Below are 57,671 nucleotides of genomic sequence, written 5' to 3'. Positions count from 1 at the left end.
AGGGATTTTAAAATAGAACATCTTAAAACGGAGAAGTTCGATGAAAAACCTGCAGCTGGTCATGATAGAGCTCCTTTTTATTATGATCGTTTGGCTGCAGTCCAATATGCTGAAAGATGGTGGAACAGCCACAATCCGAAGTTTAAAAACTTCGATGTGAACTGTACAAATTATGTTTCGCAGTGTCTGCATGCCGGCGGTGCCAGGATGAGAGGTTATCCAGGCCGTTCTAGCGGATGGTGGATGCAGAATAATTCATGGAGCTACAGCTGGACGGTTGCCCATTCGCTTACCTTGTTTCTTGGTAATTCAAAAACAGGCTTAAGAGCAACGTCCGTTGGAGCTCCGGAAGCATTAATGCCTGGAGATGTGATTTGCTATGATTTCCAGGGCGACGGAAGGTTTGACCATACAACGATCGTAGTAGCAAAAGATCAGGCGAACATGCCGCTTGTAAATGCGAATACGTATAACAGCAGGATGCGGTACTGGGATTATGAGGACTCAACGGCGTACACACCAAATATAAAGTATAAATTCTTTCATATCGAGGATGATTCGAGTCCTAAAAAATAAACAGTGGTATAATACGGGTAACAGATTTAGATGAGGTGAAGAATGTGGCAATACATGTCGTACTATATCAGCCAGAAATTCCAGCAAATACAGGAAACATTGCACGCACTTGCGCTGCGACCAATACAACGCTGCACTTAATCCGTCCTCTTGGCTTTTCTACAGATGACAAAATGCTTAAGCGTGCGGGACTTGATTATTGGGAATATGTGAATGTTGTTTATCATGATTCATTAGATGAGCTTTTTGAAGCATTTCAAGAAGGCGAATTTTATTTTATAACGAAGTTTGGCGAAAAGAACCATACTTCATTTGACTATAGTGATCAAGATCAAGACGTCTTTTTCGTTTTTGGAAAAGAAACGACAGGCCTTCCTAAAGATTTAATTGCAAGCAACATGGAAAGGTGTCTGCGATTGCCGATGACAGAGAATGTGCGGTCTTTGAATTTATCCAATACGGCTGCGATTCTAATTTATGAGGCACTAAGACAGCAAAATTACCCTGGATTGATTTAAAAAAACGGCTTGAGAGGAATTTCCTCTCAAGCCGTTTTCAGTATGTTTATTTTTTCAAACCCGGTTTATCATTGTATCCAGCAGTGAAGATTGAAACTAAGAAAGTAATGCATACCCCTAAAATTAATGCCGTTTTCATCGTGCTGATTCCCCCCTTATATGTAAATGATGACCCTTACATAGCTAGTCTTATTATATCTTATCCCAAATATCATGTGAATAAAAATGGGAAGATTTCCTGAATTATCTTTTTTAGGGAATAAATCTGGACAATGTTTTTCTTTCGGATCCTTTTCTGCCTGTCGGGTCTAAACGGGTGATTCCGCTTTTCTTAGTGTCCAGCTCCATCACCCAGCCCCTCAGTCAGAACGGGTGATTCCGCTTTTCTTAGTAAAAAACCTTTTCCATTCAAAAGAAGAATGTTGGGGGACATCCTTGCATAAAGTGTATTAATCGCGCTCAAGTATCACCAATGATGGAGGAGGTCCTTATGGATATCTTAAAAAAAATTGAAAAGTATAGAGAAGATGAACAGCGGCTTAAGTGGGAAGGAACCTTCGTTGAGTATTTGGATATGTTAAAAGAAAAACCATGGGTTGCACAATCGGCTCACTCACGAGTTTACAATATGATAAAAGACGCCGGTATAGAGGTAGAAAATGGATCAAAGCGCTATAAGTTCTTTGATCATAAGCTATTTGGACTTGAAGACTCATTGGAACGTCTTGTTGAGGAGTATTTTCATCCTGCAGCCAAACGCTTAGATGTCAGGAAAAGAATCTTGCTGCTTATGGGGCCAGTAAGCGGAGGGAAATCAACGTTAGTGACAATGCTTAAAAGAGGTCTTGAGGCGTATTCACTGACTGACCGCGGAGCTGTGTATGCAATTAAAGGATGCCCGATGCATGAGGATCCATTGCATTTGATTCCCCATCATTTAAGAGAAGATTTCTTTCAAGAATCCGGCATTAGGATTGAGGGAAACCTCTCGCCATTAAACCTGATGAGACTTGAGCAGGAGTACGGCGGAAGAATTGAAGATGTGATTATTGAACGTATCTTTTTCTCAGAAGATAAGCGTACTGGCATTGGAACGTTCAGTCCTTCAGATCCGAAATCGCAGGATATTGCAGATTTAACTGGAAGCATTGATTTTTCAACCATTGCCGAATTTGGTTCAGAGTCTGATCCTCGTGCCTATCGGTTTGATGGAGAGCTGAACAAAGCGAACCGCGGTATGATGGAGTTCCAGGAGATGCTGAAGTGTGATGAAAAGTTTTTATGGCATTTGCTCTCGCTTACGCAGGAAGGCAATTTTAAAGCAGGGAGATTTGCGTTAATTTCAGCAGATGAACTGATTGTTGCGCATACAAATGAAACCGAGTACCGCTCATTTATTTCGAATAAGAAAAATGAGGCGCTGCATTCCAGAATTATCGTCATGCCTGTTCCTTACAATTTAAGAGTGTCTGAAGAAGAACGAATTTATGAGAAGATGATCAGTGAAAGTGATGTTGCAGATGTTCATATCGCGCCTCATACTATGAAGGTTGCGGCTATGTTTACAATACTGACGAGAATGAAAGATCCAAAGAGAGGCGATATCGATCTCGTCAAGAAAATGCGTTTGTATGACGGCGAAAGTGTAGAAGGCTATAATACAGTCGATGTCGAGGAGCTTCAAAAAGAATATGCTGATGAAGGCATGAGCGGAATTGATCCGCGCTATGTCATTAACCGGATTTCATCTACCATTATCCGTAAAGAAATTCCGTCCATTAATGCCCTTGATGTGCTGAGGTCTTTAAAAGAAGGATTGGATCAGCATGCATCTATCTCAAATGAAGACCGTGAGCGCTATTTGAATTTTATCTCAGTAGCCAGAAAAGAATACGATGATCTGGCGAAGAAAGAAGTGCAGAAGGCTTTCGTTTACTCTTACGAGGAATCAGCAAAAACGCTAATGGATAATTACCTTGATAATGTAGAGGCGTATTGCAATAAAAATAAGATCCGCGATCCGCTGACAGGTGAAGAAATGAATCCGGACGATAAGCTAATGCGTTCCATTGAGGAGCAAATCGGCATTTCCGAAAATGCGAAAAAAGCCTTCAGAGAAGAAATCCTGATCCGCATTTCTGCCTATGCACGTAAAGGGAAGCGATTTGATTATAATTCGCATGAAAGATTGCGTGAAGCGATCCAAAAAAAGCTGTTTGCCGATCTGAAGGATGTTGTTAAAATTACAACATCTTCGAAAACACCAGATGAACTGCAGCTGAAGAAAATTAATGAAGTAGTGAGACGGCTTATTGAAGAGCATGGATATAACTCGACATCTGCCAACGACTTGCTGCGCTATGTAGGCAGTCTGTTAAATCGATAATATAGAGCCAGGCATCTAGTGCCTGGCTTTTGCTTTCATGATTCAAGATTGGTTTCAAATTGGATAATAACGGGAAAAGAAAAGCCATACTGGAGGTGCTTAACATGACGAAAAAGAATGAAACAGAAGTGGAAAATGGAACAATGGTCCGTAATATGAAGGATTTAGTGGAGCACTCAAAGATTATGGAGCACATGAAAACAAATAAAGAAGTTGAAAAAAGCGGCAAAAAACCAGATCCAGCACAGCATGAAGAAGATAAATAAAAACTCTCTGCGCCTTTCAGAGAGTTTTTTTTTTGAATAAAATCAAGCATCCGCTAAATAAATATGCACGATGCAACTTGTCTATTTTTTAAAAAGACAAGTCTAATTTTCTAAATTATTTGTCAATTATCTCTTTTTCCAGCATAGGATAGAGTAATCTAAACAATGCCGAATCTAGACCCAAAGCTATTTTATGTAAGAAGGTATAGTTTGGTGAATATATTCCAAAAAATATTTTTTGGAGGGGGAGAATTATAGATGGTAAAAGGAAATGGACACAGCTTTGTCATTTCGAATGAAGATTGGTCCCTCCATCGCAAAGGCCACGATGATCAGAAGCGTCACCAGGAGAAGGTTCAGGAAGCAATCCGCAGCAATTTGCCTGATCTCATTACTGAAGAAAATATTGTGATGTCAAATGGCAAAGATGTTGTTAAGATTCCAATCAGGTCACTGGATGAATATAAAATCAGATATAATTATGATAAAAATAAACATGTTGGTCAAGGAAATGGGGACAGCAAAGTTGGCGACTTAGTAGCAAGAGATGGTTCTCAGTCAAATGCAAGCGGTCCAGGCAAAGGGCAGGGAGCAGGCGATCAGGCCGGAGAAGATTACTACGAAGCGGAAGTATCAATGATGGAACTTGAGGAGGCCTTGTTCAAAGAACTTGAGCTTCCGAATTTGAAGAGGAAAGAGCTCGATCAGATTGTCGTAGAGAATATTGAGTTTAACGATATTAGGCGCACAGGTCTGATGGGGAATATTGATAAAAAACGTACCATGCTTTCGGCATATAAACGTAATGCCATGGCGGGTACACCAAAGTTCCATCCAATTTATCCTGAAGATTTGAAATTTAAAACATGGAATGAGGTTGTAAAACCTGAATCACGGGCGGTTGTAATTGCCATGATGGATACGAGCGGTTCAATGGGAATTTGGGAAAAGTATATGGCCAGAAGTTTTTTCTTTTGGATGACGCGATTTTTGCGCTCAAAGTATGAGAAGGTTGAAATTGAATTTATTGCCCATCATACAGAAGCGAAGGTTGTTAAAGAAGATGATTTCTTTTCAAAGGGAGAAAGCGGGGGGACGATTTGTTCTTCTGCATATAGAAAAGCGCTTGAAATTATTGAAGAAAAGTACCAGCCTAGCCGCTATAACATTTACCCGTTCCATTTTTCAGATGGTGATAATTTAACTTCAGACAATGCCCGCTGCGTCAAACTGGTTGGAGAGCTGATGAAGGTTTCAAACATGTTTGGCTATGGCGAAGTAAATCAGTACAATCGTCACTCAACCCTAATGTCCGCGTATAAAAACATCTCTGATGAGAGATTCCGCCATTATATCCTCAAACAAAAGGTCGACGTGTTTCATGCGATGAAAGGATTTTTCCGAAAAGAAGAAGAGCAAATGTACGCTTAATTAAATATGATCATGAAAAGAGGATGAGGAATTCATCCTCTTTCCTTTTTCTTGAAAAAAGCATCTTCCAAAAAGATAAGAAAATAGGTAAAATAGGATAGTTCATATCACACACGGAAGTGACATTCAAAATGGAGGAAAACATGTCAGATCATATTTACAGAAAAGAACGCATTTATTTTATTTTAATGCTTTTAATTAGCATACCTATGTATTTCCTTTTTATTATTACTGGAATTGGACTCATTTTTTTACTTGGATTGATGCTTATTCCTATTATCGTTCACTTTCTTTCAATGGGGATGATACGAGGTAATGGCGTGAAGGTAACGCAAGAGCAGTTCCCTGAAATTCATGCCAAAGTATATGAATTGGCGATCAAAATGGAAATGAAAAAGCTTCCAGATGTTTTTATCGTTCAGTCAGAGGGGATGCTGAATGCATTTGCATCCAGATTCTTTGGCCGCAACATGGTTGTGCTGTATTCCGGAATAACAGAGCTGCATGTAAAAGAAGGAAAAGAAGAGCTTGATTTTGTGATCGCTCACGAGCTTGCACATATTAAACGAAATCATATTTTAAAAAATCTTTTTGTTTTGTTTGGAAATTGGGTACCGTTTTTAGGCAGTGCTTATTCTAGAGCGTGCGAGTATACGTGTGACGCACTGGCACACTATTATACTGAAAATCTTGATGCTTCAAAGCGTGCATTAACCGTTCTAGCCATTGGGCCGGAGCTTTACAGACATGTCAATGAGGCGGAGTACTTGAAAGAGAGCAGCCTTGAAAAAAATCTGTTTGTATGGCTTAGTGAAAAGGTTTCAACGCACCCGGCCCTTCCAAAGAGAATACATCAGCTAAATGAGAAATTCGGCAAGCATGATCCATCTATTTCATTTAAAACAACTGTGATGTTCAAAGCTGGACTGGCTGGATTTGCCGTCTTTGTTCTTCTTCTTGGAGCAGGGAGTGTGTTTCTTTTTCAAATGCTTTCAAAAACAAGCCTTTACAGTGATTTCATGCTTGAAAGTGAAGAAACGACACCTCTTATGCTGGCTGCTTCTGATGATGACAGAGAGCGTGCAATTGAATTGATAGAAGAAGGACAAGATGTGAATGCACAGGATGCTTTAGGGATGACACCGCTTATGTATGCGATCTACCCGGTATCGGATATGCTTGAAGAAGAGTATGGAAGCAATCTTGAAATGATTGAGCTTCTCCTTGAAAACGGAGCAGATCCAAATGTTTTTTCAGAAGAAGGAGATTTGGCTTCTGTTGATATTATCGCACAAGGTGACATAGAGCTTGCTGAGCTGTTAATTGAAAGTGATGCCGATGTGAATCTTGAGGATGGCTACGGCCAAACACCGCTGATATCAGCTGTTTACTCAGGGGATATCGAAATGGTTGAACTATTGTTGAATGCAGGAGCAAATCCAGATTACGCCAACATGGAAGGGGCAACAGCTGTTTCGATTGCTGAGGAAGAAAACATGAAAGAGATTGCAGACTTATTAAAGAAGTAGCCCTTAAGAAAGAGGTCCAAATCGAATATGATTTGGACTTTTTTGTCGTTATTTTTTAGTTTTACCAGGGAGAATAAATTTTGAATAGACAGATGACAGCTATTGTCACTTTTTAAATTAATACTTGATGCGTTAAATTTATTTACTGGCTTCACTATACACTTTTTAGAATTACCATTTTAAATAAAAACCTGTGCCAGAAGTTCTTCTAACACGGGTTTACAACTCTATTGGCAAAATAAATAAATAATGCTGTTTTAGGAAGATCAGTCATTCTCCCTTTAATTACCATATCAATTTTTCATAAACAACATAAATAAAGCAATAATAAAATTTGTAACTCATAAATCAAAAGAAAGAAGGGATTAAAATGACAGTATCAGCTCAAGTTAAGCAAACTCTTGCAGGATTAAAAAGCGCACAAGCTAGTTTAGAAACCTTTGCACTTGGTACAGATAATCAACAAGCTAAACAGCTTTACCAACAAGCGGCTCAACAAACACAAGCAGTTGTTGACAGTATCTCTCCGCGTCTTCAGGAAATTGAGCAAGAAGAACCTCAATACAAACAATAATTACAATAAAAAAGGTTGACTCAATCAGCCTTTTTTTATTATCGATAGAAACGGATAGGTGATTCCATGAAAAATAAGATGAAGACATTAAACATTTGTCTTATTATTGTTGCTGCTATTGGAATTGGTTCGGGATGTAATGGAAATCAGAATCAGCTTGGATCTGACAATAATGATATGAATATCGAGTATGTACATACGAGTAAGCCAATCGATCAATCTGTAGCCAATCAATCAAAAGAAAAAGTAATAAAAGAAGAGGAGATTTCAGGTGTAAAGGCTGTGAATACAGATAAGGAGCTGTTATTGGCGGTAAAAGTCGACCAATTTGACAGGTTTCGATTAAAGGACATCAAAAAGAAAGTGAAAGCAGACTTAGAAAAAAAATATCCCGAGTATGAAATCTTTGTTTCCACTGATCAAAAAATTTATTTGGAACTGGAACAGCTAGAACAAAAACTGCAAAAAGATCATACACAAAAGAAATCATTAAAAAAATCTTTCGATAAAATTAAAAGTCTTATGAAGGAAAAAGCATGACGAAAGAGGGATAGGCATGTCGAATAAGCAAAAGAAACAATTAACACCTGTACAACAGGAGTATCAAACCCTTGAAAAGCAGCTGGAAACAAAAAGGCCAATATTTAAAAATTGTATAAAAGCATTTTTAACAGGCGGATTCATTTGCCTGGTCGGTCAGTGTATTCAAATGTTTTATATTTATAATTTTGATTTTACTGATCAAACGGCTGGAAATCCGACAGTCGGGACTTTAATTTTCATCTCTATGCTTCTTACAGGTTTCGGAGTCTATGATCGAATCGCCCAATTTGGAGGCGCTGGGTCTGCTGTTCCAGTTACCGGTTTTGGAAATGCTGTCATATCAGCAGCCATTGAACACCGAACAGAAGGGTTTGTGTTGGGTGTAGGCGGCAATATGTTTAAATTAGCTGGCTCTGTCATTTTGTTTGGTACTTTTTCCGCGTTTGTAATTGCTACGATCAAAACCATTCTTATCCAGTGGGGTGGTTTGTAATGTTAATGGGTCATCGTACGTGGATCTTTGATCAGAAGCCGGTCATTCTCTCCACTGGAACTGTCGGAGGACCATTTGAAGCAGATGGGCTGCTAGCTGAAGATTTTGATCTCCTTCATTCCGATTTATGGTTAAAACAAGATTCCTACGAGAAAGCACATAAAGTTCTTATTGAAGAAGCTAATCAAAGAGCTATAGAAAAAGCTGGTCTTCAAAAGGAGCAAATTCAGTTTTTCCTTGGAGGAGACCTTATTAATCAGATTACTCCTACTAGCTTTGCGTGCCGGACATTAGGGACACCCTATCTTGGATTGTTTGGTGCCTGTTCGACCTCAATGGAGGGACTGGCTCTTGGCGCCTATCTTATTAACACCAAAGGAGCCAATTATTTATTAACAGGAGCATCCAGTCACAATACTGCGGTTGAAAAACAGTTCCGCTATCCAACAGAGTACGGTGGACAGAAACCGCCTACAGCTCAATGGACCGTAACTGGTGCAGGAGTTGCTCTATTAGGTCAATCAGGAGAGGGTCCTCGTGTTACATCTGCAACGATTGGCCGTGTCATTGATATGGGAATGACCGATCCATTTAACATGGGAGGTGCAATGGCTCCTGCTGCCGTTGACACGATTGAGGCTCATTTAACTGAACGAAATCTAGATCCCTCCTATTATGATTTGATTGTAACAGGAGATCTTGGTCAGATCGGACACGAAATTTCACTTGATTTATTTAAAAAACATGGGACCCCAATAAATGAAAAACAGTATCAGGACTGTGGAATGATGATCTATCGGGAAGGGCAGCCAGTACTCGCTGGAGCCAGTGGGGCAGGATGTTCAGCAACGGTCGTATACGGTCATTTGTTAAACCGAATGAAAAAAGGTGAGTTTAAACGCATACTGGTTGCAGCGACTGGTGCTTTATTATCGCCCTTAAGCTTTCAGCAAAATGAAACGATTCCTTGTATTGCTCATGCTGTGTCGATTGAATACGGAGGTGAATGACGATCATGATTTTCTTTTGGGCTTTTGTCGTAGGCGGTTTGATTTGCGTCGTTGGACAAATTATGTTTGATGTGTTTAAACTCACTCCCGCTCACACATTAAGTACGTTTGTTGTTATTGGTGCCATTCTTGATGGATTTGGTTTATATGAACCGTTCATTGATTTTGCAGGAGCAGGAGCTACGGTTCCGATTACAAGTTTCGGAAATTCCCTTGTACATGGGGCAATGGAAGAAGCAGAAAAACATGGGTTAGTCGGTGTCATTTCGGGAATGTTTGAAGTGACAAGTGCCGGTATTTCAGCTGCCATCATTTTCGGAATGATCGGCGCCTTGCTATTTAAACCAAAAGGATAAGGAGGATTCATATTGACCATCGCATCAGAAGTGAAACAATGTTTTGCTAACCTTAAAGGCATTGAGGCTGATCTATCTAGTTTAGCGTTGCGGACTCAGCAGAATGAATCAAAACGCACACTGCATGAAACCATGATGATCGTGCATGAAATATCAACAGATTTAAAAAAGCGAATTGGGGAATTGGAACGAGAAGAGTCTCAATATAAAGGTTTTTAGGATAAACCATTCTTAAACAGGAGGTGTAAAACAGTGCCTGAGTGGTTAGATGTAGTAGTACGGTCATTCTTATTTGTAGTTGTCTTATTTCTAATTACAAAATGGTTAGGTAAAAAGCAGCTTTCCGAACTTTCATTTTTTGAATATGTCACTGGCATTACAATTGGAAGTATTGCAGGAGAAGTTGCTATGGGGCTTGAAAAGAACATGATTCACGGGATAATCGGAATCGTGATCTTCGCTTCAATGCCTTTTTTAGCAGGATTGCTTTCTTTAAAAAGCAAAGCCTTTCGCGATTTTATAGAAGGGAAAGCAACTGTTTTTATTAAAGATGGGAAAATTATGGAAGAAAATTTAAAAAAGGAAAAATACACAACGGATGAATTGCTGGAATTGCTTCGAAATAAGGATGTCTTCCAGGTGGCTGATGTGGAATTTGCGTTATTAGAGCCGACGGGGGAACTAAGTGTTCTGTTAAAAAAAGAAAATCAGCCTTTAACTCCGAAAGATGTAAACTTGAATGTTGCTTCCATTAAGGAACCCCAGACTGTCATTATGGATGGAGAAATCCTAGATGAGCCGCTGTCTACTAGTGGCCGAAGCAGAAATTGGCTGAAAACTGAACTGGAAAAACTGGGAGTTACCATTGAAAATGTTTTTCTTGGACAGGTAGATTCTTACGGACAATTAACCGTAGACCTTTTTGATGATAAAATTCAAGTTCCATTACCTCAAGAAAAACCATTAATTTTTGCCGCAATGAAAAAATGTCAGGCAGACTTAGAACTGTTTGCACTTGGAACTGAATCAAAAGAGGCAAAGCATATGTATAGTGAAAATAGTAAAAAATTACAAGAGGCTATTGATAAAGTGACCCATATTTTAAGAGGGTAATGGCTGCTTCCTTCTCAGCGTGATGCAATCAAAAAAAGTGGCGTTTCTTCATATGAGGAGACGCGTTTTTAAATGCAGCAAACGGTGCAGGATAGTGAATCAGGTATTAGCAGAAAAATTTCACAAACTTTTATTGAATGGAGGCTTTAAATGTGCAATTTAGTTGGTTTCGGAATTGGCCTATTTTTTATGCTGATTGGAGGACTTTTTTTCTTTTTGAATTCAAAAAATGAACCAAAATATTTAAAGCTGATTTCCCTTTTTTCATTTGAATCAGGGATTTTTCTTTTAGGTTTGCTAATAATTCTTATATCTCTGCTTGATTTATTAGGTATTGGGAGCGGGACGTGTAAAAGTGATTTCTTCAACTCCCTCGACTAGATACGTATAACCGTATCTAGTAATTTATGAATTAGAACTTCACCTCCGTGTTTACCACCGTTCTGCATTTAACTAGTGCTTTTATTTGAGCCCTTTAAAACACACACAAATGCTTACTTACACACAAATGAGCAATAAGGCAACACACTGTCTATTTCAAAACCAACACACAAGGAAATGAATAAAACACAGCAGTTTAGCAGCTTGATAAATCAGAAGATTAAAAGGTTGGCACAGGACTTGCATAATACATATGTGAAAGAGAAAGAAACCAGATGGAGGGGAAACGATGAATATTTTACTTGTTTGTTCAGCGGGGATGTCGACGAGCATGCTTGTCACTCGGATGGAAAAAGCAGCAGAAGAACTGGGCGTTGAAGCAAAGATTTGGGCAGTGTCTGGTGATGCGGCAAAAGAAGAAATGAAACAGGCTGATGTAGTTTTGCTTGGTCCTCAAGTGAGATTTTTGCTGAAAAATATGAAAGCGATTGCGGATCCGAAAGGAATTCCGGTTGAAGTCATCAACTCCATTCAGTACGGAATGATGGATGGCAAGGCTGTTCTTGAAACAGCTGTAAGCTTGGCGAACAAATAATTCTAAACACTTTGAGATTGAGGGTGAAAAATCATGATGGAGTTTATTGAAAAGTATATTCTTCCCAGTGCCGTTAAGTTTGGGAATAACCGTCATTTATTAGCGATTCGCGATGCACTCATTGGTATGATTTCTATTACGATGATCGGTTCATTTGCTGTTTTATTCAATAATTTAGGTGCTGCTATTCCGCCATACCAAAAAATGATGGTCTGGATTTTTGGAGATACATGGACAACACTTGGCGGAGACATATGGTGGGGAACCTTTGCTTTTATGACGGTTTTTGCAGTAGTAGGAATTGCCTATAAGCTTGCAAGATCCTATGATGATGATGGATTTGAAGCCATGCTTGTTGCACTTGCATCGTTTTTCGTCCTTGTTCCTCAAGTTGCAAAAGTGACGCTGACGATTGCGGAAAAGCCTGAGACAGGGGATGCTTGGGGTTTTATCAGCAATACGTATTTAAACTCTACTGCTTTGTTTACAGGGATCGTTGTATCTCTTGTTGCAACAGAAGTTTTTGTCAGATTGGCTAAAGTGAAATTTTTAATCATAAAGCTTCCGGATGGAGTACCTCCTGCGGTTGCAAGAGCCTTTGCAAAGCTCGTACCTGGTATGATTACGATTTTTATTTTCGGACTTGCCGGTTTGTTGTTTAGAAAAGCAACGAACGGCATGTATTTGAATGACTGGCTGAATCAAGTGCTTGTTGCACCGCTCACAAATGCAGCTGATTCTCTGCCATTTGCCATCTTACTAGCTTTCCTTATTCATGCTTTTTGGGCAATTGGCTTACACGGACCGAATATACTGGGCGGGATTACAACGCCGTTATTTACACAACTTGGAAATAAAAATATTGACTTGGCGGCAGCCGGGGTAGATGATCTTAGTAAATATGCAGTAATGGCCGGTCCATATTTCGATGCATTCGTCTTTTTGGGAGGATCAGGTGCGACACTTGGACTGCTGATTGCTTTGCTTGTTGCCTCTAAGAAGCGTAAACAAATTGTGGCCTTAGGGATGCCGCCTGGTATATTCCAGATTAATGAACCAGTTCTGTTCGGTTTGCCGATTGTACTGAATCCTATTTGGCTTATCCCTTTTATCTCAACGCCGATTGTGCTGACGGTTACATCATATCTGGCGATTGATCTTGGTCTCGTACACCCTGTAGTCACAAATATTCCTTGGGTGACACCGCCTATCATCGGAGGATACCTGGCGACAGGTGCCCATCTTTCAGGAGCGGTCATGGCAGGAATCAATCTCGTGATATCGATTGCGATCTATCTGCCATTTGTCATTTTCCAAGAGCGGATTGATTCGAAAAAAATAAAAGAACAAACAGAGGCTGGCAATAACAATTTATCTGTATAACTTAAAGGGAGGAAGTACAATCATGACAGCAAGCATTTCAATTGAACAAACGGCCTTCCAAATCATTCTTCACAGCGGCAATGCACGCAGTTCTCTAATTGAAGCGATGCAATATGCCAGAGAAGGGAACTTTGAAGAAGCGGAAGCATGTTTTGAACAGGCAAAAAATGAGCTGAAGGAGGCTCACCATTCTCAGACAGGTCTTATTCAGGAAGAAGCCCGCGGTCAGAAAGCAGAAGTGTCCATTCTTTTAGTGCATGCACAGGATCACTTAATGAACACTATCACGGTTCGAGAGCTGACACAGGAGATTATTTATTTGCATAAAAAAATAGAAAAGAAAAACTGAAAAATGAGAAAGGGGAACGATTTGTGTGCGCTCCCCTTTGTTTTTTATAAAAAGAATGAGGTGAATATAATGAAAATTGTAGCCATAGGCGGCGGTTCAAGCTATACACCGGAATTAATTGAAGGATTTATCAAACGCTACAGCGAACTCCCTGTTTCAGAAATCTGGCTCGTTGACATCGAAGCTGGTAAAGAGAAACTGGAGATTGTCGGGCAGCTGGCCAAGCGAATGGTCGAAAAAGCCGGAATTCCAATTCAAATTCAGTTAACGACTGATAGAAGGCTTGCGTTAAAGGATGCCGATTTTGTGACAACACAAATGCGTGTAGGGTCGATAGATGCTCGGATATTGGATGAGAAAATTCCGCTTAAGTATGATGTCATCGGACAAGAAACGAATGGTCCAGGCGGCTTATTTAAAGGGCTTCGGACGATTCCAGTCATTCTTGATATATGCCGTGACATGGAGGAGCTTTGTCCGGATGCATGGCTGATTAACTTTACGAATCCAGCAGGAATGGTTACAGAAGCTGTTTTAAGATACAGCAAGATTAGGAAAGCAGTAGGTTTGTGCAACGTTCCCATCGGCATGAAAATGCACATTGCAAAAGTCATGAATGTTGAAAGTGCACGAATACAAATTGATTTTGCAGGTTTGAATCATATGGTATTCGGTTTGCGTGTATATTTAGATGGGAAGGACAAAACTGCTGATATTATCGATAAACTGATTGCTGAGGATAAGCAAATGTCGATGCAAAACATTGCGTCCCTTGAATGGGAGCCGCAATTTTTGAAAGCGCTGCAGGTGATTCCATGTCCATATCACCGTTATTACTATAAAACGCGGGAAATGCTTGCTCAAGAGAAAGAAGAGGCTGCTGTAAAAGGGTGCAGAGGAGAAGTCGTAAAGCAGCTTGAAAAAGATTTGTTTGAACTCTACAAGGATCCAAATCTGTCGATCAAGCCGCCGCAGCTGGAAAAACGCGGAGGGGCTTATTACAGTGATGCTGCCTGCAGCTTAATTAACTCCATTTACAATAATAAAGGGGACATTCAGCCAGTAAATGTTGAAAATAAGGGAGCGATAACAAATCTTCCTTATGAGTCAGCGGTTGAAGTGGATTGCATCATTACAAAAGAAGGTCCTAAGCCAATTGCGGTGGGAGAGCTTCCTGTGGCTGTCAACGGGCTGGTTCAGCAAATTAAATCGTTTGAAAGAGTGGCGGCTGAGGCAGCAGTTACAGGCAGCTACGAAACGGCTTTACTCGCCATGTCCATTAATCCCCTCGTTCCATCAGATCGTGTAGCAAAGCAAATTCTTGATGAAATGCTGGAAGCGCATAAACAATACCTTCCGCAGTTTTTCAAGGAAGCTTCTTATCGTTAATAGTATTTTAAAAGTTTGGTATTGGAGCAGAAAATGGCGACTGAAATTTTAAATAAAGCTCTTTTCGTAAAGTTTGCTGCTTTTAGAAAAAATGGTTAAAACCTTTAGTGGATTGCAGCCGAAATCCACGGGTACAATTAATAACCTAAAACAACAATCAATGCGAAAACAGCCTTAAATAATAACTAATCAAGCACACCCTCTTTAAGAAGACAGGAGGAATTTTATGCCTCATTTTATTATCAATGCAGATGATTTTGGCTATTCACGGGGTGTGAATTACGGAATCATTGACGCACATACTCACGGTATTGTAAATTCAGCGACAATGATGGTGAATATGCCTGGTGCAGAGCACGCTGTTTCGCTTGCTAAGCAGCATTCCGAGCTCCAGATCGGCATTCACTTAACGCTCACTTGCGGAAAGGCAGTAAGCGATCAAGTACCTTCTTTACTAGATAATAACGGCTTTTTTAAGATTAAAAATGATCCTGGGCAAAACCAGAATCTGAATAGTGCGGAAGTTGAGATTGAATGGGAGGCGCAAATTCAGCGGTTTTTGTCATTTGGACTCACTCCGACTCATCTGGACAGTCATCATCATGTTCATTCATGGCCAGTGCTTGAGCAGGTTATTAAGAAGCTTTCAAATAAGTATGATTTGCCGGTCAGGCGTTTTTGGGAAGGGGAAAAAGAAGGCCTGGAAGCATTCTCTGATGTATTTGTTCATACTTTTTACGGTGATGATTTAAGTCCGGATTATTTTACGGATTTGCAAGAGAACTATCACGGGGATATTCGGGTTGAAGTCATGTGCCACCCTGCGTATATTGATGAAGCATTATTAAAGGGTTCTTCCTATTGTTTGCAAAGAAGCAATGAGCTTTCGATTTTGATGGCATCTGGACGTATATAGCTTATTTATCTCAATCTCACTTCTAGGGGAACCGCCATACTGGTACCCTTAGAAGCAGATAATCTTCTTATTATTTCATTTTTCTCCCTTTAAATGCCTGTTTTATTGATTGAAGAATATTATATGCAACATACGATATAACAAAAATAAACAGGGTAAATAGCTGGGTCCAAATTAAATTTTCTGTCATGCTTTTCAGCCCCAAAACATTTACTCCCATCTCAATTATTTTTATGAAAAAAACATGGATAATATAAATACCTAATGCATTACTACCAATTTTTGTTACAAGCAAACCTTTTCCTAACTGATTGTTATTCAGTGCAAAGGAAAATAAAAACAAGGTTAGAAAAATGGTGGATATAAAATATTCTCCGTGACTGCCTGATAATCTCTTTTCTAAAATATAGCCCTCTACCACTTGCAGACATGAAAAGACAAAAAATAAATATAGATAAATGTTTATATTTATTTTCAAGGATTTCATAAATTGTGAATGATAAGCAAAGAAAAATCCTAACGTTGTATAAAATAAACCGAAGAATATTGCATCTCTAGTGTTTATCGAAATTTTATAGAATATTGAATAGGATTGTCCGAAAAGGCCTATGATGTTCAAAATAAAACTAAGTGTTAATAGCACATTTAGTTTTTTTAGTCTGAAAAAAATAAACAGAATAATGATACTCCAAATTAAGGCCGTTAAAAACCATAATTGATACCCGCTGGTCCCTTTGCCAAAATATAAAAGATTCAGCATTGTAAATTCATCAAAATACTTCATTAATTTCTGGTGAACATTAGAATGACTTTGATAGATGACGAGAACATCGTAGATTGTATAAAATATGAGCCAGCAAACGTAAATTTTAACTATTTTTATAACATATCTTTTGAAATATACAACAGACTCTCTGTTTTTTAAAATTTTTATTCCGAACAAATAACCAGAAGCAACAAAGAAAAAAGGAACAGCGAATCTAGAAAGGTTATCAAGAATAAATAATGCAATCTGACTATCTAATGGAAACGTATGTATCACAACTACAGCAAATATCGCAAAAAATTTAATAAAGTCTATTGCATAATTTCTCTCCATTATATAGCCCCTTCGTTCTGGTTTTAGAATGGTCTTATTATTTACAAAAATTGCTTTTATAATAAAAAAACGTCCGTCTGGATTACATCAGACGGACGTTTTTTCAGTTTTAGCACTGCTCTCATTTTTTAATAAGAAATCCATGATGAAGCACACTTCATCATTAGGGATGGCAATTTGATATGCTTCTTCAATTTTATTTAATGCTTTACGTATTTTTAAATAAAGAAGATAGTGTTCATTTATTTTCTCTTCTTTATCAGGATAGGTGACAAAGGATTGTTTATTTCTCAAGCGGTCAAGCATACAGCTGATATGAAGAACGATGCCCATCAGGCTTTCATGATTCAGATACGTATTTGTCTGAAGCTGAAGATCGTTTAAAACGTTTCGCACAATCGTAATGACTCCGCTTGCATCATCAATTGAAAGAGTCTGCTGCAGAGCATCGGCCATTTTAATATACGTTTCCTCATGGGTTATCAGCTCTTGTATCGTTTTGATCTCCTTCATGTTCAAAATATCCTGAACGTGTATGGTCCTGTAAGGCAAGGCAATTTCGAAGTTGCAGACAATACAGAGAATATTGCGCTCTTTTGATATATTTGTAAGCATTTTGTGCATTTCTTTTCGATCAAAAATACTGATCGGCAAGATCTCAATGATTTCTTTATTGAAATGCAAATAATTTTCAAGGATATTTTTGATCGCAATGGCACTGCCTTCACCAGTTAAACATGCGGTTAAGATCACTGATTTCATCGTTTGGCTATTTGAACGCTTCTCTTTTTGAGTCTGAAGATAGAAGGGTGTTAAATTTTTAACGTCCTCATATAGTTCATCCAAATGATAGCCAAGGCTTGATTTTCGGGAGGCCTCTATGACATGTGCGGTGCTGACCATAGGGATGACTTTAACGGGAATGGAGAACTCGGTTTCAATCATTTCCCCAATAAAGGACAAGGATCCCATATCAATCAATAGGAGCAGTCCGCTGCAATGATGCAAGGCCTTGATCTCTTTTTTGACACGCTGCAAGAATTCCTCTGGCGATTCATGCAGCGGCATATCAATCCCTGTAATTTCTTCATTACCCAAGAGATGATTGGTTACAGCTGCCATTTCTCTTGCAATTCCGTTTCCATGAGCGAGTACGAAGACGGAAGTGTGAAAGCTCGGTGCTTCATCAGAATCTACAACGAAAAACATCGTAAGAAACGCAACTTCATCAAACGGAATCGTAATGGAAAACGTATCCTCAACAAGCCTCATACTCTCGATTGCCACATTAAATTGGTCCCGGTATTGCTCACGGATTGCCGTTAAATTCGGATGATAAATTTGTTTATGTGATTCCAGCCGCTGCATTAACGTTTGCAGATGAAGGGAGAGGCCTACAAAAACTTTCTCATCAAACGTGCGGTTTAATCTTTTTTCAGCCAGATGAATAATTTTTTCGCTTACTTTTACAATATCTGCTGAAAGAATCTTTTGAAGATTTTCCTTGCTCATTTGCTGGATCGTTTGCTTTAAATATTGTTTGAAAAGAGCCTGGATGTTATGGTCCATCAGCATAGCCATTTCATCTTGATTGATATTCTGATTTTTCAATTCTTCATATTTCATATCAATTTGTTCATAAATAGTATGGTCAAATGAAGGCTGAGCCTGAACGGAATAAGTGTCGGTCGGGCTGAACGTGTATTGCTCGTTCATTTGAATCAGAGAATGTTTCGTTTTTTTCTCAATAAATAAGCCTTCTTTAATATACCAGTTCAAATCTGAAGAACGGATCTGAATGCTTTGCTTTTTATTTGTGACATATTCAGCATATGCTTTTGCACATGTCAGCTGAATGTCCGCTTTGAGCTGGCCAATGTTGCTTGTGCATGGATAGAAGAGCAAAGCACGCATTGTATTCGGTGAGACGTGAATTTCTTTTCCTAAGCGGATGCTTTCATCTGTGAAGAAGCGTTTGATCAATAACAAGCGTTCTTCAGAGGAGCGTTCCCGAAGCGGAGGGAGGGTGATGACCATCGGCATTCTCCGTTTAAATGTCTGGAGCAGAGAGGAAACGGGATCTTCCGTTGTAGCTGCCAGAATGAGAACCTGTGCTTTGCGTTCATTCTCTGACTCTCCTAATCTGCGGTACATCCCTCCATCGATAAACGTAAAGAGCATCTCTTGTCCTTCAGGTGAAAGCCGATGAACTTCGTCTAAAAATAAGATTCCCCCATTTGCTTTTTCAATCAGTCCTTTTTGTTCAACAGCTCCTGTGTAAGCCCCTTTTTTTACACCGAAAAGCTGGCCAAGCAAAAGCTGAGGATTATTTGCATAATCAGCACAGTTAAAAACAACGAATGGAGCGGTCTCAGTCAGTCGCGCTGCTTCCATTGCAAACTTATGCATCATGGAGGCGAACATCGATTTTCCAACACCTGTTTCGCCAAATATTAGCGTATGCATGCCATGAGGGGGGTATAGGATAGCTGATTTTGCCTGATCGAGCGCTGTCCTCAAACTGCGGTTTTCCTTTTGAAACGAATCAAGCAAACTGACACTATCGTTTTCATGGATGGAAAAATCAGACGAATTCAGATAGAAAACAACGGGTCTTGACGAGGATTTTGATAGTTTTCCTTCTTTCACTAATTTATTCAGATCACTGCTTACATTTGCACGATCCAACAAAAGCAATTCTGAAATTTGATAGGCAGAAAATCCAGTGTTGTTCTGCTCCTGGGTAAATAAGCTGTAAACCAGATCCTTTCTCTTCATAAATCGTGACACCCCTTTTGATAAAACGCTTACAAAATATAAGAATAAATATTCAGAATTCAAGTGTAATCTACTATATAAAATATCACAGAGACCTTAAAATGAACATCATTTTAAGCTGTTAAATAGATCTATTGGAATAGGCCAAATCTTTTATAGATTTGACCTGATTCTATTGGTATTAAAGTGGGAATTTCAATGTTATCCTGGTACCTTCGCCGAGCTTGCTCCAAACCGTAATCTGTCCATGGTGGGCATGAATTAATTGCTTTGCAATCGCAAGGCCGAGTCCGGTTCCTTTTGTCGATTCCTCAGTGTTTGTTCCTCTAAAATATCGATCAAATAGGTTGTTTTTAGTTGCCTCGTCCATTCCTTTTCCATTGTCTTCAATGAAGATGGAAAAGGAATCATCCGCTTTCTTCAGAGAGATCCTGACGCTTGTTGACGGCGGGTTATGCTTTATCGCATTGGCAACAAGATTTTCGATGATGCGATGAAACCACTTGCGGTCAATAGGATAACAGATTTCTTCTTCGGACGGCTGAAAATCAATAAGACGCTCTTGATACAGGGGATCATTTAAAATATGAACAAGTGTTCTTCTAATTATTTCGTTCATTTCTTCAGTTTCGATTTGCAGGGGAAGCGCGTTATTTTTTAAACGATAGGTCAAATTAAAGTCATCAATGAGAGATGTCATATAGCTTGCTTTATCTTTCATAATACCGGCAAATTCCTGCACTTCATCTTTGGTCCAGTCATATTGCTCAGATTGAAGCATATAAGCATAGCCGTATAAAGAGCTTAAAGGCGTTTTTAAATCATGAGAGAGTCCGGTAATCCAATCTTCTCTTTTTTCATCCATCTCAGCCCGGTCCTTCTCTTTTTGAATCAAATTAGAAGTCAGAACATTCAAAGAGTAAATAATATCATGATAGATTCTAAATGAGTTTTTTAATTTTCCGTTATGGCGTGAGCTTGCTCTGACGCCTTTTTTAGACAGCGGTTCTTCGTATCGTCCAAATGCAAGATTCTCAATCCATAGAATCATATGCAGCAGCGGCCGCCCCAGCTTATTGGAGTACCATATGGAAATAAGGAAAAATAACATCCCCGTAAAGAGAGTAAAAACAGCTAATCCCTTTAGCAAGGACAAGACTACAGTATTGTCATACTGATCGTCAGGAAAATAGCTTTTATTTGGTGTGCCGATGATATAGATATTTCCGGTTGTTGGATCAACATAACTTGATATGGACGTTTTGTGGTTCCATGGTTCTTTTTTATAGGACAAGATTTCATAGTAGCCAGGTAAATTTTTGTTTTGTTTATTAAAAGAGTAGAGAAGTGAATAATCTGGATTGTAGACCGTAAGCCATCCGTTCTTTTTTGAAAAAGTTTCTTCCAATTTTTTGGTGAGTGCAGGTGTTTCATTTACCGTAATGCCGCTGTCAATGAGTTCTGTCATTAATTCGGTATTGACCGAATGCTTTCCGTAAAGCACGATATATGATTCTTCCTCCTGATGCAGCATCCAATACGTTTGTTCATAGTGAAATGCTTTTTCAGCTTCAGCAAAAAAATTAGGCAATGTGTATTTTTTAGGGATGGAAGAAGGAGTTAAATAAGAAAAAACAACGTTTCCCTTTTCATCAATCACCTGGAGCCAGCCATTCTGCTTTTTAATCGCACTTTTTGCATATTTGTCCAGGGAGATGGCATCCTCTGAGAACTGAAAGATATCTCCTATATATAATGGATCAATCCGCTTTACTTCTTTTTCTAAAATATTATTAAAATCCTGAGTCATTAAGATTGCCAGTGTCGCTCCGATGATGGTCAGGAACATAATGAACCAGACGACCATATGAAAAACGAAAAAACGGGTAAGCTTTCGTTTCAAGTTCATTGTTTTTTCCTGTCATCTACAAATTTATAGCCAAGACCTCTTATGGTTTTAATATGGCGGGGCTCGCTCGGATTTTCTTCGATTTTTTCGCGCAGCTTGCGGATATGCACCATTACTGTATTGTCATCGACCATATAATGATCATTCCAAACATTCTCATAAAGCTGATGCTTAGTAAACACCCGATTTGGATTTTTGCAAAAGAAAATTAATAGCTGAAAAAGCTGTGCAGAGCAGTCTACCGATTGATCCGCAACGATAAGTTCTGCTGATGATACATTTAAGGTAAATCGTTCATATTGATATCGTTCTTCCATTACAGTCTTTTGAACGGACTGGGGCATCGTGCGTTTCAATAGTGCTTTAGCACGGGCGGCAACTTCAAGAGGGTTGAACGGTTTTGTAATATAGTCATCCGCACCGAAGGCAAATCCTGATAGTTTGTCCAGATCACCGCTTTTGGCACTTAAGAAAATGATCGGAGCGTCTGATTTCAGTTTAATGAGCGGACAAAGTTCAAACCCGCTTTTATCAGGGAGCATGATGTCCAGTACAATCAAATCATACTGTTTTTTGTCAATGGCCTGAAGGGCAGCCTCTCCTGTTACACATTCATCTATATGTGAAAAGCCTTCTTTTTGTAAAACAGTCTTTACAAGCTTTAATATCGCTTCTTCGTCGTCAACCAGCAGAATTCTTGAATTCTGAATCAAGGAAATCATCCCCCTTCTGTCTTTATTTACCTTAATTCAAAATAGAAGATTTGTTAAGGGTTTCTTTTATCTATTTTTCAGCTTGTTTCACTTTCTTTTTTTCCTTGAAATCGATAAGAATAATCCCGATCACAGCGCTAAAAAAGAAAAATGAAAACCACCAATAATGTTCTGTTACAAACGTAACTCCAAAATGTCTTGAAAGTAAGGCTGCCATGGCAAAAATGGCTATGATTCTCAAGAATGCTTTCATTAAATTAGCTCCTCTTTATTTAATAATTACCTTGAAAAGTTTACCAATTCCACCTTTATTCCATGTTATTAGAACCTTAAAAGCAGCTTAATTGTATAGGCAGGTTAAATATTGAAGCAATTATCTATCATAATAAGTGTTAAATCATTGTTTACATATAAACAAAGATAAGTGATTCTCGATATGAAGTGGGAATTGAACCGCTTCTTTTTTTGTTCAGCTTTGGTGGCAGATAGGCAAGATCCTTCCACACCTGTCACTCAAACCAGCACTATTTGTGTGATAAGGATAGTAAAGAATTAGCTAAAACATATAGCATTTCGAAGTTATGTACGTACCATTTCAGAGGAGGCCGCTGAGTACACAAAGTAAGTTGGCAAAGACCTCAAAAGACTGTATTGCTTATACTAATGGTAAAACTAAATTTGTGAGTAAGATATTAGAGAAAGTGATGAAGTAGATTCTAAACGCTTGAGCCCTAAAATGATTGCAGCGGCGATCTATTTTCTATCGGGGCAGATTAGCGACATAAGCTCCCTATAACTTTCCAAGCAAGGTCTGCTTGACACGACACCAATAAATGTCCTATTATAATCAGACACCAATCGGAGTCTTTTCATAACTCGAAAGTAAGGGGAGGATGATTTTGACCGATACAAATAAAATGAGGGATGTGTATGTTGCCGTTGCCGACCCGACTCGACGTGAACTGATTCGTCTATTGGCAGGCGCAGAAGAATTACCTCTTCACGAATTGACATCTCAGTTTGAAATGGGTCGTACGGCGGTTTCCAAGCACTTAGCTATCTTGAAAGATGCTCGTCTCGTAACCGATCGAAAAGTTGGACGGGAAACACGTTATAGGCTCAATGCTATTCCACTGCGGGAAATTCAAGATTGGGTGGCTTTCTACAGCAAGTTCTGGAGTAGGAATATGTTGCGTTTGAACCAACTATTAGAGGAGGAAGATGAATGAGTTTGACATTATCCTTGGATTTTCAGTTCACAACATCGATTGAGAAGGTTTTGTCCGCCTTAACCGATTCAAGCAAGCTTGCCAAGTAGGTCATGGAAAATGATTCAAGGTTGATGAATATTAAGTAATGCCATTAAAGTGATAGAAAGAATTGGAGAAACCCGAGAATGATCATTCTTGACTGTCAGTTATCGAAAAATTGAAGAGGGGTGTTCCTTGATGACAAAAAGTAGAATGAATCCTAAGGTTGATGAATTTTTAAGTAAAGCTAAAAAGTGGAAGGAAGAATTTGAGAAGTTGAGAAATATCGTTCTTGACTGTGAGCTGACCGAAGAATTTAAGTGGATGCATCCTTGTTACACGTTTGAGAAAAAAAACATCGTTTTAATACATGGATTTAAAGAATATTGTGCGCTTCTGTTTCACAAAGGTGCCTTGTTAAAGGATGCCCATGGGATTCTAATCCAACAAACGGAGAATGTACAGTCGGCGCGCCAGATTCGGTTCACCAATGTTCAAGAAATAGCTGAAATGGAAACCATCTTAAAAGCCTATATTTATGAAGCCATTGAAGTTGAAAAAGCCGGTTTGGAAGTGAATTTTAAAAAGAATACAGAATTCATAATTCCTGAAGAACTTCAAAATAAATTCGATGAAAACCCTGACTTGAAAACTGCTTTTGAAGCATTGACGCCGGGACGGCAAAGAGCATACATTCTTTATTTTTCTCAACCCAAACAATCCAAAACTCGACAGTCAAGGGTTGAAAAATATATGCAGCAAATTCTGGGTGGAAAGGGATTAAATGATTAGTATACTCGATGAGAAAATAAATGAATCAAACTTTAAGATATTACCTCACTTTGCGTTCATTCGAACTCCTTATTGGATCGCAGGTAACACTCAATCCAAATAATTTAAAATGGAAAAAAACAAAAAGTGATCCGTAGAGTATAAGTAAACTACCTTATAACAGGCTTACGCATTACCAGCTAAGAAAAATACTGCACACAAAGTATACTCTTTGGCTTTTTGCTGAAAAGAAAGAGCATCAGCAGATGAACAAAATTATGCTGTCTGGTTTCTGTTTTTTCTATGGAGAAACCGATAAAGCATTTTGCATTGCTGATGCATTTTTTTTTACTTCAGTTCATAATCTACTTTGCTGTATAGCTTTGTTCCGTTATGCAGCCCGAGCTTCTTTTCCTCATTTTCATCAAGACCGTTAATGCTGATGACGATTTCGTCGCCTCGAAGTGAGATTGTACCCTCAACTGGTTTTTTCAGTGCAGGGTCCTCTATTTTAAAGGGGCCATCGCCATTTCCGCGAATGGTCGTTTTTGTGTTTGTCTCATGCAGAATTTTATTGTCTTTAGACTTTAGGCCAAGTGTCAATTCTGCGAGCTGACCATCTTCAGGAAAGTTGACAATCACAAAATTCCCTTCCTCTTTCACTTTTACTCTGTCTACCCAAGTCCCGTTATAAATGCCTTTCATGCTGTAGTCTTCGTTCTTAAGCTGCGGACGGTTGCATCCTGCCAAAATTACTGCAGTAATGGCAATGAACAAAAGACATAATTTAATATTCTTCATAGCAAATCCCTTTCTGTTCAAAAGATCACTCTTATTATCTCCTAAAAGGGTCGCAAGAAGCAAAGGTAGAGGATGATTGAAGTACGTTATGTGAATAACAATTGTCAAGATGGCAAGTTATGGAGCGAAGAACTGTGAAAGAAGAGCTTGGCCGGAATATCCTTGGAATTGGCCGGAAAATTTCGGAATTTGGCCGGAAAACTGGTTTTTTGGCCGGAATATTCCTGTAATTGGCCGGAAAAACTCATCAATCGGCCGGAATCACAGCTCTCCGATAAATCCCGGTTTAACGAGCCATGCTAAAGGGTATACATTAGCTTACGACAAGAAAACGACATGATGAGGGGATTGCCTGAAATGAAATCAAAAAAGAATATTGCACTAATAACGGGCATTAGTTTAATGGCTCTTCTTTTTATCATACAAATTGTGAAGCCGGACCAATCCACCGGTGCGAGTGATGTAAAGCATGAAGGGACACCGACCGTTTTTGTTCACGGATACAGGGGCTCGCTGAATTCCTTTAAGGGAATGATGGAAAGATTCCAGACTGAACGGGAGTGGGGAGAGAAAACGCTGATTTGCACGTCTGAACAGAGAGTTGCTGAATGTGAATCCCTTACAAAAGAAAAAGTGGAAAACCCGCTTATCCAAGTATTTTTTGAAGAGAATGATTCGAATTTTGAAAAGACAAGCATCGAACTTGGAAATATACTGAAGCTCTTAAAATCTGAATATGGATACGATAAGGTGAACATTGTCGCTCACTCTATGGGAGGTCTTGTTTCTGTCAATTATATTCAGGAAACGAGACAGGAAAAGGAGTTTCCAAAAGTAGAAAAGCTCGTAACAATCGGTTCTCCATTTCAAGGTATTAATAAAGAGGTTTTTCAAAAAAGGTATGGCGAGAATGACCATGACTTAATCGCAGGCTCACTGGCAATTAAAGAACTTTATGCTGAAAAAGGCAACTTTGATCCACATACAAAAGTGTATTCAATAGCGGGCAAAATCAGTGAACAAGAAGATGGAGATGGGTTGGTTTCTGTGAAAAGTGCGACATCAATGAGAGAAGTCGTCACATCAGACAAGTATCGGGAGCAAGTCATCGTTTCTAAGAAAGCGACACATAATGGGCTGCATGAAAATAAGGAAGTCGATGAGGAAGTCGGCAATTTCATTTGGGGCACATCAAATTAGAGCGCAATTCATGCGCTCTTTTGTATGAAAATAATGATTGTAAATGCTTTCATTTGGTGGTACTATAATTTTACGAAAACGTTTACTTAAAGATCGGAAGAAGGTGGGACATGACATATACCATCAAAGATGTAGCTAAGAAAGCAAATGTTTCGATTGCGACCGTTTCGAGAATTCTCAATAATCAGAAAGGCTATTCAGAAAAAACGAAACGAAAAGTGCTTGAGGCCATTGAAGAGCTGGACTATCATCCAAACGCAATTGCAAGAGGATTGATTAACAAGAAAACGTCTACGATTGGGGTTTTATTCCCCGCACTTTCAAGCATGCTAGTGACGGAGCTCTTGGCAGGTATAGAAAAAGCAGCTCATCTTCATGGTTCAAGCGTCATTGTCTGCCATACAGAATCGAATGGCTCAAAAACGATGAAATACCTGCAGCTGCTGAATGAAAAGCGAGTCGACGGCATCATTTTTACGAGTGAAGTGCTGAAAGAAGAATACTACGAATTTATACAGAAAATGAATATTCCTTTAGTCCTTCTTTCTACAGAATCGCGGGCTTATTCCGTTCCATATGTAAAAGTGGACGATCGGCATGCGGCTTATTCAGCCACACAATACTTGATAAAAAACGGCCATACTCGGATAGGGATGATAAGTGGAAACCGAAATGATCTGATTGCAGGCAAACCGAGAATTGAAGGATTTAAGAATGCCTTAATGGATCATGGTCTGCCTATCCAAGACAGCCAAATCGTCTATAGTGAAGGATTTACCTTTGCAGATGGAATGGACGGCTTAAAGAAACTGAGGAACCAGGCTCCAGGGGTTACAGCCGTTTTTACAGCCAGCGATGAAATTGCATTTGGTGCGATTTCTGCGGCTTTTCAGATGGGGGTTAAGATTCCCGAGGACCTATCAATCATTGGCTATGACAATTTAAAAATTGCTGAAATGTCGATTCCTCCATTAACCTCACTTGCCCAGCCATTCTATGAAATGGGAGAAAAAGCAGCAAGAATGATATTTGACATGATGAACGGTGATCAGCTTGTAGAAAGCCGGATTATGCCGCATTCGATAAAGGAAAGAAGCAGTGTTTTGAAAAAAGAAGAGTGATATTCTTCTTTTAAGTCATTAACGTAAACGTTTACGTCAATAAAGAAGTTTTTTTAATAAATAAAGTAAACGTTTACTCTTACTTATGCTGAATTAGGAGGCAAAATGAATGATCAGGAAAATGACTGCAGCAGTAGCGGCTTTAATACTTGGAACGTCCATTTTGGCAGGATGCTCTTCCGGTGAAGATGACGATGGAAAGGTAACGCTGAATCTGCTGTCCAATAAATCGGAAAACATAAATACATATAAAGGATTAATTGAGGAGTTCGAAGCTGAAAATCCGGATATCAAAATTAAATTCGATTCTCCTCCAGAGGCTGAAACCGTGTTAAGAACCCGGCTGGTCAAGAATGATATCCCAGATTTAATGTTTATTGCAGGGAATGCAACATATGGCGAATTGGGAAGAGCGGGCGTCTTGCATGATTTTTCTGATTCTGAACTCGTTGAAAAGATTCAGCCATCCTATATTGATATGATTGATCGCTTAGTCGGACCTGAACAAGAGGGTGTTTTCGGTCTTCCATATGCAACAAATGCAAATGCTGTTATATACAACAAGCAGAAGTTTGAAGAACTAGGATTGGAAGTGCCGAAAACGTGGGACGAGTTTATCGAGATTTTAGAAAAAGCTAAAGCTGCGGGGGAAATACCAATTTACTTTACGCTTAAGGACGCTTGGACCGGAATGATTTCTTGGAACTCTTTAGGGGGTAACATAGCTGGTGAAGAATTTGCAGACAAGAAAAGTTCAGGGAAGACAACGTTTGTTAAAAGCTATGACGAAGTGGCAGACAAGATGCTGACGCTAACGGAATATGGCCACAAGGACAATCTCGGAGTTGCCTATGGAGATGGAAATAATGCATTCGCAGCTGGGGAAGGGGTTATGTACATCCAAGGAAACTGGGCCATTCCAGAGATTTTAAAAGCAAATCCGGATGCAAATCTGGGCGTTTTTCCGATGCCTGTCACAAATGACCCTGAGAAAAACAAGCTTGTTTCAGGGGTCGACGTTTTACTGACAATCAGCAAAGACAGCGAACATAAGAAAGAAGCAATGAAATTTCTGGAATTTATGACGGAAAAAGAAACATCAAAGCGATACATCGATGAGCAAAAGGCATTTTCAGCTATAGAAGGAGTTTTTCAAGAGGATCCTGTCTTTGAAGGAATCAAAGAAAACTTTGAACAGGGAACGATTACTAGTTTCCAAGATCACTATTATCCTGCCGGAATGGGAGCGGAAAACATTCTTCAGGAATTTCTGATAGAGAAAAAGAAAGAGACGTTCTTAAAGAAATTGGATAGAGAGTGGGAAAAGGTCGAGGATCGCTAAAAGTGACTTGTCCAGCTGCACCGCCCAACTCCTCGGCCAGAACAGCTCCGCCAAAAAAGTCAAACCCGGACTTTTCTGTCGGATCCTTATCTGTCTGTCGGAGCTAAACGGGCGGATCCGCATTTCTATATTGTCCAGCTGCACCGCCCAACTCCTCGGCCAGAACAGCTCCGCTAAAAAAGTCAAACCCGGACTTTTCTGTCGGATCCTTATCTGTCTGTCGGAGCTAAACGGGCGGATCCGCATTTCTATATTGTCCAGCTGCACCGCCCAACTCCTCGGCCAGAACAGCTCCGCCAAAAAAGTCAAACCCGGACTTTTCTGTCGGATCCTTATCTGTCTGTCGGAGCTAAACGGGCGGATCCGCATTTCTATATTGTCCAGCTGCATCGCCCAACTCCTCGTCCAGAACAGCTCCGCCAAAAAAGTCAAATCAGGACTTTTCTGTCGGATCCTTATCTGTCTGTCGGAGCTAAACGGGCAATTCCGCATTTCTATTGAGGAGATGAACCGATGAACAATAAAAATAAAGTATTCCTGATCATGACAGTTCCTGCTGTTTTTCTATTCTTTATCTTTCATACATATCCTGCCCTGCAGGGGATTTTCTACAGTTTTACGGACTGGAGAGGATACGGGGAATGGAATTTTGTCGGGCTGAAAAATTACCTGAATGTATTTAAGGATGAAAGAGCCCTTGATGCCTACGGTTTTACATTTAAATTCGCAATCATTTCAACGATCCTAGTTAATTTTTTCAGCTTGCTTGTGGCGATGGGACTTAATGCGAAGATTAAGTTTCAGAAGACTTTGCGGGCTGTGTATTTCATGCCTTACATTTTAAGCATTTTGATTGTTGGTTTTATTTTCAACTTCATTTTCACTCATTTTATTCCGGATCTTGCAGGAGGAGCAGGGTTTGAAGCTTTATCTAAGAATATCCTGGGAGATCCGAATCTTGCGTGGATTGGAATTGTCATTGTTGCCGTTTGGCAGGCGATTGCCTTTAATACGATTCTCTATCTTGCGGGACTTGTAACCATTACAGAGGATTTGTATGAAGCAGCAAGCATTGATGGAGCAGGAGTTTGGACAAAGTTTTGGAAAATTACGTTTCCGCTGATCGCACCGTTTTTCACGATCAATATGATTTTATCCATGAAAGGTTTTCTTATGGTATTTGACCAAATCATCGCGCTCACCGGCGGCGGTCCTGGCCAATCAACAGAATCGATTTCTCTGCTGATTTATAGAGGCGGCTTCCAGGGCGGAGAATTTGCTTATCAATCTGCAAATGCAGTCATTTACTTCATTGTGATCATTGTTTTTTCGATCTTCCAGCTTAAAATTCTTGAAAAAAGAGAGGTGGGGAACTAATGATCAGCAAAAAGACGAACTGGCCTGTTACCATCCTCTTAATTTTAGGAGCAATGTTCATTATCTTGCCGTTATATCTGGCCATTACGATTGCCTTTAAAACACCTCAGGAAATGGCAGGGAATTTGATGGCATTGCCGCAGTCGTGGTCTTTTGATAATTTTGAAAAAGCCATTGAAATGACGAATTTCTTTCATGCATTAAAAAATAGCGTGTTCGTCACAGTGTTGGTTGTCATTTTTACTGTGCTGACAAATTCAATGGTTGCCTATGCGATCGCACGCAACATGCATAAGAAGTTTTATAAATATACATTTTACTATTTTGTCAGTGCCATGTTTATCCCGTTCCCTATCATCATGCTCCCCATCGTAAGACAAACAGCATTATGGGGAATGGATAATCTTGTAGGATTAGTGATTCTGTATATCGTTTATAATCTGTCATTTAACATCTTTATCTATGTAGGGTATATCCGATCTATACCGAAAGAATTGGAAGAAGCTGCAATTGTTGATGGCGCCACTACGTGGGGAGTGTTTTGGAAGGTGATTTTCCCGCTGCTTGCACCAATGAATGCAACGGTCGCGATTCTTACATGCCTTGGCGCCTGGAACGATTTTCTCCTGCCTCTTGTTGTTCTGAGCGACAGCGAAATGGCGACATTGCCGCTCGTGCAATATATTTTCCAATCGCAGTTCAGTACAAATTATAACTTAGCATTTGCATCTTACTTGCTGGCATTAATTCCAATGATTATTGTCTACGTTTTCGCACAAAAATGGATCATCAGCGGGGTAATGAAGGGATCTATTAAATAGCGTCACTTTTAATAAATTAATAGATTTAAAGCGTTTCTAAACTTTATGGAAACAACAATATATAATATTTGTTAAAAAATAAGCCCGATTATTGTATATTGAAAAAGAAAGATTAGCTTAAATATTGGCTCTTTTCATAAAGTTTGTTGTTTTAGAAAAAATGGTTATAACTTATAGTGGATTGTAGCGGAAGGCACTTGACTCCTGCGGGAAATAGAGCGTAATGGGAGACCCCGCTGGCATAGCCGAGGAGGCTTACATCCCTCCCAGCGGAAAGCAAGTGCCTGCAGCGGAAATCACGGGTAAATTTTAACCAAAAACAACAATCAATTTGAAAACAGCTTAAATATTAAAAAAAATCGACTATAAGGAGTTTTACTAATGAAAATCACTGTTTGGAACGAAAACCGTCATGAACAAAAGAATCCAGTAGTAGCAGAAATTTATCCTGAAGGCATTCACGGTGCGATTGCTAATTACTTAAAAGAAAATGGCATGGATACAACGACTGCTACTTTAGATCAGCCAGAGCATGGTTTAACAGAAGAAGTATTAAGCGAGACAGACGTTTTATTCTGGTGGGGCCACCTTGCGCATGATGAGGTTTCTGATGAGATCGTTGAACGTGTTCAAAAACGTGTACTTGAGGGAATGGGCTTAGTTGTGCTTCATTCTGGGCACTTTTCTAAAATCTTTAAAAAACTGATGGGTACATCTTGTGACCTGAAATGGCGCGAGGCTGATGATAAAGAACGTCTATGGGTCGTTGATCCTTCTCATCCGATTACTGAAGGAATCGGTGAGTACATTGAAATCGAAAAAGAAGAAATGTACGGCGAGCACTTTGATATCCCGGCACCAGATCAATTAGTCTTTGTCAGCTGGTTTGAAGGCGGAGAGGTATTCCGTTCAGGCTGCACGTATCAAAGAGGAAACGGAAAGATTTTCTACTTCCGTCCAGGTCATGAAACATATCCAACTTACCATAACAAAGAAATTCAAAAAGTCTTGCTGAATGCAGCAAACTGGGCAGCACCAACGAAGAGAGAGTATCCTGTTTACGGAAATGCTCAGCCGCTTGAGAAGATTACAGTCAAATCATAAAGAAAAAAGATGCAATCCTTTGGATTGCATCTTTTTTAGTGGTTAGCCGCTTTCGCCTGGGGTTTATCATAGATGGCAAGCCTTTTCACCAATAAAGAGCTATGTTCATTCAATCCGACAATCATAACCGTTTTTCCGTTTTCCCGATATTTAAGAACAATTTTATCAATTGCACCAACTGCTGAATCGTCCCAGATGTGGGAATCAGTAAAATCAATTGTAATTTTGTCAGCTGCTTCTTTGAAGTCGAATTTAGACACAAGCTCAATCACAGATGCAAAAAACAATTGACCTTTTACGTAATAGGTTTTTGAATGTTTTCCAGGTGTTTGTTCCACAGTCACCTTAGAAATTTTTGCAGCGAAGAAAATCGCACTGAGCAATACACCGGCTAAAACGCCTTTAGATAAATCATGCGTAAGCACGACTGTTGCTACTGTTACAATCATAACTGCAGCATCCGCTTTCGGCATGATATGAAGTCTTGTCAGTGAAGACCAGTCAAATGTACCGATTGAAACCATAATCATGACGCCTACAAGAGCTGCCATAGGTATCTGGACAAGCAAATCATTTAAGAGAATAATGAGTACCATCAAAAAAGTACCTGCCACGAATGTTGAAAGTCTGCCGCGGCCGCCGGATTTCACATTAATTACTGACTGGCCAATCATCGCACACCCAGCCATTCCTCCGAAAAATCCTGCTGCGATATTTGCAGCACCCTGGCCTTTAGCTTCTTTATTTTTATCGCTGCCTGTATCCGTCATATCATCAACGATTTGGGCAGTTAGTAAGGATTCTAGTAATCCCACTAATGCTAAAGCAAAAGAATAGGGAAAAATAATTTTCAGAGTTTCTAAATTCAATGGGATATCGGGAATCATAAACATTGGCAAAGCTTGCGTCAAGTGGCCCATGTCACCAACTGTTCTTACTGATGCTCCTGTAGCAACAGCGATAATCGTAATAACTACAATTGCTGCAAGCGGGGATGGAACAGCTTTAGTGAATCTCGGCAAAACATAGATAATGAACAAAGATCCTGCGACCATTGCATACATAATCCATGACTCCCCTGCAAAATGGGGAAGCTGAGATGTAAAAATCAAGATTGCCAGTGCATTTACAAAGCCAATCATGACCGATCGGGGAATGAATTTCATTATTTTTCCTATTCTCAAAAAGCCTAGAACAATCTGTATAATTCCCGTTAATATGGTAGCAGCCAATAAATACTGTAATCCGTAGTCTGCAACAAGTGTTACCATGACAAGGGCCATCGCTCCAGTAGCAGCTGAAATCATGCCCGGTCTTCCACCTATAAAAGCAGTGACAACGGCAATACAAAAGGAAGCGTACAATCCAACCATTGGATCTACACCTGCAATAATGGAAAATGCAATAGCTTCTGGAATCAAGGCTAAAGCTACGACAATACCTGCTAAAATATCGCCGCGGATATTGCTGAACCATTCCTGTTTTATTGTGTGAATGTTCAAGTCTGCACCTCTCTTAATCATTATTATGTGTTTTTGACTTTCAACTCTCATGAAAGTCGGGACCGTAGGTAATGAAAGGGATTATAACATGTTTTTACTTTTTTAGGTAACAGTAAGTAAGCGTATAAATAAAGTTATTTCGCCTTTTATCTCATGGATGCTTCATTTTAGTATGTAAAACAAAAATCAATTGTGTGTTTAATTCTCCCATTAGGTGAAACATACCAATATAACCTATGGAGAGGATGTTCACAGCCTATGGGAAACGAGCAAATTAAACGTCCTCGCGGCAAAAATACCCGCTGGAGCATTTCAGCTTTGCTTTGCAGTGTGATTATTTTAAATTATTTTGATCGGGTTGCGATTTCGGTTGCGGCGCCAGAAGTACAGAAAAGCTTTGAGCTTAGCGCATTTGAAATAGGGCTTGTTTTTTCCATTTATACATATTCCTACACGTTTATGCAGCTGCCGATTGGCGGGCTGCTTGACAGGTGGGGAGTCGGATGGATCACTAGAATCAGTATGGTGATTTGGAGTGTGTTGTCTCTTCTGTTTGCATTTGTTCATGGAAAGCTGTTTTTATATGCATTAAGGCTCATGACAGGTGCTGCAAGTGCATCTGCTTTCCCAGCTGCATCCAAAGCGACGGCGAATTGGTTTCCAAATCATGAACGCGGTCTGGCAAATGCGCTGTTTGATTCATCTGCGAAGCTTTCAAATGTGATTGGAGCACCGCTTGTCGCGATTATGATAACTGTGTTTGATTGGAGAACTGCCATTTTTGCAATCGGAGTGCTAAATGTCATCTTTACGATTGTATTTTGGAGATATTATGATGAGCCTGAACGGCATAAAAGAATTTCAGATGAGGAAATTAATTATTTACAGGCATACGGTGCAGGTACAACACATCCGCATCCATATGATACGAAGAATATGCTGAAACAGCTTTTCTTGAATAGAAAGGTATGGGGGCTGACCATTGGGTTTACTGGTTACGGGTACACATTTAATCTGCTGTTGACGTGGCTTCCTACCTTTTTTAAAACGGAATTCGAATTAGACTTGCTGCAATCTGGATTGTATACCGCAATTCCGTGGCTTATTGCGGCACTTGTCGGTATTTTTGTAGGAGGATGGCTTGTCGATTATCTAATTGGGAAAGGACATGAAAAAACAAAGGTGTACCGTTATGTCATTCTGTTTGGAATGACAATCGGGTTAACGTTCATAGGCTCTATTTTTACGGAAGATGCTGTGCTGTCAATTGTATTCATTTCGATTGGTCTGGCTGGCATCTCAGCAACAGCTCCGGTTGGATGGACCATTTCTGCTTTAATTGCACCGCCAGGCACAACGGCAATTATGAGTTCAATCGTAAATTTTGCGAACAACTTGTTTGGCGGCATTATTGCAGCTCTATTAACAGGGTATATTGTGGATGTCACAGGATCATTTGATTTAGCATTTATCATTGCAGCTGTGGTTTTAGTTATTGGATTGTTTTTTTACATCGTGGTACTGGGTGATATCAGGCAAATTGAACTGAATGAAAACCAAGAAGGGAAGCAGACCTAATCATTATTTTCCGCAAATAAGATATCTGTTAACAGGTCTGCCTACTCCGCCATATTGAATATCGATTTCTAATTGGCCTTCTCTTTCAAGATGTTCCAGATATCTTCTGGCAGTGACTCTCGCAATCCCTACGTTTAGAGCGACATCTTCTGCAGAAACAGCTTCACGTTGATCTGAGAGGAAGGAAAGGATTTTAGTCAGTGTAACCTCGTGCAATCCTTTTGGGAGTTCTTTTTTTTCTTTGGGTTCCTCTTTGGAAAAACGGATTGTATCAAGTTCTTTTTGGGTGAGCTGTGATTTATCCTTAAGTTTGCTGCGGTATGCTGAATAGTTTTCCAATGATTGTTTCAGCCGTTCGAATTTGAATGGCTTCATTAAATAATCGGCTGCTCCATGCAGTAAAACATTTCGAACCGTTTCCATATCACTTGCAGCCGTTATCGCTATAATATCAGAAGAATGACCCTCAGCCCGAATGGCCTGAATCGTCTCAAGCCCATTCATTTTCGGCATATACATATCGATGAGAATCAGATCAGGTGCAAACTCTCTCACCATATTTAAGCCATCTACCCCATTTGCTGCGATTCCAATTACTTCGAAACCGTCAATCTTTTCTATAAACCCCCGGTTCACTTCCTGAACCATCAAGTCATCTTCGATAAGAAGCACGGATACTGGATGAATTGACATCATATCTCCTCCTTAAAAAAAGTAATCGTAAAGCTTGTTCCGGCACCTGCTTCAGAATCAACTGAAATCGAGCCGTTTGCCTGCTGGATTAATTGGTTTACTAAATATAATCCGATTCCGCGTTCATGTCCTCCCTTCGTAGAGAAGCCATGTTCAAAAATTCGCATGCAATCGGATTCTTTTATTCCGCAGCCATTATCTTCAACCAATATCGTTAAAATCTCCGCATCCTGTTCAATACTTATGAAAATATGCTGATTTGAGCCAGTATGGTTTTTGAAAGAATCAAAAGCATTTTCAATTAAGTTTCCAAGGATAAGAACAAAGTCATGATGATCAAGCTTTTTAGGGAAAGTAAGAAATTTGCTGTTGCGGTCTATATCAACGGTGATTCCTAATTCTTTTCCGCGCCGGATTTTACTAAGGAGCAAACCTGCAATGCTTTCATCATGTATGTTTTTACTTAAAAATTGAATGAATTCTTCTTGTTCTTCAGTTGACTGAAAAACGTACTGAAGCGCTTTTTCATGATTGCCAAGCTGAATAAGGCCTGCAATCGTATGAAGCTTATTATTGTATTCATGATTTTGCACACGTAAAGCGTTTACAAAGGCACGTACTCCGGTCAGTTCTTCAGCCATTTTTTTCACTTCAGTCCGGTCTTGAAAAATAGCAACTGCCCCGACAGTCCGATCTTTCACTTTAATTGGAACCCGGTTGCTTAATATGTTTAAATTCCTCACGTTAAGTTCTTTGCTGTAAATGGCGCGGTCGAGCTGAAGAATTTCAGGCAAGGCAGTATCAGGAATGACTTCTCTAATGGACTTCCCAATAACCTCACCTTCAATTTGCATCATATTCATGGCTTTTTTATTAAAAATGGTTATTTTTTCATTCGTATCAATCGCAATTACACCTTCGTGCATGGCATTAAACGTTTCGGTACGCTCAACAAGCAGTCTTGCGATTTCATGGGGTTCAAGCTGAAACATTTGCCTTTTAATCTGCCGTGCCAGTATCCAGGCGCCCCAGCCTCCAAATAGCAGCGACAGACTGGATGTTATGAAAATCTCAAATGAAAGACTGTACAGGACTTCAAGAAAGGTTGGTATTTTATATCCGGTAAGCACGACTCCGATTTGCTCGTGGTCATCATTCATGACGGGTACAAATGCACGCATGACGTTTCCGTTTTCTCCATTAGCCTTTGATGTATAAGAGTGTTCAGCAAAGGCTGGTCCTTCATCGCTTCCCTTGGAACGTATTCCTATCATTTCATTGACTGGGTGTGTCAATCTTTCCCGGTTCATGTTCAAAACAACGATGTAAGCCGCATTGTTAATGGTTCTTATTCGGTCTACAACCTTGTTCAGGTCGTTTTTATTGTGGTCCAGCGCCTCTTTCACTTCCGGAAGTTCGGCGACTGTTTGTGATGTAACGAAAGAGCGTGCCGTTAATTCCTCTTCTTTTCCGCTGATAAAATTGCCTATTAAAACAATTCCTGCGAGAAAAAGAGAAAAGCCTAATATAAAAAAGATCAAACCTGCAATTTTCCATAAGATTGAGATACGGTTCATATAGGTTCCTCATTATTCTGAAGAATAAAATATCTTTCATTGTAACATGCATTAAAATGTCATGATACAATGAATCTACTAAAAAACTGATTGAAATGGTGAAAAAAATGAAATGGTTCATTAGCTCAAGTCTATTAACTGTGCTATTAATAATTGCAGTATTTTCGCATGATCCTATGCCTGAAATAGAAGACGATGATGAACAGCAAGGATTAAACGATCAAATCGTGATTAAGTTCAGCCATGTAGTTGCTGAAAATACGCCGAAAGGGTTAGCTGCCGAAAAATTTGCCGAAATCATTGCAGACAGGACAGATGGGAAAATAAAAGTTGAGGTTTTTCCGAATGAGATTCTGTATTCGGATGAAAAAGAGCTTAAGGCACTAAAACGCGGCGATGTTCAAATGATTGCGCCTTCTTATTCAAAAATGACAGAGGTCATCCCTGAATGGCAGGTGCTTGATTTGCCTTTTATTTTCCGAGATGTGGAGCATGTGAAGAATGTTTATACAGGTGAAGTCGGGGAACGATTATTAAGCAAATTAGAAAAAGAAAACATAAAGGGCCTCGCTTTATGGGGGAATGGCTTCAAGCAAATGACGAGCAGCAATGGTGCATTGATTGCACCTGAGGACTTTTCTGGCCAGCGTTTTAGAATCATGCCCAGTGATTTAATCGCAAAGCAATTTGAATTGCTGCATGCGATTCCAAAAGCTGCAGAATTCAATGATGTTTACATTGCTTTGGAGGGAAATGAATTTGACGGGCAGGAAAACACGATTTCAAATATCTACTCAAAAGGATTTTATCGTCTGCAAAAGGATATGACTGTTTCAAATCACGGCTATTTGGGGTATTCTGTCTTAATGAATGAAGAATTTTGGAATTCATTAGAACCTGAACTGCAAACTCATATTCAAGAAGCAATGGATGAAACAACTATCTGGATGCTGCATGAATCAAAAGAGATGAATGACACTCAATTCAGCAGAATGAAAGAAACCTCGAACATGAAAATATATGAGCTGAATGAAAAAGAAAAAGAGAAATGGAGAAAGGTTTTTATGCCTCTCTATGAAACATATGCTGCTAAATACGGTGATACTTGGATTAAAGATATTCAAAATCTGCAATAGAACGGGCTGCTGCACAAGATGCGGCAGCTTTTCGTTTTTGTCCTAATGAAAACAAGCTGTGAGTGCAAACAGATTAATAGACTTCTGATAAGTACATGACAGGGTTAATCGAACTGTTTTCAGAATTTGGCCGGAAGAAGTTCGAGAGTTGGCCGGAATATTGAGGTTATCGGCCGGAAAAAGTTGAGAGTTGGCCGGAATATTGAGGATATCGGCCGGAATAAGTCGAGAATTGGCCGGAATATCGAGGATATCAGCCGGAATAAGTCGAGGGTTGGCCCCAAATATCGAGGATATCAGCCACAATACGTCTTGAATCGGAGCAGGGAATTTTACCCTTCGTTTAGGTGATGACCAAAAAGAACAAAAAGACCATTATTACCAAAACAATCGTGATTTCTAAATTATCAGTTAATATGAAGATATTCTTGTAAGCGTTATCAATAATAGAACGGAGGATATCATGAAAATTAACTTTAAAAATCTGACTGTTCAAGTAATCATTGGTATTATTTTAGGTATTGCGGTTGGCTTTTTGTTTCCGGCATTTGGGATTGAACTGAAGGTTTTGGCAGATGTCTTTATTAAAATGATCAAAATGGTCATTGCGCCAATCATCTTTTTTACGGTAGTGATTGGAATTGGAAGCATGGGAGATTTGAAGAAGGTTGGCCGAATCGGAGGCAAGGCACTTCTTTACTTTGAAATTGTAACAACCTTTGCACTTGCCATAGGAATTATTGTAGTTGGAATTGTTAAGCCTGGAGACGGCTTTAACACAGAATCCGTTGAAGGCGGAGATGTATCACAATATACAAAGGGGGCAGAAGAAACAAGCCATGGATTTGTTGATTTTGTCGTCAGCATTATTCCTGAAAATGTAGTAGGTGCGATGGCTGGGGGAGAATTGCTCCCGATCTTATTCTTTGCTGTTTTGTTTGGAATCTCAATGGCGGCGATCGGAGAAAAAGCAAAGCCGGTTGTAGTTTTATTTGAAAGGCTGACAGATATTTTCTTTGGTGTTGTAAATATGATCATGAAAGTTTCACCATTTGCTGCCTTTGGCGCGATGGCCTACACAATTGGACAATTTGGCTTAGGCTCACTTGTTGCTCTTGGAAAATTGATGGGATCAGTTTATATTACAATGTTCCTTTTTATCATATTAATTCTTGGTGCGATTGCAAAATATTATGGATTCAGCATAATAAAATTCATCGCATTTATTAAAGAAGAAATCCTGCTTGTCCTTGGAACGTCATCATCTGAGTCTGCATTGCCGAAAATGATGGAGAAAATGGAGAAATACGGTTGTTCAAAATCAGTTGTGGGGCTCGTCATTCCAACAGGATACTCATTTAATTTAGATGGCACATCCATTTACTTATCAATGGCCGCGATGTTTATTGCGCAAGCATATGGTATAGACCTTAGTATTTGGCAGCAGCTGACTTTGCTTGGAATTCTAATGTTAACCTCTAAAGGAGCAGCAGGAGTAACAGGTTCAGGATTTATTACATTGGCTGCAACACTTGCGGCATTCCCGATGATCCCAGTTGAAGGAATCGCTCTGCTGCTCGGTGTCGATCGTTTTATGTCTGAAGCACGTGCGATTACAAATCTGATAGGAAACGGTGTGGCAACAGTAGTTGTATCTAAAATGGAAGATGAGTTTCATCCTCCAGCAGAACAGTCGGAGACGGCAAAAATCTCAATTGCAAAGTAGAACTTGGAAAAAGCGGATTATTTCCGCTTTTTTTTGTTGATTTTCTATTTCCGATCGGATAATAAAACACAGATTTCGGATAGTAACTCCTGGTTTCCGGATAATTAAATGGCTCCAGCGGATAGTATACCGAGCGTCCTGGATCATAAGGCGAAAAACATAGTAATCCGGTCTGCTGCCAAGCAAGAAAATGTGTGCTTTCTCTTGTAAGTGTAAATGCAAGTGCTTGCTTTTTGTGGTCTAATCTAGGGGCTCGGTATGAATAATTACTGAAGTTATTAACGGGTGAAAACAGTAATTTAAGGGCATCTAATAGAAAATTAAATTCATATTGGATTTCTATACCATAGAAATATTTTACTTATATTAATAGTTTGTAAAGAAATTGTTAAAATTAACGACAAAGTCTTTTCGGATTCGACATTAGCGTATATACTTTTTAAGTTGCAAATATAGAGAAAAAGAAAAAATATATGGCTCCTTGGAGGAATAATAATGGCTATCAAAAGAAGAAAAGATAAGTTTTCTGAAATGTTAAGTCAAATTTCTGAAAATCTAAAAGAAACAGGGCAGTATTTTGTTGATTACAAAATCAATAATGCCAATGATCTTAAAGTGTTCTCAGAAACAATTAAGGATTATGAGTCAAAAGGCGACACTTTTGTTCATACCATTATCATGGAATTGAATAAAGCTTTCATAACTCCTATCGAACGTGAAGATATTCTTCAGCTTGCGATGATTATGGACGATGTATTGGATGGCATCGAGCATTCCGCAGCCTTGTTTGAAATGTACTCTGTAACAAAACCAACTGACTACATGGTAAAATTCGTTGACACAATTAATGAGTGTACGATCGAAATTGCCAAATCAATTGACTTGCTTTCAAACAAGAAATTAAGCGATATTCGCACACATGCTATTCGTTTAAAGGAACTTGAGTCAAACTGTGATAATTACTTGCGTACAGCTGTGAAAAATTTATTTGCAATCGAAAAAGACCCGATTAAAATCATTCAATATAAAGAGATTTACGAAACGCTAGAAGAAATTGCTGATAGCTGTCAGGGTGTTGCGAATACACTTGAAACTATCATCATGAAGAACGCGTAAGAGGCCATTTATTATGGATACTATTTTAATACTCACCATTCTAATCGTATTTTTCGCTTTAGCGTTTGACTTTATTAATGGATTTCATGATACAGCAAATTCAATCGCAACATCCGTATCAACTAAGGCACTTAAACCAAGACAAGCCATCATCTTGGCATCTGTCATGAACTTTGTAGGAGCAATGACATTTACGGGGGTAGCGAAGACGATCACAAAGGACATTGTTGATCCGTTTACATTAGAAAATGGATCTGTGGTTATCTTGGCTGCACTGATTGCTGCAATTGCTTGGAATTTAATTACTTGGTATTACGGAATTCCGAGCAGTTCTTCCCATGCGATTATCGGTTCGATTGCTGGCGCTGCTATTGCTGCAGCTGGATTTAGTTCGTTAAATTACACAGGATTTCTAAAAATTCTTCAAGCTCTTATCATTTCCCCGATTTTGGCGTTTGTTGTCGGTTATATTGTCTACAGTATTTTTAAAATCATCTTTAAAAACAATAACCTGACAAAAACAAATAGAAATTTCCGTGCTATTCAGGTTGCAACAGCTGCGCTTCAATCTTATACTCATGGTACAAATGATGCCCAAAAAGCAATGGGTATTATTACTATGGCGCTGATTGCCGGCAATCTTCAAAGCACGACAGATATTCAGACTTGGGTTCAAGTTTCATGTGCTGTTGCGATGGGGCTTGGAACAAGTGTCGGCGGCTGGAAAATCATTAAAACTGTTGGCGGAAAGATTATGAAAATCCGTCCCGTTAATGGTGTTGCAGCTGATTTAACCGGTGCAGCTGTAATCTTCGGTGCATCTGTTATTCACTTGCCTGTCAGTACAACCCATGTTATTTCATCTTCTATTCTTGGGGTAGGTTCTGCTCATAGAATTAAAGGTGTTAAATGGGGAACGGCTAAAACAATGATAATTACATGGTTTATTACATTGCCGATCTCTGCTACGCTGGCAGCTATTTCATACTTTATCTTGAATTTATTCTTCTAAGAAGACGGCCCTCCATTTATTGGAGGGTTTTTTGTATGTCTGCTGCATTTGACGAACGAAAAACACAGTGCTACTATTTAAAACAGATGATAGTGAAAATCGTTATCAATTAAAAAGTTCGGAGGAAGTAAAATGATACAGCAACAATCAATCGCAGCTGTTATACGTGAAAGAACGTCAATTAAATCAAATTACCTGCCAAACGAGGTTAAGGAAGAGGATGTCGTAACATTGCTGAATGATGCTGTCTGGGCTCCTAACCATGGTTTGAGGGAGCCTTGGCGCTTTTTATTTGTGAGCGGAGAACGTAAGGGAGCGTTTATGCAAACTGTTCTTTCCTGCTATGAAGCAAAAGCTCATGAAAAAATCATTTCGAAATTGTCAGATGTTCCAGCTTTTTTAATTGCGATTATGCCTGAAGATCCCCGCCAGAAAATTTGGGAAGAGGACTTTGCGGCCATTTGCACACTCATTCAAAATCTGCAGCTATTAGGCTGGGAAAAACAGCTGGGGATGGTATGGAAAACGCCTAACCATATGTACGATCCTAAATTCCGCCGTGCGATCGGTGTTCAAAATGGCGAGAAAGTCGTCGGAATTCTTCAATTGGGATATTTTGATCCAAACATGAATAAGAAAGAAAGAAAACGCACGTATGCAAAGGACAAGCTGACTGCTTTTTGAACTTTTTTAGATCTCAAGAAAAGCATGGATCTTCGGGAAAGCAAATGGATTAAATGAAAGAACAAAAAAGCTGAGCTCCTATCATAATATTTCCATTCTCTGTGAAGAATAGTAAAAAAGTCATTTTAGGAGAATGAAATGAACGTATTAATGATATATGCTCACCCTAACCCGGAAAGTTTTAACTCAGCTATATGCAATGCTGTAGAAGAAGAGTTTACAAGCAAGAATTTTCAGATCAGAAAAAGAGATCTCTATCAGCTGAAGTTTAATCCAATCCTGACAGAAGACGGCTATTCAGCCTTTTATCAAGATAAAATACCAGCAGACATTCAAACGGAGCAGGCAGAACTTATTTGGGCGGATATTCTGGTCTTTATTTATCCGACATGGTGGAATGGAATGCCCGCAATATTGAAGGGCTATTTTGACAGGGTCTTCACAAATGGTTTTGCATTCCGTTATGCAGAGGATGGCCCAGAAGGCTTGCTGAACAAAAAAAAAGCACTTATCTTCCAGACGACAGGGCAGCCGGAAAAATTTCTAAAACCTCTGCAATTAACGATGGCTATGCAGGCCGTATTTGATATCGGCATCATGAATTTTTGCGGAATCGAAACCCTTGCACATAAGTTTTTATATTCAGTGGCTTATGTTGATGACGAGACAAGAGAATCCATGCTGAATGAAGTCAAAGAAGTCGTTGAAATGATAGGGAATAAGCATTAATAGGAAATCTTCCTTTTTTATAAGGGAGATTTTTTTGCGTTGGACTAAAGAAAGAAAGGTTTCTGTGAGAAGCTGAGGCTCCTGACTTTGAGTATATTTCACAAGCAGCCTGAACTGCCATTATTAATAATTAATGAATTAGTCGATTTTTGTAGAACTTTCGAAGAACCCATTGTCAAAGAGTGAAGACTAAACGTGTCTTAAGACTCATGCGCATTTTTGCAAACAGTGGCAAGAGAACAATTTATATGTGAGAAACCCTTTTCATTATTTGATTATTATTTTAAAAAATAAAGGTCTTTTTCCCAATACAAAGTATTCATATCCATATGGTAGATTAGTAGAGTATAGTAGAAAAAGGAAGCAATAAAAAAATCTGCTATTATATGAAATTACAGGGAGCTGGTAGTTTTGGGAAAAGGCGTTAAGTTGACAGCTTTAATGACAACACTTTGTTTAGCGGGAAGCGTTGTATTTATGCCGAATATTCAAGCTGAGGCTGCACCGCAAAATCAGCAGCTGCAGGAATTGAAGCTCGCGCAATTTGGAAAGACATCTTTCAGCGGTCAAAATCGCACAGGCGGCAAAGCAATGTTTAAAATGGAGAGCTATGTCAGCAAGCTTCCGAAGAATGTGCTGAAAAAGCTTGAACAGACCAGTCTGAAAAACTCTCTTTATATTGTTCAGCTTGATGGACCTGTCTCTGAGGCAGATCGATTGCTCATCACTGGTACCGGAGCTGAAATTATTGAGTATGTTCCAGATTATGCTTTTGTCGTGAAGGCTGAGAAAAAAGCAATAAACTCATTAAAAAAAGGCAAGGGGATTACGTCCGTTAAAACATACCTGCCTTTGTATAAATTAGATCCTGCTCTTTTTCAATCAGGCTACACCCAGCTTTTTGACGTAGAATTAAAACATGTCAATAAATCAAAGAAAAAGCTGGTAAAGAAAAATCTCGAGGAGCTTATTGAATACGCAAATCAGGAAGATACTTTGTTCATCGCAAAAGAAAATACGTTTAAGCTTCACAACGATGTGGCTGCAGGAATCATGAAGGTAAATACAGCCAGCAGCACATATGGATTGACAGGTGCAGGTCAGACAGTTGCAGTTGCAGATACCGGCCTTGATACGGGAAGAAATGACAGTTCGATGCATGAAGCCTTTAAGGGCGGAAAAATTAAAGCATTATATGCTTTAGGGCGTACTAACAATTCAAGTGATCCAAATGGACATGGAACACATGTGGCAGGTTCAGTGCTTGGGGATGCTCAGTTCAAAGGAATGGCTCCTAAAGCAGGTCTTGTCTTTCAATCTATCATGGATGCAAATGGAGGACTTGGAGGTTTGCCTAGTAACCTCAACTCACTTTTCTCTCAAGCGTACAGTGCCGGTGCAAGGGTTCATACCAATTCTTGGGGGGCACCTGTAGGAGGGGCATATACACTTGAGTCTAAACAAGTAGATGAATATGTCTATAATAATGATGATATGACTGTGTTATTTGCTGCCGGCAATGAGGGGCCAGGTTCAAAAACGATCAGCACGCCAGGTACAGCTAAAAATGCAATTACGGTTGGAGCTTCAGAAAATAACCGTCCGTCATTTGGATCGTATGCAGATAATATCAATCAAATTGCTTCTTTCTCTTCTCGGGGTCTTACCTCTGATGGAAGAGTAAAGCCGGATATCGTTGCACCTGGCACATTTATTTTATCGACTCGCTCATCTTTAGCACCTGACGCATCTTTCTGGGCAAATTATAACAGCAAATATGCTTATATGGGCGGAACTTCAATGGCAACCCCGCTTGTTGCTGGAAACGTTGCTCTTCTGCGTGAGCACTTTATAAAAAATAAAGGTGTCACTCCAAAACCATCCCTTATTAAAGCAGCTTTAATTGCGGGAGCGAAAGACCTTGGCCTTGGCTACCCAAGCGGAAATCAAGGTTGGGGAAGGGTCTCACTTGATAAATCAGTAAATGTTGCTTATACAAATGAATCTAAAGCACTTAGAACGAATGAAAAAGCGGCCTATTCATTTAAGGCAGTGAGCGGAAAACCGTTAAGAATTGCACTTGCTTGGACAGACTATCCAGGTAATCCATCAGCCTCTGTTTCATTAGTCAATGATTTGGATTTGGTTATTAAATCCCCAAGCGGAAAAACGTATGCAGGAAACGATTTTACAGCACCTTACAACAATAGCTGGGATGGCAGAAATAATGTGGAAACCGTTATTTTGCCAAGTGCAGAAGCTGGGACATACACGATTGAAGTGCAAGCTTACAATGTTCCATCAGGCACTCAGGATTTCTCATTTGCTGTTGTCCAATAAAAATAATGTTAGGCTGAGCCGCTTCTAGATGAAGCGGTTTTATTGTTGTTTAGGAAACTATAAATACATAATAGAAAAAAGTGCATTAAAACGAGTGATTGGAGCAGAAAAATAATCACGGCACAAAAAAGTCGAAAAATTGACTTTAAGAATTGGACCTTTTTTAATTGGATCCATTTTGTGTTTAGTTGTGTACTTTGTTAGGTCCTATTTTATGGTTTAATAGCTCCTTTTTTGTTATCACCCATAAACACTTCTGCATAGCTTCACTTTAAAAATGAAGTGTTGACATTTTAAATACATCGGCATATAATTATTTTGAATTCAAGATATATTAATTAAAAGTATTTTTTCGGCAAAGCCTGCATATAGAGTAAAGAAGCAAAATTTTTTTAAGTAAATATCTCGAATTAAAAATAATCGAAAGAAGGATGATTCAGTATGTTATTAGATTTAGGACTTTTAATTATTCGTTTAGTGATTGGACTATCGTTCATGGCTCATGGAGCACAGAAACTGTTTGGTTCATTTGGAGGGCATGGCATTAAAGGAACAGGAGGTTTCTTTGAATCAATCGGCATTAAGCCGGGTGTTGCGATGGCCGTGATTGCGGGTTTAGCTGAGTTTGCAGGCGGGGCATTTTTTGCGGCAGGATTTCTTACTCCTCTTGCTGGAGCTGCTTTAGCTGGTACAATGCTTGTTGCCATTGTTAAAGTTCATGCACCAAACGGATTTTGGGCTGCACAAAATGGATATGAATTCAATTTGACTCTTCTTGCAGTAGCAATCGGTGTTGCTTTGACAGGCGCAGGTGCTTATTCACTTGATGCATTATTTTTCTAATATGAAAAAAGAAGGAACTCATCCTTGAGTTCCTTCTTCTAGTTTAAGATTGGAGTCGGTCTCTAACCTTTCTAGAATCCGTCTTTTTTGGTATAGCATGATGCCTGTCTCTGCGATATCTTTCACCATTGATCGATTCGTATATGCCCCGAAAATCATGCCTGCTACAGGTACCATCTGCAATAATTTTTTTAGTCCAAAATGGTCACGGTATGTATAAACAACTTCCCGCCACCCCTGAAGCTTTGACATCATTTCGGCAGGTGCCATGCTGCGGTTATAATAGCCTGACAATTCATTTAGTATCGCTTGCTTTCCAACAATATCAGCTGATGCAAACTGCAGGCACTTCACGATGAAAATTCGCTCTTCCCGATCAGTCGGATCATAGCCGTACGCAATCGCAATTTCTTGAAGTGTTTTTAATGATAGACCCAATAAAACAGGGATATCAACTGCAAGAGTAAAAATCCCTCCGAATCCAGTTGTCGCGCCTTGAACGGTGGCAACTTTTCCGCGGTTTTTCTTTAAATCCTCACCTACTAGGTTCATCACATTTATTGGAACTTTTTTCATATCATCAATACTGCTCACAGTCTCATTTGGAACATGATGCTGCACTTTTTTTAAAATGCCATTTTTTTGTGTTAAATACTTTCCGCCGCTCTGAATAAAACTGCCGAGTTCATCAAGCAGGATGCCGATTTTCTTTTGAATAAAAGCTGGTGTCAGTTTATCTAGTATTTTAAAAGGAATTCGTCCGATTTTCTCCCAGAAAAATAACCCTTTCTGGTCATCTTCCCATTTTTCGATCTCTTTTAAATGACCGAGAAGCTGTTCTTTTGTTTCCATGATCTAAACCGTCCCTTTCTTTTTACTATCTTCTTCCATTTTACCAAAAAGTAAGCAAAATGAGAAAGACATGAGGCATATCTTTTGGATTTTGCTGAAAGTTATCAGATAATGAAGGTATTCTGAATAGCTGAAAGGGGATTATTATCATGGCAAAAAACCTGCAGGATGTTACAGTCTTACATAATGGAGTGAAAATGCCTTGGTTTGGGCTGGGCGTTTTCAAAGTAGAAGATGGCGATGAAGTTGTCAATTCAGTAAAATGGGCAATTGAAGCAGGTTATAAAAGCATTGATACAGCTGCTGCCTATAAAAATGAAGAAGGCGTAGGACAAGCTTTAAAAGAAAGCGGTGTACCGCGCGAAGAGCTATTCATCACTACAAAAGTGTGGAATGCCGATCAAGGATATGAATCCACATTAAAAGCATTTAATGACAGCATGACGAAGCTTGGATTAGAATATTTAGATTTATATCTTGTTCACTGGCCGGTAAAAGGCAAGTATAAGGAAACATGGAAAGCATTAGAGACGCTCTATAAAGAAGGAAAAGTGAAAGCGATCGGCGTAAGCAACTTCCAGATTCATCACCTTGAAGATGTTATCGCTGATGCTGAAATTGTTCCGATGGTGAACCAGGTTGAATATCATCCGCGTTTGACTCAAAAGGAACTTCAAGCATTCTGCAAGCAGCATAACATTCAGCTTGAAGCATGGTCACCGCTCATGCAGGGCAAACTGCTTGATGATAAAACATTAAGTGAAATTGCAGAAAAGCACGGCAAGTCAGTCGCCCAAGTTATCCTTCGCTGGGATCTGCAAAATGAAGTAGTAACCATACCGAAATCTGTGAAGGAGCACCGCATTTATGACAATGCAGCTATCTTCGATTTCGAATTATCACAGAAAGAGATGGAGTCTATCGACGGACTTAACCGTGACGAACGTGTAGGGCCGGATCCGGATAATTTTGATTTTTAATACTAAAGCTTGATAAACAGGCGGTCCACTGCGGACGGCCTGTTTTTTTTGGCTGAAAAAGCTATGTACAAAATAAAATAGGGTAATTACCCTGATTTTATAAAAAGAAATCCGGCAAAATCTACTAATATTTTCTTGTTTTTATAGAATTTTACAATTAAATCGGCAAAGTACGCAATATGGAAGCTGAGAAGTCAATAACAGTCACGATTGAAAGAAACAAAAGAAATCGACTTAAATCATGTTAAATCACTTATTCAAAATTCAGATGCTAAAAAGGGTACAAAAGCTGTACTTCAACTGCATATCTTGTGAGCAGAAGTTCATTTTGAACTCAACAAAATTTTTCCTTCTTTAAGCTCTTATTTTGAAAACAAAGGCTCCACGATTCTAAAGGATGTAAAAAGTGATGTAAAACGATATCCGAATTCTGTGATGAGTACAAAAGACAAAAAAGAAATTGTATCAGCCCTGCAATTTGTCATTGAAAAAAGAACAGAGACCAACTAGTATTTGTACAATTCTGTCAATGTTGGTATAATCTAAGTAATTAAAAGTGCGGATTTAAATTGTTGAAGGAGAAGTGCCAACTATATGACAAAATTCAAATTCTTTTCCCTCCTATTAATTATAGGGGGGCTTATTTTTACAGGATATGGTGTATGGCAAATCGTTGAGACTAACGTAAAAACGAATCAAACTTTGGCAGATGCGCAAGCTGCCATCCGATCAGCAGAAGATAAGGAATTGCCTCCTTCAGGAGAAAGGTATGAACCTGAGGTTGGAGATGCAGTAGGGATTCTTAAAATTGATCGATTAAAGGCTGAACTTCCGATTGTTGAAGGGACAGATCCTGATGATTTAGAAAAAGGGGTCGGCCATTACAAAGGCAGCTATTATCCAAATGAAAATGGCCAGATTGTTTTGTCGGGGCACAGGGATACAGTGTTTCGCAAAGCGGGAGACCTGGAAAATGGCGATTCCCTAAAGATTCTTTTGCCGCAGGGTGAATTTGAGTACATAATCAAGTCAACTAAAATAGTAGATGCAGATGATACAAGCATCATTACGCTGCAAAATGAAAGGGAAGAACTTATTTTAACGACGTGTTATCCTTTCAGTTTTGTCGGCAATGCACCTGAGCGCTATATTATATATGCTGAAAAAGTGAATTAAAAGACTAGGGGGATGTTACGTGATTACAATTCAAGAAATCTTGGAGGAAGAAGACTTAAAAAAAGCATATTCCGTTATGGCTCAACTGCGGACACAGTTAAGTGAGGAAGACTATTTTAGATTATTTGGAACAATGAAAGAGCAAGGATATCGATTAATCTGCCTTTATGAAGACGGCCAAGTAAAAGCGTTAGCGGGAATCATTCAATAGACGAATTTCTATAACGACAAACATATTTATGTGTATGATTTAATAACAGATCAAGCTTCAAGGTCGCGCGGATTTGGAGAGAAGCTGTTAAATTATGTAGAAGATCTTGCGAAAGACGCAGGATGCAGTATGATGACACTCACATCAGGGAATCAACGGATTGATGCACACCGTTTTTATGAAGAAAAGATGGGATTTGAACGTGTCAGCCATGTGTTTAATAAGAAATTCTGAAAGAAAGCCCCGAAAATGGGGCTTTTTCATATGGGCAAGATTCAGTTTGCACCAGGGTGGGTGGCCTGAAACTTGTCTCTAAATTGGGAGGTAAATGGAAAAAAGAAAGTATGCTGCTCAAAACGGAAAGTATTTTCCATGTTTTCGGGAAGTAATAACAACATTCCGGAAAGTAAAAGTCTCATATGGGAAAGTAAATCGAATTTGACTAAGATAAATCAAATCAGAGCCGCTGCTTCAATGCCTGATCAATGTTGAAAACTCATACATTTCCATCAGCTTTTTCATATCCTCTGGAAATGGAGCGAAAACCGTAATGTTTTCATTTGAAAATGGATGCAGCACGGTAATTTCGGATGCGTGCAGTGCCTGCCTTTTCAAAAGCTTTGTATTTCCTCCATATAGTTCATCTCCGACAATCGGGTAGCCAATATGGCTTAAATGGACCCGGATCTGGTGAGTCCGGCCAGTGTCGAGCTGCAGCTTAATAAGGGTTACATCGAAGACCATGTTCGTATCTTCTGTTTTGAAACGAGTTAGTGCGGTTTGACCATTTGGGGATACTCTGCGCCGAGTTGGGTGGTGGCGGTCTTTGCCGATTGGATGCTCAATCTTTCCCTTTTTCTGCTTCAGTTTTCCTTGCACAATGGCAGTGTACGTTCTTTTTATTTTCCTGGCTTCAAGATATCGATCCAGAATGGCGTGTGAAAGGGCATGCTTCGCAAAGATGATTGCACCTGATGTATCGTGATCAAGCCTATGTATATGCCGTACTTTTCTGGAAAGTCCCTGCATTTGAAAGTGAAAAGCTACTGCATTTGCCAATGTGCCGGTTTGGCCGGGTTCATTGGGATGTGTATCCATGCCTGCCGGTTTATTGACAATGATGAGATGCTCATCTTCAAATAAGAGATCCAGTTCCATGTATTCAGGTATTAAATCAAAATCTTCATCTTGAAATAACCGGATGATAAGCAAGTCTCCTTCTGTTAATGGTGCCGTCCAATTAGGTTTTTCGTCATTTACTTTTACATCATTGTCCATACGCCATTTATGAATGAGCGCTTTTGGCGCATTTAATTTATCTTTCAGCAATTGCTGCAGAGGAATCCCTTTCCAGTCTTCCTTTACAGGTAACTCCATCCATTCTCCTTTGATTTTCATCGCGATCACCTATCTATCATTAGTCTTTCAAGTATACTAAAGTTTCTTACTGGATGTCCAAGCTAGAAACGGAAACACTTACCTCTCCTTTAGGATAGAGAGCTATGTTATTCTAGACCTAAGACACTGGCACGAACGGAGCAAAGAGGTGAATAACTTGAGAATTGTTTTTGCATCAACAGAGGAACAAGAGCAATATATTGAAGAATTGATTGAATATATGTATGAAGATATCTTTCCACAGTATTTTTCAGATGAAACGATCGATCAGCTTGATGACCTTGCTGTCTTAAAGCCTCATGCTGAAAAATTAAAGTATAATGGCACACTGAGAGAAGCCTTTCAAATTATATCCAGTCTCCAGGCATTGACAGCATTGCTTAATCATTTGGATGAGCATTCTGAAGCTGAACAAAGAGAGCTTTACAATCGGAATATTAAAATTTTAAAACAATATGGCTATCAATTTCCGCTTACGTTTGACAACTTTTTGTCTTCAAAAGAGAAGGAAGAGCAGGTAAGCAAGTATGGCAAGCCTGCAAATAAGTGGATTGTATAGAAAAAGGGTACACGGCTGTGTACCCTTTTTTGTCGTTTAGAATATTACAAAAGGTAAAAGGTTGTGGATAATGAAATAAAGGTATCTTCGGCAAGCTCCGGCGCCTAGCTCACTGTGAAAAAGACAATTGCTCAGGAGAAGGCAAAAAGCGCCTTCTTCGGTTAAATGACACTTGATTCTCAGGTGCGTCATTTAACCCAGGTCAATTCCTATTTTCTTTGCGAGCTGACCAAGACGCCTGCGCTTTTGTTCTTGATTTTTATGATTTCCATTTATTCAATAAGTCTGTAAAGTAAGCCTCATCGTTATATCCTTCAACACGATCAACTTCTTTTCCATCTTCGTATTTGACTAGGGTCGGAGTGTGTGTGATGCCATATTTTTTCCAGCCGTCTTCAAATTCAAGCAGGTTAAATTGGCCGATTTCAACTCCAGTTTCTTCAGCAACTGGCATTAAAACAGGTGTTGTTCTTTGGCAATGCTCACAAGTAGGGCTGAAGTAATAAACGACAAAATCCTCTTTTTTATCGATTTTTTCGTCTACTTCTTCAGGAAGGATAATGTCTTGATAATTTGGATCATCCAGCTGGTCAACAGTTGCTGCATCAAGATTGTCTTTTCCATATGGATTGCCTTCTGCTTTTTCTTTCTGCTGATAGCTTGTGACAAATGCCAGGGCACCGAATAATACGATAAAAACTGCTGCGAAAATCATAACCTTTTTCATCTTAACGACCGCCTTTCATTTTTCTGTAACTATTTAAGCTAGTGATGAAAATAATCGTAAATCCAATAAGTGCAAGAAACGGAATCGTAATAAATCCAAGCCAATTAATGTATTCGCCTGTGCATGGAACAATGCCGCATGATGCAGAATGTGTGCCAACAAAATCGATCTTTTGTACGGCATAGTGATAAATGGAGATGGTTCCGCCTATCGCTGATAAAATCATCGAATAAAAGGCAATCTGATAGTCTTTTCTGTAAATCGCCATGCCTAAAATCACGACTAGAGGATACATTAAGATTCGCTGATACCAGCAAAGATCACATGGGATGAAATCCATGATTTCAGAAAAATATAAGCTTCCCAGCATGGATACGAATGATGCTGCCCATGCGATAAATAATTGATTCTCTATGTACTTTTTCGTTTCCTCTGACACGTTATCGCCTCTCAATTCAGAAGTTTACACTACATATTATAGTCCTAGGGCAAGTTCTTGTAAATCAAAGTTAATAATTTTAAAAACATCTTAAGATTCTCATTCTTTTCCTGTTAATCCATAAAAGAATAAATGCAAAAACTCTTTCGCCATTTTGTTGCGATCCTCATATTCCACTATAAATTGCGGGTGCTTGTATACTTCGGATGCGAACATGTTGAAATAAAACCTAATTGTTTCAAATGATAAATCATCCCTGATATGGCCTTTTTCTTTTCCGCTGTCAATTAAACGTTTTAAAAGAGGAATCGAGTGATGAACCGTAAACTCGTTCATAATGTGTTTGATTTCACCTTCGTTTGACATGATATATTCTAATAGCACAGATCCTATTGCGGCAGAATCAGCAATTTTTCTTACAACAAGCCGTTCCATTTTTTCCTGAAAAGGGATGTTCAAATCCAATAATTCTGTGTAAAAATCAAGCTGCTCCTGTAAAAATGCTTTGATGACTTCAACCGCTAAAGCATCTTTGCTGCCATAATAATTATAGATTGTGACCTGAGACACATTTGCACTGGCGGCAATTTCCTGGATATTTACTTTATTAACACCGTATTGTGAAAAAAGATGAAATGCCGCTTTTTGAATCTGCTCCATTTTAGATTGCTTTCTTCTTTCAAACCCGTTCATCCGCACCACCTCTTCCTTATCTTAAATAAAATAGATAGTGAATACAAATACCAAATATCACATCAAAGGCAATGTTAATGTCAGTGAAAAAAGGTCACATTTTCTAGGAAGAAAAAGCTGCTGCTTTGAACATAATAAAATCTGAAAGGAGCTGTTTAATTTGAATTCATCAATTAGAGAAAGTATGTCGAAAGATCTTGTAACAATTACATCTACACAAAGCATACAGGAAGCTGCAGAGCTTATGAGCAGCCAGAATGTAGGATCGATTCCTGTCGTTGACGGGGGACAGGTGAAAGGCATCATTACAGATCGGGATATCACGCTTCGTTCAACAGCAGAAGGCAAGACAAGCGATACAAAAGTAGCTGATGTTATGTCTTCAAACCTTGTTACTGGGACACCAGATATGAGCAGCGAGGAAGCAGCACAGCTGATGGCATCAAATCAGATTCGCCGCTTGCCAATCGTTGAGAATAATCAGCTGGTAGGCTATGTTGCTCTAGGGGATCTTGCTACTAATCAAATGTCTGATGAAGCGGCCGGTCATGCACTGACCAACATTTCAGAACAGCATTAATAGTCGAAGTGCACCTGCTTTAGCGAGCAGGTGCTTTCTTAATTCTTAAAGATGAAAACAATAGGACACGAATGAAGTCCAAAAACAGCAGTTCGGTACTTTTGAAGACCCCAACTATCACTATGATTTAATTACCCTTTTCTGCAAGTTCCTAATTGTTCTTCTATTTTCTTATTCCGTTATATAATGGATATATTAATGACGAGGGGGAAGCTATATGATAAAAGCAATTATCTTTGACTTTGACGGATTGATTCTTGACACTGAAACACACGAGTATGAGGTCTTGAAGGAAATCTTTAAAGAGCATGGCAGTGAGCTTCCTCTTTCAGTATGGGGCAATGTCATAGGGACTTCATCTGATTTTCATCCCTTCACATACTTAGAAGAACAGCTGCAGAAGAAGCTGAATCATGAGGATTTAACGAAAATTCAGGAAGACAAGTTTCAAAAACGGATGGCAGCTGAGATTGCCCGTCCGGGAGTGGAGGCTTATTTGAAGGCTGCGAAAGAGCTTGGATTAAAGATTGGATTAGCGTCAAGCTCAAGCTATGAGTGGGTAAGTACATACCTGAAAAGCTTACATTTATTTGATTATTTTGAGTGTATCAGGACATCGGATCATGTTGAAAAAGTAAAACCTGATCCTGCATTATACATCGAAGCTGCAAAGTGCCTGAACGTAAATCCAGAAGAATGCCTGGCATTTGAGGATTCAGTAAATGGAGCGAGTGCCGCCAAAAAAGCAGGTATGTACTGTACCATCGTTCCAAATAGCGTTACAAAGAATATGGAGTTTGGTGAGATTGACCACCGTTTGGAGTCAATGGCTGAGATGGAACTTGAAAAAGTTATCTCACTTATTGAGTCCGGCAAGTAGACATGTTTCAACGAGCGCTTTTCAGGGAATAAATTGCTGTTACCATGTAAAGGAGCTGTTCTTGTGACTGATACAATTGATTTGTCTAAATTTGAGAAAAAAATGATCATCAGAAATATTGAAAGTAAAGACATAGATGAAATATTAGCCATGCAGGCATTATGCTTTCCTGGCATGGTCCCATGGGAAAGAGAGCATTTAGAAAGCCATTTGGAGCATTTTCCAGAAGGTCAGTTTTGTGCTGAATTTGAAGGGAAGATTATCGGATCATGCTCAAGCCTGATCATTAACTTTGATGAATATGATGACCGTCATACGTGGGACGATATTACAGATAATGGCTATATTTCAAACCATAATCCTGACGGCTATAATATGTATGGGATAGAAGTGATGGTCCATCCTGAATACCGCCGCATGAAGATCGGTCATAGGCTCTATGAAGCAAGAAAAGATTTAGCAAGACGTTTGAATCTTAAAAGCATCATAATAGGCGGAAGAATCCCGAATTATCATAAGTTTGAAAATGAAATGTCTCCCCGCCAATATGTTCAAGAGGTTATCCATCATAAAATTTATGATCCCGTTCTATCATTCCAGCTGCTGAACGGATTCACGCTAATGAGGATTAACCCTAACTATTTGCCTGATGATCGTGCATCAGGAAAGTACGCGACATTAATGGAGTGGAATAATGTCGATTACATGCCTAACACAAAACGTTACTATAAAACAGCTTTGCCTGTGAGGATATGTGTTGTACAGTACCAAATGAAACAAATTAACTCCTTTGAAGAGTTTGCGACACAGGTTGAATATTATACAGACGTAGCATCCGATGCATCTGCAGATTTTGCAGTATTCCCAGAACTCCTGACAGCCCAGCTCATGTCCTTTTTAGATGAAAAGTCACCGAGCAGAGCGATCCGCAGACTGACAGAGTATACAGAGGAGTACATTAGTCTCTTTACAGAGCTTGCCGTTAAATATAACGTCAACATCGTCGGCGGTTCACACTTTGTCGAAGAGGATAACGGCAAGATATTTAATGTTGCTTACCTTTTCCGCAGAGATGGAACCATTGAAAAGCAATATAAGATTCACATCACTCCAAATGAACGTAAATGGTGGGGCATCAGCAGGGGGGATGATGTAAAAGTATTTGACACCGATTGCGGCAGGGTTGCCATTCAAATCTGCTATGATATTGAATTCCCTGAGCTTGCACGCATTGCGACTGAAAAAGGAGCAAAAATCATTTTTACGCCTTTTTGTACAGAAGACCGTCAAGGATATTTGCGTGTTCGTTATTGTTCGCAGGCAAGAGCAGTGGAAAATCAAATTTATACGGTTATTTCGGGAACAGTCGGAAATCTTCCGCAGACGGAAAACATGGATATCCAGTATGCTCAATCTGCGATTTTTGCACCTTCTGATTTTGAATTTGCAAGAGACGGAATTGTCGGAGAGTGCAACCCTAACATTGAAATGGTTGTCATCGGAGATGTTGATCTGGAAATCCTCCGCAGACAGCGTCAATCAGGCACAGTCAGACAATTAAAAGACCGCAGACATGACGTTTACGGAATCAGATATAAAAAGAACTAGGCAGAGATTATCCAATCTTTGTCTTTTTTTCTATTTTAATGAAAATAATGGACTTGAGTTTATGTAAGCTTATGTAGTACATTCCTTGTAAGCATTTATAAATAGATAATCAATTTAATAAAAAGGGAGGTGCAGAATATGAGTTTTGAAAGTCAGCAGATTTTGCCCGCAATCCGCAATATGAAACAGTTAGAGCGTTTTTTAGAAAGCCCCTACGAATACGGTGTTCTTCTGGATACTCATCTAGGTCAGGTTCGGAATATTATCCGGCTGGCATCCGCATCCAATAAGAAAATTCTCATTCATATCGATTTAATTCAAGGTCTGAAGCACGATGAATATGCAGCTGAATTTATCTGTCAGGAAGTGAAGCCCGCTGGCTTAATTTCAACGAGATCCAACGTCATTACAAAAGCTAAACAAAGAGGAATTTATGCGATTCAGCGTCTGTTTCTGCTAGATTCAAGTGCATTGGAGAAAAGCTTAGAACTTATTGCAAGAAATAAACCGGATTATATAGAAGTTCTCCCAGGCCTTG

At 39.3% G+C, this 57,671-nt stretch carries 58 protein-coding genes and 2 pseudogenes (2 of these 60 cut by a window edge); 46 read left to right on the top strand and 14 right to left on the bottom strand.

The genetic code is table 11. The features are described 5' to 3' along the window. The 18 genes from CYJ36_RS13445 to chbG form a co-directional block, all read left to right on the top strand. Nucleotides 1-576, top strand: the 3' portion of a protein-coding gene (locus tag CYJ36_RS13445; RefSeq protein WP_101567779.1) for an amidase domain-containing protein. Its footprint begins 315 nt before the window's first position; the window shows 576 of its 891 coding nt (coding positions 316-891); the start codon falls outside the window, past its left edge; the stop codon is at nucleotides 574-576. Between the two features lie 44 nt (nucleotides 577-620). Next, a complete protein-coding gene (trmL, locus tag CYJ36_RS13440) occupies nucleotides 621-1,094 on the top strand; it encodes a tRNA (uridine(34)/cytosine(34)/5-carboxymethylaminomethyluridine(34)-2'-O)-methyltransferase TrmL (protein ID WP_374702806.1) in 474 nt (157 codons plus the stop codon). A gap of 490 nt (nucleotides 1,095-1,584) precedes the next feature. Next, a complete protein-coding gene (locus CYJ36_RS13435) occupies nucleotides 1,585-3,480 on the top strand; it encodes a PrkA family serine protein kinase (protein ID WP_101567777.1) in 1,896 nt (631 codons plus the stop codon). 104 nt (nucleotides 3,481-3,584) lie between these two features. Beyond that, entirely contained in the window at nucleotides 3,585-3,746 is a 162-nt protein-coding gene (locus CYJ36_RS23675) for a hypothetical protein (RefSeq protein WP_180850311.1), read from the top strand. A 258-nt stretch (nucleotides 3,747-4,004) separates the two neighbouring features. After that, nucleotides 4,005-5,177, top strand: coding sequence for a sporulation protein YhbH (gene yhbH, locus CYJ36_RS13430; RefSeq protein WP_101567776.1), 1,173 nt, complete (start codon nucleotides 4,005-4,007; stop codon nucleotides 5,175-5,177). 143 nt (nucleotides 5,178-5,320) lie between these two features. Beyond that, nucleotides 5,321-6,706, top strand: a complete 1,386-nt coding sequence (locus CYJ36_RS13425) for a M48 family metallopeptidase (RefSeq protein ID WP_180850309.1) — start codon at nucleotides 5,321-5,323, stop codon at nucleotides 6,704-6,706. Between the two features lie 370 nt (nucleotides 6,707-7,076). Further along, nucleotides 7,077-7,280 carry a DUF1657 domain-containing protein gene (locus CYJ36_RS13420; protein WP_101567774.1) on the top strand — a complete coding sequence of 68 codons (204 nt, stop codon included), beginning with the start codon at nucleotides 7,077-7,079 and terminating at the stop codon, nucleotides 7,278-7,280. Nucleotides 7,281-7,358: 78 nt separating this feature from the next. Beyond that, a complete protein-coding gene (locus tag CYJ36_RS13415) occupies nucleotides 7,359-7,820 on the top strand; it encodes a YhcN/YlaJ family sporulation lipoprotein (protein WP_257962476.1) in 462 nt (153 codons plus the stop codon). Nucleotides 7,821-7,836: 16 nt separating this feature from the next. Beyond that, nucleotides 7,837-8,316 carry a stage V sporulation protein AC gene (gene spoVAC, locus CYJ36_RS13410; RefSeq protein WP_101567772.1) on the top strand — a complete coding sequence of 160 codons (480 nt, stop codon included), beginning with the start codon at nucleotides 7,837-7,839 and terminating at the stop codon, nucleotides 8,314-8,316. Beyond that, a complete protein-coding gene (gene spoVAD / locus CYJ36_RS13405) occupies nucleotides 8,316-9,326 on the top strand; it encodes a stage V sporulation protein AD (protein WP_101567771.1) in 1,011 nt (336 codons plus the stop codon). The genes spoVAC and spoVAD overlap by 1 nt, the downstream gene beginning before the upstream one ends. 5 nt (nucleotides 9,327-9,331) lie before the next feature. Next, complete coding sequence (gene spoVAE / locus CYJ36_RS13400; protein ID WP_101567812.1) at nucleotides 9,332-9,682, top strand: stage V sporulation protein AE; 351 nt, start codon at nucleotides 9,332-9,334, stop codon at nucleotides 9,680-9,682. 12 nt (nucleotides 9,683-9,694) lie between these two features. Then, the gene (locus tag CYJ36_RS13395; RefSeq protein WP_101567770.1) at nucleotides 9,695-9,901 is read left to right on the top strand and encodes a DUF1657 domain-containing protein; all 207 of its coding nucleotides are present in this window, start codon (nucleotides 9,695-9,697) and stop codon (nucleotides 9,899-9,901) included. Nucleotides 9,902-9,934: 33 nt separating this feature from the next. Continuing rightward, a complete protein-coding gene (locus CYJ36_RS13390) occupies nucleotides 9,935-10,795 on the top strand; it encodes a DUF421 domain-containing protein (RefSeq protein WP_101567769.1) in 861 nt (286 codons plus the stop codon). 670 nt (nucleotides 10,796-11,465) lie between these two features. Beyond that, nucleotides 11,466-11,771 (top strand): PTS sugar transporter subunit IIB, encoded by a 306-nt coding sequence (locus tag CYJ36_RS13380; protein WP_101567767.1) that lies wholly within the window; start codon nucleotides 11,466-11,468, stop codon nucleotides 11,769-11,771. Between the two features lie 33 nt (nucleotides 11,772-11,804). Beyond that, on the top strand, nucleotides 11,805-13,154 hold the full coding sequence (locus CYJ36_RS13375; RefSeq protein ID WP_101567766.1) for a PTS sugar transporter subunit IIC: 1,350 nt from the start codon (nucleotides 11,805-11,807) through the stop codon (nucleotides 13,152-13,154). 22 nt (nucleotides 13,155-13,176) lie between these two features. Continuing rightward, the gene (locus CYJ36_RS13370) at nucleotides 13,177-13,503 is read left to right on the top strand and encodes a PTS lactose/cellobiose transporter subunit IIA (RefSeq protein WP_101567765.1); all 327 of its coding nucleotides are present in this window, start codon (nucleotides 13,177-13,179) and stop codon (nucleotides 13,501-13,503) included. A gap of 69 nt (nucleotides 13,504-13,572) precedes the next feature. Next, complete coding sequence (locus CYJ36_RS13365) at nucleotides 13,573-14,892, top strand: 6-phospho-beta-glucosidase (protein WP_374702805.1); 1,320 nt, start codon at nucleotides 13,573-13,575, stop codon at nucleotides 14,890-14,892. 226 nt (nucleotides 14,893-15,118) lie between these two features. Continuing rightward, nucleotides 15,119-15,808: a chitin disaccharide deacetylase gene (gene chbG / locus CYJ36_RS13360; RefSeq protein WP_101567764.1), complete on the top strand. Its 690-nt coding sequence runs from the start codon at nucleotides 15,119-15,121 to the stop codon at nucleotides 15,806-15,808. Nucleotides 15,809-15,878: 70 nt separating this feature from the next. Here chbG and CYJ36_RS13355 read toward each other — a convergent pair whose 3' ends face one another. The 5 genes from CYJ36_RS13355 to CYJ36_RS13335 all read right to left on the bottom strand — a co-directional run bounded on the left by CYJ36_RS13355 (nucleotide 15,879) and on the right by CYJ36_RS13335 (nucleotide 22,560). Next, a complete protein-coding gene (locus tag CYJ36_RS13355) occupies nucleotides 15,879-16,907 on the bottom strand; it encodes an acyltransferase (protein ID WP_101567763.1) in 1,029 nt (342 codons plus the stop codon). An 87-nt stretch (nucleotides 16,908-16,994) separates the two neighbouring features. After that, the gene (locus tag CYJ36_RS13350; RefSeq protein WP_101567762.1) at nucleotides 16,995-19,685 is read right to left on the bottom strand and encodes a sigma 54-interacting transcriptional regulator; all 2,691 of its coding nucleotides are present in this window, start codon (nucleotides 19,683-19,685) and stop codon (nucleotides 16,995-16,997) included. A 181-nt stretch (nucleotides 19,686-19,866) separates the two neighbouring features. Further along, complete coding sequence (locus CYJ36_RS13345) at nucleotides 19,867-21,588, bottom strand: sensor histidine kinase (RefSeq protein ID WP_219621102.1); 1,722 nt, start codon at nucleotides 21,586-21,588, stop codon at nucleotides 19,867-19,869. Nucleotides 21,589-21,590: 2 nt separating this feature from the next. Continuing rightward, nucleotides 21,591-22,304 carry a response regulator transcription factor gene (locus CYJ36_RS13340; RefSeq protein ID WP_101567810.1) on the bottom strand — a complete coding sequence of 238 codons (714 nt, stop codon included), beginning with the start codon at nucleotides 22,302-22,304 and terminating at the stop codon, nucleotides 21,591-21,593. Nucleotides 22,305-22,377: 73 nt separating this feature from the next. After that, entirely contained in the window at nucleotides 22,378-22,560 is a 183-nt protein-coding gene (locus tag CYJ36_RS13335; RefSeq protein ID WP_101567760.1) for a hypothetical protein, read from the bottom strand. Nucleotides 22,561-23,224: 664 nt separating this feature from the next. Between CYJ36_RS13335 and CYJ36_RS13330 the strand changes: the two genes are divergently transcribed. From CYJ36_RS13330 to CYJ36_RS13320, 3 genes and pseudogenes are all read left to right on the top strand, one after another. Further along, complete coding sequence (locus CYJ36_RS13330) at nucleotides 23,225-23,536, top strand: ArsR/SmtB family transcription factor (protein WP_374702811.1); 312 nt, start codon at nucleotides 23,225-23,227, stop codon at nucleotides 23,534-23,536. Then, a pseudogene (locus CYJ36_RS13325) lies at nucleotides 23,533-23,622 on the top strand (SRPBCC family protein); the annotation flags it as partial. The gene CYJ36_RS13330 and the pseudogene CYJ36_RS13325, both read left to right, overlap by 4 nt. Nucleotides 23,623-23,755: 133 nt before the next feature. Beyond that, nucleotides 23,756-24,349 (top strand): YdeI/OmpD-associated family protein, encoded by a 594-nt coding sequence (locus CYJ36_RS13320; protein WP_101567758.1) that lies wholly within the window; start codon nucleotides 23,756-23,758, stop codon nucleotides 24,347-24,349. Nucleotides 24,350-24,676: 327 nt separating this feature from the next. Here CYJ36_RS13320 and CYJ36_RS13315 read toward each other — a convergent pair whose 3' ends face one another. Further along, the gene (locus CYJ36_RS13315) at nucleotides 24,677-25,129 is read right to left on the bottom strand and encodes a hypothetical protein (RefSeq protein WP_142382710.1); all 453 of its coding nucleotides are present in this window, start codon (nucleotides 25,127-25,129) and stop codon (nucleotides 24,677-24,679) included. A 109-nt stretch (nucleotides 25,130-25,238) separates the two neighbouring features. On the opposite strand from CYJ36_RS13315, the gene CYJ36_RS24085 reads away from it, so the two are divergent. The 7 genes from CYJ36_RS24085 to CYJ36_RS13275 all read left to right on the top strand — a co-directional run bounded on the left by CYJ36_RS24085 (nucleotide 25,239) and on the right by CYJ36_RS13275 (nucleotide 32,094). Continuing rightward, complete coding sequence (locus tag CYJ36_RS24085; protein ID WP_101567756.1) at nucleotides 25,239-25,469, top strand: hypothetical protein; 231 nt, start codon at nucleotides 25,239-25,241, stop codon at nucleotides 25,467-25,469. Between the two features lie 17 nt (nucleotides 25,470-25,486). Continuing rightward, nucleotides 25,487-26,329, top strand: a complete 843-nt coding sequence (locus CYJ36_RS13305) for an alpha/beta hydrolase (protein WP_180850307.1) — start codon at nucleotides 25,487-25,489, stop codon at nucleotides 26,327-26,329. Between the two features lie 110 nt (nucleotides 26,330-26,439). Further along, the gene (locus CYJ36_RS13300) at nucleotides 26,440-27,450 is read left to right on the top strand and encodes a LacI family DNA-binding transcriptional regulator (RefSeq protein WP_101567754.1); all 1,011 of its coding nucleotides are present in this window, start codon (nucleotides 26,440-26,442) and stop codon (nucleotides 27,448-27,450) included. A gap of 109 nt (nucleotides 27,451-27,559) precedes the next feature. Next, nucleotides 27,560-28,792 carry an ABC transporter substrate-binding protein gene (locus CYJ36_RS13295; RefSeq protein WP_101567753.1) on the top strand — a complete coding sequence of 411 codons (1,233 nt, stop codon included), beginning with the start codon at nucleotides 27,560-27,562 and terminating at the stop codon, nucleotides 28,790-28,792. 513 nt (nucleotides 28,793-29,305) lie between these two features. Beyond that, nucleotides 29,306-30,169, top strand: coding sequence for a carbohydrate ABC transporter permease (locus tag CYJ36_RS13285; protein ID WP_101567751.1), 864 nt, complete (start codon nucleotides 29,306-29,308; stop codon nucleotides 30,167-30,169). Beyond that, the gene (locus CYJ36_RS13280) at nucleotides 30,169-30,990 is read left to right on the top strand and encodes a carbohydrate ABC transporter permease (protein WP_180850305.1); all 822 of its coding nucleotides are present in this window, start codon (nucleotides 30,169-30,171) and stop codon (nucleotides 30,988-30,990) included. Before CYJ36_RS13285 ends, CYJ36_RS13280 begins: the two co-directional genes overlap by 1 nt. Nucleotides 30,991-31,371: 381 nt before the next feature. Continuing rightward, a complete protein-coding gene (locus CYJ36_RS13275) occupies nucleotides 31,372-32,094 on the top strand; it encodes a ThuA domain-containing protein (protein ID WP_101567750.1) in 723 nt (240 codons plus the stop codon). A gap of 35 nt (nucleotides 32,095-32,129) precedes the next feature. Here CYJ36_RS13275 and CYJ36_RS13270 read toward each other — a convergent pair whose 3' ends face one another. Beyond that, entirely contained in the window at nucleotides 32,130-33,617 is a 1,488-nt protein-coding gene (locus CYJ36_RS13270; RefSeq protein ID WP_374702804.1) for a SulP family inorganic anion transporter, read from the bottom strand. Between the two features lie 237 nt (nucleotides 33,618-33,854). On the opposite strand from CYJ36_RS13270, the gene CYJ36_RS13265 reads away from it, so the two are divergent. Further along, entirely contained in the window at nucleotides 33,855-35,174 is a 1,320-nt protein-coding gene (locus CYJ36_RS13265) for an MFS transporter (RefSeq protein ID WP_101567748.1), read from the top strand. Between the two features lie 3 nt (nucleotides 35,175-35,177). Here CYJ36_RS13265 and CYJ36_RS13260 read toward each other — a convergent pair whose 3' ends face one another. Both CYJ36_RS13260 and CYJ36_RS13255 read right to left on the bottom strand, forming a co-directional pair. After that, entirely contained in the window at nucleotides 35,178-35,867 is a 690-nt protein-coding gene (locus tag CYJ36_RS13260) for a response regulator (RefSeq protein ID WP_101567747.1), read from the bottom strand. Beyond that, nucleotides 35,867-37,444, bottom strand: coding sequence for an ATP-binding protein (locus tag CYJ36_RS13255; protein WP_101567746.1), 1,578 nt, complete (start codon nucleotides 37,442-37,444; stop codon nucleotides 35,867-35,869). Before CYJ36_RS13255 ends, CYJ36_RS13260 begins: the two co-directional genes overlap by 1 nt. Before the next feature lie 107 nt (nucleotides 37,445-37,551). Here CYJ36_RS13255 and CYJ36_RS13250 point away from each other — a divergent pair, with 107 nt between their 5' ends. The 8 genes from CYJ36_RS13250 to CYJ36_RS13215 all read left to right on the top strand — a co-directional run bounded on the left by CYJ36_RS13250 (nucleotide 37,552) and on the right by CYJ36_RS13215 (nucleotide 47,030). Beyond that, nucleotides 37,552-38,580 carry a DctP family TRAP transporter solute-binding subunit gene (locus CYJ36_RS13250; RefSeq protein WP_101567745.1) on the top strand — a complete coding sequence of 343 codons (1,029 nt, stop codon included), beginning with the start codon at nucleotides 37,552-37,554 and terminating at the stop codon, nucleotides 38,578-38,580. Between the two features lie 463 nt (nucleotides 38,581-39,043). Continuing rightward, nucleotides 39,044-40,306, top strand: a complete 1,263-nt coding sequence (locus tag CYJ36_RS13245) for a dicarboxylate/amino acid:cation symporter (protein WP_101567744.1) — start codon at nucleotides 39,044-39,046, stop codon at nucleotides 40,304-40,306. A 495-nt stretch (nucleotides 40,307-40,801) separates the two neighbouring features. Then, on the top strand, nucleotides 40,802-41,422 hold the full coding sequence (locus tag CYJ36_RS13240) for a DUF47 domain-containing protein (protein ID WP_101567743.1): 621 nt from the start codon (nucleotides 40,802-40,804) through the stop codon (nucleotides 41,420-41,422). Between the two features lie 13 nt (nucleotides 41,423-41,435). Continuing rightward, complete coding sequence (locus CYJ36_RS13235) at nucleotides 41,436-42,434, top strand: inorganic phosphate transporter (RefSeq protein WP_101567742.1); 999 nt, start codon at nucleotides 41,436-41,438, stop codon at nucleotides 42,432-42,434. Nucleotides 42,435-42,566: 132 nt separating this feature from the next. Beyond that, entirely contained in the window at nucleotides 42,567-43,118 is a 552-nt protein-coding gene (locus tag CYJ36_RS13230; protein WP_101567741.1) for a nitroreductase family protein, read from the top strand. A gap of 138 nt (nucleotides 43,119-43,256) precedes the next feature. Further along, the gene (locus CYJ36_RS13225; protein ID WP_101567740.1) at nucleotides 43,257-43,847 is read left to right on the top strand and encodes an NAD(P)H-dependent oxidoreductase; all 591 of its coding nucleotides are present in this window, start codon (nucleotides 43,257-43,259) and stop codon (nucleotides 43,845-43,847) included. A gap of 441 nt (nucleotides 43,848-44,288) precedes the next feature. Then, entirely contained in the window at nucleotides 44,289-46,187 is a 1,899-nt protein-coding gene (locus CYJ36_RS13220) for a S8 family serine peptidase (RefSeq protein WP_219621101.1), read from the top strand. 441 nt (nucleotides 46,188-46,628) lie between these two features. Continuing rightward, nucleotides 46,629-47,030, top strand: a complete 402-nt coding sequence (locus CYJ36_RS13215) for a DoxX family protein (protein ID WP_101567738.1) — start codon at nucleotides 46,629-46,631, stop codon at nucleotides 47,028-47,030. 18 nt (nucleotides 47,031-47,048) lie between these two features. On the opposite strand, the gene CYJ36_RS13210 is transcribed toward CYJ36_RS13215, so the two are convergent. Further along, complete coding sequence (locus tag CYJ36_RS13210; protein ID WP_101567737.1) at nucleotides 47,049-47,882, bottom strand: EcsC family protein; 834 nt, start codon at nucleotides 47,880-47,882, stop codon at nucleotides 47,049-47,051. A 149-nt stretch (nucleotides 47,883-48,031) separates the two neighbouring features. Between CYJ36_RS13210 and CYJ36_RS13205 the strand changes: the two genes are divergently transcribed. The 4 genes and pseudogenes from CYJ36_RS13205 to CYJ36_RS24430 all read left to right on the top strand — a co-directional run. Next, entirely contained in the window at nucleotides 48,032-48,862 is an 831-nt protein-coding gene (locus tag CYJ36_RS13205; protein ID WP_180850304.1) for an aldo/keto reductase, read from the top strand. 594 nt (nucleotides 48,863-49,456) lie between these two features. Continuing rightward, nucleotides 49,457-50,038 carry a class D sortase gene (locus CYJ36_RS13200; RefSeq protein WP_101567735.1) on the top strand — a complete coding sequence of 194 codons (582 nt, stop codon included), beginning with the start codon at nucleotides 49,457-49,459 and terminating at the stop codon, nucleotides 50,036-50,038. Between the two features lie 19 nt (nucleotides 50,039-50,057). Beyond that, the gene (locus CYJ36_RS24435; RefSeq protein WP_257962475.1) at nucleotides 50,058-50,249 is read left to right on the top strand and encodes a hypothetical protein; all 192 of its coding nucleotides are present in this window, start codon (nucleotides 50,058-50,060) and stop codon (nucleotides 50,247-50,249) included. A 21-nt stretch (nucleotides 50,250-50,270) separates the two neighbouring features. Continuing rightward, nucleotides 50,271-50,483: pseudogene (locus tag CYJ36_RS24430) on the top strand (GNAT family N-acetyltransferase); the annotation flags it as partial. A gap of 237 nt (nucleotides 50,484-50,720) precedes the next feature. On the opposite strand, the gene CYJ36_RS13190 reads toward CYJ36_RS24430, so the two are convergent. Beyond that, nucleotides 50,721-51,653 (bottom strand): RluA family pseudouridine synthase, encoded by a 933-nt coding sequence (locus tag CYJ36_RS13190; RefSeq protein WP_101567808.1) that lies wholly within the window; start codon nucleotides 51,651-51,653, stop codon nucleotides 50,721-50,723. Nucleotides 51,654-51,804: 151 nt separating this feature from the next. Here CYJ36_RS13190 and CYJ36_RS13185 point away from each other — a divergent pair, with 151 nt between their 5' ends. Beyond that, entirely contained in the window at nucleotides 51,805-52,206 is a 402-nt protein-coding gene (locus CYJ36_RS13185; protein WP_101567734.1) for a DUF5365 family protein, read from the top strand. Between the two features lie 259 nt (nucleotides 52,207-52,465). Here CYJ36_RS13185 and CYJ36_RS13180 read toward each other — a convergent pair whose 3' ends face one another. The 3 genes from CYJ36_RS13180 to CYJ36_RS13170 form a co-directional block, all read right to left on the bottom strand. Next, the gene (locus CYJ36_RS13180) at nucleotides 52,466-52,933 is read right to left on the bottom strand and encodes a thioredoxin family protein (RefSeq protein ID WP_101567733.1); all 468 of its coding nucleotides are present in this window, start codon (nucleotides 52,931-52,933) and stop codon (nucleotides 52,466-52,468) included. A 1-nt stretch (nucleotide 52,934) separates the two neighbouring features. Continuing rightward, nucleotides 52,935-53,372, bottom strand: coding sequence for a disulfide oxidoreductase (locus tag CYJ36_RS13175; protein ID WP_101567732.1), 438 nt, complete (start codon nucleotides 53,370-53,372; stop codon nucleotides 52,935-52,937). Nucleotides 53,373-53,471: 99 nt separating this feature from the next. Beyond that, a complete protein-coding gene (locus tag CYJ36_RS13170; RefSeq protein ID WP_101567731.1) occupies nucleotides 53,472-54,065 on the bottom strand; it encodes a TetR/AcrR family transcriptional regulator in 594 nt (197 codons plus the stop codon). 184 nt (nucleotides 54,066-54,249) lie between these two features. Here CYJ36_RS13170 and CYJ36_RS13165 point away from each other — a divergent pair, with 184 nt between their 5' ends. The 4 genes from CYJ36_RS13165 to CYJ36_RS13150 all read left to right on the top strand — a co-directional run. Then, nucleotides 54,250-54,645, top strand: a complete 396-nt coding sequence (locus tag CYJ36_RS13165) for a CBS domain-containing protein (protein WP_101567807.1) — start codon at nucleotides 54,250-54,252, stop codon at nucleotides 54,643-54,645. Nucleotides 54,646-54,862: 217 nt separating this feature from the next. Beyond that, nucleotides 54,863-55,525, top strand: coding sequence for an HAD family hydrolase (locus tag CYJ36_RS13160; RefSeq protein ID WP_101567730.1), 663 nt, complete (start codon nucleotides 54,863-54,865; stop codon nucleotides 55,523-55,525). Between the two features lie 102 nt (nucleotides 55,526-55,627). Beyond that, on the top strand, nucleotides 55,628-57,133 hold the full coding sequence (locus CYJ36_RS13155; protein ID WP_374702810.1) for a GNAT family N-acetyltransferase: 1,506 nt from the start codon (nucleotides 55,628-55,630) through the stop codon (nucleotides 57,131-57,133). A 138-nt stretch (nucleotides 57,134-57,271) separates the two neighbouring features. After that, nucleotides 57,272-57,671: the 5' portion of a glycerol-3-phosphate responsive antiterminator gene (locus CYJ36_RS13150; protein ID WP_101567728.1), read on the top strand. Its footprint extends 161 nt past the window's final position; the window shows 400 of its 561 coding nt (coding positions 1-400); the start codon lies at nucleotides 57,272-57,274; its stop codon lies off the right edge, out of view.

Origin of the sequence: Bacillus sp. UMB0893, assembly GCF_002858905.1 — a bacterium.
GTDB lineage: Bacteria > Bacillota > Bacilli > Bacillales > Bacillaceae > Bacillus_P.
The sequence above is the reverse complement of the archived record's forward strand: the minus strand, read 5'-3'. Positions and strand labels throughout refer to the sequence as shown.

What these genes read in the sequence shown, in the direction of transcription:
- CYJ36_RS13435 (WP_101567777.1), top strand. Translation starts at nt 1,585, where the DNA reads ATGGATATCTTAAAAAAAATTGAAAAGTATAGAGAAGATGAACAGCGG.
- CYJ36_RS23675 (WP_180850311.1), top strand. Translation starts at nt 3,585, where the DNA reads ATGACGAAAAAGAATGAAACAGAAGTGGAAAATGGAACAATGGTCCGT.
- yhbH (WP_101567776.1), top strand. Translation starts at nt 4,005, where the DNA reads ATGGTAAAAGGAAATGGACACAGCTTTGTCATTTCGAATGAAGATTGG.
- CYJ36_RS13425 (WP_180850309.1), top strand. Translation starts at nt 5,321, where the DNA reads ATGTCAGATCATATTTACAGAAAAGAACGCATTTATTTTATTTTAATG.
- CYJ36_RS13420 (WP_101567774.1), top strand. Translation starts at nt 7,077, where the DNA reads ATGACAGTATCAGCTCAAGTTAAGCAAACTCTTGCAGGATTAAAAAGC.
- CYJ36_RS13415 (WP_257962476.1), top strand. Translation starts at nt 7,359, where the DNA reads ATGAAGACATTAAACATTTGTCTTATTATTGTTGCTGCTATTGGAATT.
- spoVAC (WP_101567772.1), top strand. Translation starts at nt 7,837, where the DNA reads ATGTCGAATAAGCAAAAGAAACAATTAACACCTGTACAACAGGAGTAT.
- spoVAD (WP_101567771.1), top strand. Translation starts at nt 8,316, where the DNA reads ATGTTAATGGGTCATCGTACGTGGATCTTTGATCAGAAGCCGGTCATT.
- spoVAE (WP_101567812.1), top strand. Translation starts at nt 9,332, where the DNA reads ATGATTTTCTTTTGGGCTTTTGTCGTAGGCGGTTTGATTTGCGTCGTT.
- CYJ36_RS13380 (WP_101567767.1), top strand. Translation starts at nt 11,466, where the DNA reads ATGAATATTTTACTTGTTTGTTCAGCGGGGATGTCGACGAGCATGCTT.
- CYJ36_RS13375 (WP_101567766.1), top strand. Translation starts at nt 11,805, where the DNA reads ATGATGGAGTTTATTGAAAAGTATATTCTTCCCAGTGCCGTTAAGTTT.
- CYJ36_RS13370 (WP_101567765.1), top strand. Translation starts at nt 13,177, where the DNA reads ATGACAGCAAGCATTTCAATTGAACAAACGGCCTTCCAAATCATTCTT.
- CYJ36_RS13365 (WP_374702805.1), top strand. Translation starts at nt 13,573, where the DNA reads ATGAAAATTGTAGCCATAGGCGGCGGTTCAAGCTATACACCGGAATTA.
- chbG (WP_101567764.1), top strand. Translation starts at nt 15,119, where the DNA reads ATGCCTCATTTTATTATCAATGCAGATGATTTTGGCTATTCACGGGGT.
- CYJ36_RS13355 (WP_101567763.1), bottom strand. Translation starts at nt 16,907, where the DNA reads ATGGAGAGAAATTATGCAATAGACTTTATTAAATTTTTTGCGATATTT.
- CYJ36_RS13350 (WP_101567762.1), bottom strand. Translation starts at nt 19,685, where the DNA reads ATGAAGAGAAAGGATCTGGTTTACAGCTTATTTACCCAGGAGCAGAAC.
- CYJ36_RS13335 (WP_101567760.1), bottom strand. Translation starts at nt 22,560, where the DNA reads ATGAAAGCATTCTTGAGAATCATAGCCATTTTTGCCATGGCAGCCTTA.
- CYJ36_RS13330 (WP_374702811.1), top strand. Translation starts at nt 23,225, where the DNA reads ATGAGGGATGTGTATGTTGCCGTTGCCGACCCGACTCGACGTGAACTG.
- CYJ36_RS13320 (WP_101567758.1), top strand. Translation starts at nt 23,756, where the DNA reads ATGACAAAAAGTAGAATGAATCCTAAGGTTGATGAATTTTTAAGTAAA.
- CYJ36_RS13315 (WP_142382710.1), bottom strand. Translation starts at nt 25,129, where the DNA reads ATGAAGAATATTAAATTATGTCTTTTGTTCATTGCCATTACTGCAGTA.
- CYJ36_RS24085 (WP_101567756.1), top strand. Translation starts at nt 25,239, where the DNA reads ATGGCAAGTTATGGAGCGAAGAACTGTGAAAGAAGAGCTTGGCCGGAA.
- CYJ36_RS13305 (WP_180850307.1), top strand. Translation starts at nt 25,487, where the DNA reads ATGAAATCAAAAAAGAATATTGCACTAATAACGGGCATTAGTTTAATG.
- CYJ36_RS13300 (WP_101567754.1), top strand. Translation starts at nt 26,440, where the DNA reads ATGACATATACCATCAAAGATGTAGCTAAGAAAGCAAATGTTTCGATT.
- CYJ36_RS13295 (WP_101567753.1), top strand. Translation starts at nt 27,560, where the DNA reads ATGATCAGGAAAATGACTGCAGCAGTAGCGGCTTTAATACTTGGAACG.
- CYJ36_RS13285 (WP_101567751.1), top strand. Translation starts at nt 29,306, where the DNA reads ATGAACAATAAAAATAAAGTATTCCTGATCATGACAGTTCCTGCTGTT.
- CYJ36_RS13280 (WP_180850305.1), top strand. Translation starts at nt 30,169, where the DNA reads ATGATCAGCAAAAAGACGAACTGGCCTGTTACCATCCTCTTAATTTTA.
- CYJ36_RS13275 (WP_101567750.1), top strand. Translation starts at nt 31,372, where the DNA reads ATGAAAATCACTGTTTGGAACGAAAACCGTCATGAACAAAAGAATCCA.
- CYJ36_RS13270 (WP_374702804.1), bottom strand. Translation starts at nt 33,617, where the DNA reads ATGATTAAGAGAGGTGCAGACTTGAACATTCACACAATAAAACAGGAA.
- CYJ36_RS13265 (WP_101567748.1), top strand. Translation starts at nt 33,855, where the DNA reads ATGGGAAACGAGCAAATTAAACGTCCTCGCGGCAAAAATACCCGCTGG.
- CYJ36_RS13260 (WP_101567747.1), bottom strand. Translation starts at nt 35,867, where the DNA reads ATGTCAATTCATCCAGTATCCGTGCTTCTTATCGAAGATGACTTGATG.
- CYJ36_RS13255 (WP_101567746.1), bottom strand. Translation starts at nt 37,444, where the DNA reads ATGAACCGTATCTCAATCTTATGGAAAATTGCAGGTTTGATCTTTTTT.
- CYJ36_RS13250 (WP_101567745.1), top strand. Translation starts at nt 37,552, where the DNA reads ATGAAATGGTTCATTAGCTCAAGTCTATTAACTGTGCTATTAATAATT.
- CYJ36_RS13245 (WP_101567744.1), top strand. Translation starts at nt 39,044, where the DNA reads ATGAAAATTAACTTTAAAAATCTGACTGTTCAAGTAATCATTGGTATT.
- CYJ36_RS13240 (WP_101567743.1), top strand. Translation starts at nt 40,802, where the DNA reads ATGGCTATCAAAAGAAGAAAAGATAAGTTTTCTGAAATGTTAAGTCAA.
- CYJ36_RS13235 (WP_101567742.1), top strand. Translation starts at nt 41,436, where the DNA reads ATGGATACTATTTTAATACTCACCATTCTAATCGTATTTTTCGCTTTA.
- CYJ36_RS13230 (WP_101567741.1), top strand. Translation starts at nt 42,567, where the DNA reads ATGATACAGCAACAATCAATCGCAGCTGTTATACGTGAAAGAACGTCA.
- CYJ36_RS13225 (WP_101567740.1), top strand. Translation starts at nt 43,257, where the DNA reads ATGAACGTATTAATGATATATGCTCACCCTAACCCGGAAAGTTTTAAC.
- CYJ36_RS13220 (WP_219621101.1), top strand. Translation starts at nt 44,289, where the DNA reads ATGACAACACTTTGTTTAGCGGGAAGCGTTGTATTTATGCCGAATATT.
- CYJ36_RS13215 (WP_101567738.1), top strand. Translation starts at nt 46,629, where the DNA reads ATGTTATTAGATTTAGGACTTTTAATTATTCGTTTAGTGATTGGACTA.
- CYJ36_RS13210 (WP_101567737.1), bottom strand. Translation starts at nt 47,882, where the DNA reads ATGGAAACAAAAGAACAGCTTCTCGGTCATTTAAAAGAGATCGAAAAA.
- CYJ36_RS13205 (WP_180850304.1), top strand. Translation starts at nt 48,032, where the DNA reads ATGGCAAAAAACCTGCAGGATGTTACAGTCTTACATAATGGAGTGAAA.
- CYJ36_RS13200 (WP_101567735.1), top strand. Translation starts at nt 49,457, where the DNA reads ATGACAAAATTCAAATTCTTTTCCCTCCTATTAATTATAGGGGGGCTT.
- CYJ36_RS13180 (WP_101567733.1), bottom strand. Translation starts at nt 52,933, where the DNA reads ATGAAAAAGGTTATGATTTTCGCAGCAGTTTTTATCGTATTATTCGGT.
- CYJ36_RS13170 (WP_101567731.1), bottom strand. Translation starts at nt 54,065, where the DNA reads ATGAACGGGTTTGAAAGAAGAAAGCAATCTAAAATGGAGCAGATTCAA.
- CYJ36_RS13165 (WP_101567807.1), top strand. Translation starts at nt 54,250, where the DNA reads ATGTCGAAAGATCTTGTAACAATTACATCTACACAAAGCATACAGGAA.
- CYJ36_RS13160 (WP_101567730.1), top strand. Translation starts at nt 54,863, where the DNA reads ATGATAAAAGCAATTATCTTTGACTTTGACGGATTGATTCTTGACACT.
- CYJ36_RS13155 (WP_374702810.1), top strand. Translation starts at nt 55,628, where the DNA reads ATGATCATCAGAAATATTGAAAGTAAAGACATAGATGAAATATTAGCC.